58 protein-coding genes and 1 pseudogene are annotated in these 52,976 nt (G+C 63.0%); 17 read left to right on the top strand and 42 right to left on the bottom strand.

The genetic code is table 11. From position 1 onward, the window contains the following. The 7 genes from B3P22_RS14345 to B3P22_RS14375 all read right to left on the bottom strand — a co-directional run. Window positions 1–734, bottom strand: a 734-nt coding sequence (locus B3P22_RS14345; protein ID WP_296271431.1) for an alpha/beta hydrolase, incomplete at its 3' end; no start/stop codon positions are given. A gap of 36 nt (window positions 735–770) precedes the next feature. After that, window positions 771–1,031 (bottom strand): DUF2790 domain-containing protein, encoded by a 261-nt coding sequence (locus B3P22_RS14350; protein ID WP_296271432.1) that lies wholly within the window; start codon window positions 1,029–1,031, stop codon window positions 771–773. A gap of 59 nt (window positions 1,032–1,090) precedes the next feature. Then, window positions 1,091–1,516, bottom strand: coding sequence for an organic hydroperoxide resistance protein (locus B3P22_RS14355; protein WP_090336184.1), 426 nt, complete (start codon window positions 1,514–1,516; stop codon window positions 1,091–1,093). A gap of 391 nt (window positions 1,517–1,907) precedes the next feature. Further along, window positions 1,908–2,360 carry a MarR family winged helix-turn-helix transcriptional regulator gene (locus tag B3P22_RS14360; RefSeq protein ID WP_197856310.1) on the bottom strand — a complete coding sequence of 151 codons (453 nt, stop codon included), beginning with the start codon at window positions 2,358–2,360 and terminating at the stop codon, window positions 1,908–1,910. 68 nt (window positions 2,361–2,428) lie between these two features. Continuing rightward, window positions 2,429–2,743 carry an I78 family peptidase inhibitor gene (locus B3P22_RS14365; RefSeq protein WP_197856523.1) on the bottom strand — a complete coding sequence of 105 codons (315 nt, stop codon included), beginning with the start codon at window positions 2,741–2,743 and terminating at the stop codon, window positions 2,429–2,431. Between the two features lie 32 nt (window positions 2,744–2,775). Further along, window positions 2,776–3,426 carry a YceH family protein gene (locus tag B3P22_RS14370; RefSeq protein ID WP_275544846.1) on the bottom strand — a complete coding sequence of 217 codons (651 nt, stop codon included), beginning with the start codon at window positions 3,424–3,426 and terminating at the stop codon, window positions 2,776–2,778. Between the two features lie 48 nt (window positions 3,427–3,474). Next, window positions 3,475–4,041 carry a TetR/AcrR family transcriptional regulator gene (locus B3P22_RS14375; protein WP_296271433.1) on the bottom strand — a complete coding sequence of 189 codons (567 nt, stop codon included), beginning with the start codon at window positions 4,039–4,041 and terminating at the stop codon, window positions 3,475–3,477. Window positions 4,042–4,128: 87 nt separating this feature from the next. Here B3P22_RS14375 and B3P22_RS14380 point away from each other — a divergent pair, with 87 nt between their 5' ends. The 3 genes from B3P22_RS14380 to B3P22_RS14390 are packed head-to-tail and all read left to right on the top strand — an operon-like array spanning window position 4,129 to window position 5,757. Then, the gene (locus B3P22_RS14380; protein WP_296271434.1) at window positions 4,129–4,860 is read left to right on the top strand and encodes an SDR family oxidoreductase; all 732 of its coding nucleotides are present in this window, start codon (window positions 4,129–4,131) and stop codon (window positions 4,858–4,860) included. A 41-nt stretch (window positions 4,861–4,901) separates the two neighbouring features. Continuing rightward, window positions 4,902–5,495, top strand: coding sequence for a 2-hydroxychromene-2-carboxylate isomerase (locus B3P22_RS14385; RefSeq protein WP_296271435.1), 594 nt, complete (start codon window positions 4,902–4,904; stop codon window positions 5,493–5,495). 46 nt (window positions 5,496–5,541) lie between these two features. After that, on the top strand, window positions 5,542–5,757 hold the full coding sequence (locus B3P22_RS14390; RefSeq protein WP_047587460.1) for a DUF3820 family protein: 216 nt from the start codon (window positions 5,542–5,544) through the stop codon (window positions 5,755–5,757). Window positions 5,758–5,825: 68 nt separating this feature from the next. Here B3P22_RS14390 and B3P22_RS14395 read toward each other — a convergent pair whose 3' ends face one another. The 4 genes from B3P22_RS14395 to fnr all read right to left on the bottom strand — a co-directional run bounded on the left by B3P22_RS14395 (window position 5,826) and on the right by fnr (window position 8,619). Further along, entirely contained in the window at window positions 5,826–6,074 is a 249-nt protein-coding gene (locus tag B3P22_RS14395; protein WP_197856315.1) for a hypothetical protein, read from the bottom strand. Window positions 6,075–6,388: 314 nt separating this feature from the next. Continuing rightward, window positions 6,389–7,204 (bottom strand): ion transporter, encoded by an 816-nt coding sequence (locus B3P22_RS14400; RefSeq protein WP_296271436.1) that lies wholly within the window; start codon window positions 7,202–7,204, stop codon window positions 6,389–6,391. An 89-nt stretch (window positions 7,205–7,293) separates the two neighbouring features. After that, window positions 7,294–7,842 (bottom strand): adenine phosphoribosyltransferase, encoded by a 549-nt coding sequence (locus tag B3P22_RS14405; RefSeq protein ID WP_296271437.1) that lies wholly within the window; start codon window positions 7,840–7,842, stop codon window positions 7,294–7,296. A gap of 42 nt (window positions 7,843–7,884) precedes the next feature. Continuing rightward, window positions 7,885–8,619 carry a fumarate/nitrate reduction transcriptional regulator Fnr gene (gene fnr, locus B3P22_RS14410; RefSeq protein WP_013715216.1) on the bottom strand — a complete coding sequence of 245 codons (735 nt, stop codon included), beginning with the start codon at window positions 8,617–8,619 and terminating at the stop codon, window positions 7,885–7,887. A 155-nt stretch (window positions 8,620–8,774) separates the two neighbouring features. Here fnr and B3P22_RS14415 point away from each other — a divergent pair, with 155 nt between their 5' ends. After that, a complete protein-coding gene (locus B3P22_RS14415) occupies window positions 8,775–9,218 on the top strand; it encodes a hypothetical protein (RefSeq protein ID WP_197856318.1) in 444 nt (147 codons plus the stop codon). Window positions 9,219–9,268: 50 nt separating this feature from the next. Here the strand turns inward: B3P22_RS14415 and hemN are convergent, their stop codons facing one another. The 14 genes from hemN to ccoN (B3P22_RS14485) all read right to left on the bottom strand — a co-directional run bounded on the left by hemN (window position 9,269) and on the right by ccoN (B3P22_RS14485) (window position 23,058). Then, window positions 9,269–10,651 carry an oxygen-independent coproporphyrinogen III oxidase gene (gene hemN / locus B3P22_RS14420; RefSeq protein ID WP_197856319.1) on the bottom strand — a complete coding sequence of 461 codons (1,383 nt, stop codon included), beginning with the start codon at window positions 10,649–10,651 and terminating at the stop codon, window positions 9,269–9,271. 162 nt (window positions 10,652–10,813) lie between these two features. Further along, complete coding sequence (locus tag B3P22_RS14425) at window positions 10,814–11,497, bottom strand: sulfite exporter TauE/SafE family protein (RefSeq protein ID WP_296271438.1); 684 nt, start codon at window positions 11,495–11,497, stop codon at window positions 10,814–10,816. Beyond that, entirely contained in the window at window positions 11,490–11,696 is a 207-nt protein-coding gene (gene ccoS, locus B3P22_RS14430; protein ID WP_197856321.1) for a cbb3-type cytochrome oxidase assembly protein CcoS, read from the bottom strand. Before ccoS ends, B3P22_RS14425 begins: the two co-directional genes overlap by 8 nt. A 104-nt stretch (window positions 11,697–11,800) precedes the next feature. Further along, a complete protein-coding gene (locus B3P22_RS14435; RefSeq protein ID WP_296271439.1) occupies window positions 11,801–14,197 on the bottom strand; it encodes a heavy metal translocating P-type ATPase in 2,397 nt (798 codons plus the stop codon). 8 nt (window positions 14,198–14,205) lie between these two features. Further along, a complete protein-coding gene (locus B3P22_RS14440) occupies window positions 14,206–14,724 on the bottom strand; it encodes a FixH family protein (protein WP_296271440.1) in 519 nt (172 codons plus the stop codon). Window positions 14,725–14,737: 13 nt separating this feature from the next. Beyond that, entirely contained in the window at window positions 14,738–16,153 is a 1,416-nt protein-coding gene (ccoG, locus tag B3P22_RS14445; RefSeq protein WP_296271441.1) for a cytochrome c oxidase accessory protein CcoG, read from the bottom strand. A gap of 161 nt (window positions 16,154–16,314) precedes the next feature. Beyond that, window positions 16,315–17,310 carry a cytochrome-c oxidase, cbb3-type subunit III gene (gene ccoP / locus B3P22_RS14450; protein WP_197856325.1) on the bottom strand — a complete coding sequence of 332 codons (996 nt, stop codon included), beginning with the start codon at window positions 17,308–17,310 and terminating at the stop codon, window positions 16,315–16,317. After that, entirely contained in the window at window positions 17,307–17,495 is a 189-nt protein-coding gene (locus B3P22_RS14455; RefSeq protein WP_197856326.1) for a cbb3-type cytochrome c oxidase subunit 3, read from the bottom strand. The genes ccoP (B3P22_RS14450) and B3P22_RS14455 overlap by 4 nt, the downstream gene beginning before the upstream one ends. Window positions 17,496–17,501: 6 nt before the next feature. Then, complete coding sequence (ccoO, locus tag B3P22_RS14460) at window positions 17,502–18,110, bottom strand: cytochrome-c oxidase, cbb3-type subunit II (protein ID WP_017677204.1); 609 nt, start codon at window positions 18,108–18,110, stop codon at window positions 17,502–17,504. Continuing rightward, a complete protein-coding gene (gene ccoN / locus B3P22_RS14465; RefSeq protein WP_197856327.1) occupies window positions 18,110–19,558 on the bottom strand; it encodes a cytochrome-c oxidase, cbb3-type subunit I in 1,449 nt (482 codons plus the stop codon). Before ccoN (B3P22_RS14465) ends, ccoO (B3P22_RS14460) begins: the two co-directional genes overlap by 1 nt. A gap of 344 nt (window positions 19,559–19,902) precedes the next feature. Further along, window positions 19,903–20,829 (bottom strand): cytochrome-c oxidase, cbb3-type subunit III, encoded by a 927-nt coding sequence (gene ccoP, locus B3P22_RS14470; RefSeq protein ID WP_296271442.1) that lies wholly within the window; start codon window positions 20,827–20,829, stop codon window positions 19,903–19,905. After that, window positions 20,826–21,005, bottom strand: coding sequence for a cbb3-type cytochrome c oxidase subunit 3 (locus tag B3P22_RS14475; RefSeq protein WP_197856329.1), 180 nt, complete (start codon window positions 21,003–21,005; stop codon window positions 20,826–20,828). The genes ccoP (B3P22_RS14470) and B3P22_RS14475 overlap by 4 nt, the downstream gene beginning before the upstream one ends. A gap of 5 nt (window positions 21,006–21,010) precedes the next feature. Then, entirely contained in the window at window positions 21,011–21,619 is a 609-nt protein-coding gene (gene ccoO, locus B3P22_RS14480; RefSeq protein WP_197856330.1) for a cytochrome-c oxidase, cbb3-type subunit II, read from the bottom strand. Beyond that, window positions 21,619–23,058, bottom strand: a complete 1,440-nt coding sequence (ccoN, locus tag B3P22_RS14485) for a cytochrome-c oxidase, cbb3-type subunit I (RefSeq protein WP_197856331.1) — start codon at window positions 23,056–23,058, stop codon at window positions 21,619–21,621. The genes ccoO (B3P22_RS14480) and ccoN (B3P22_RS14485) overlap by 1 nt, the downstream gene beginning before the upstream one ends. 101 nt (window positions 23,059–23,159) lie before the next feature. On the opposite strand from ccoN (B3P22_RS14485), the gene B3P22_RS14490 reads away from it, so the two are divergent. The 5 genes from B3P22_RS14490 (at window position 23,160) to B3P22_RS14510 (ending at window position 27,854) form a co-directional block, all read left to right on the top strand. Then, window positions 23,160–23,834: an alpha/beta family hydrolase gene (locus tag B3P22_RS14490; RefSeq protein WP_296271443.1), complete on the top strand. Its 675-nt coding sequence runs from the start codon at window positions 23,160–23,162 to the stop codon at window positions 23,832–23,834. Between the two features lie 368 nt (window positions 23,835–24,202). Further along, the gene (locus B3P22_RS14495; RefSeq protein ID WP_296271444.1) at window positions 24,203–25,612 is read left to right on the top strand and encodes a circularly permuted type 2 ATP-grasp protein; all 1,410 of its coding nucleotides are present in this window, start codon (window positions 24,203–24,205) and stop codon (window positions 25,610–25,612) included. A 2-nt stretch (window positions 25,613–25,614) separates the two neighbouring features. Further along, window positions 25,615–26,565, top strand: a complete 951-nt coding sequence (locus B3P22_RS14500) for an alpha-E domain-containing protein (RefSeq protein WP_013715234.1) — start codon at window positions 25,615–25,617, stop codon at window positions 26,563–26,565. Then, entirely contained in the window at window positions 26,562–27,359 is a 798-nt protein-coding gene (locus B3P22_RS14505; RefSeq protein WP_197856332.1) for a transglutaminase-like domain-containing protein, read from the top strand. Before B3P22_RS14500 ends, B3P22_RS14505 begins: the two co-directional genes overlap by 4 nt. A 105-nt stretch (window positions 27,360–27,464) precedes the next feature. Continuing rightward, window positions 27,465–27,854, top strand: a complete 390-nt coding sequence (locus tag B3P22_RS14510) for a VOC family protein (protein WP_275544861.1) — start codon at window positions 27,465–27,467, stop codon at window positions 27,852–27,854. 57 nt (window positions 27,855–27,911) lie between these two features. Here the strand turns inward: B3P22_RS14510 and B3P22_RS14515 are convergent, their stop codons facing one another. After that, the gene (locus B3P22_RS14515) at window positions 27,912–28,724 is read right to left on the bottom strand and encodes a c-type cytochrome (RefSeq protein WP_296271445.1); all 813 of its coding nucleotides are present in this window, start codon (window positions 28,722–28,724) and stop codon (window positions 27,912–27,914) included. Then, window positions 28,721–29,080: a rhodanese-like domain-containing protein gene (locus B3P22_RS14520; protein WP_296271446.1), complete on the bottom strand. Its 360-nt coding sequence runs from the start codon at window positions 29,078–29,080 to the stop codon at window positions 28,721–28,723. The genes B3P22_RS14515 and B3P22_RS14520 overlap by 4 nt, the downstream gene beginning before the upstream one ends. A gap of 93 nt (window positions 29,081–29,173) precedes the next feature. Between B3P22_RS14520 and B3P22_RS14525 the strand changes: the two genes are divergently transcribed. The 3 genes from B3P22_RS14525 (at window position 29,174) to B3P22_RS14535 (ending at window position 34,090) form a co-directional block, all read left to right on the top strand. Next, window positions 29,174–30,061 carry an AEC family transporter gene (locus tag B3P22_RS14525; protein WP_296271447.1) on the top strand — a complete coding sequence of 296 codons (888 nt, stop codon included), beginning with the start codon at window positions 29,174–29,176 and terminating at the stop codon, window positions 30,059–30,061. Between the two features lie 589 nt (window positions 30,062–30,650). Then, window positions 30,651–31,856, top strand: coding sequence for an acetyl-CoA C-acetyltransferase (locus B3P22_RS14530; protein ID WP_296271448.1), 1,206 nt, complete (start codon window positions 30,651–30,653; stop codon window positions 31,854–31,856). Between the two features lie 89 nt (window positions 31,857–31,945). Next, window positions 31,946–34,090, top strand: a complete 2,145-nt coding sequence (locus B3P22_RS14535; protein WP_296271449.1) for a 3-hydroxyacyl-CoA dehydrogenase NAD-binding domain-containing protein — start codon at window positions 31,946–31,948, stop codon at window positions 34,088–34,090. Window positions 34,091–34,179: 89 nt separating this feature from the next. Here the strand turns inward: B3P22_RS14535 and B3P22_RS14540 are convergent, their stop codons facing one another. The 3 genes from B3P22_RS14540 to B3P22_RS14550 are packed head-to-tail and all read right to left on the bottom strand — an operon-like array spanning window position 34,180 to window position 34,837. Next, window positions 34,180–34,446: a PepSY domain-containing protein gene (locus tag B3P22_RS14540; RefSeq protein ID WP_296271450.1), complete on the bottom strand. Its 267-nt coding sequence runs from the start codon at window positions 34,444–34,446 to the stop codon at window positions 34,180–34,182. Between the two features lie 55 nt (window positions 34,447–34,501). Beyond that, the gene (gene ptrC, locus B3P22_RS14545) at window positions 34,502–34,702 is read right to left on the bottom strand and encodes a type III secretion system co-regulatory protein PtrC (protein ID WP_013715243.1); all 201 of its coding nucleotides are present in this window, start codon (window positions 34,700–34,702) and stop codon (window positions 34,502–34,504) included. A 21-nt stretch (window positions 34,703–34,723) separates the two neighbouring features. Further along, window positions 34,724–34,837: a PA2485 family small membrane protein gene (locus tag B3P22_RS14550; RefSeq protein WP_296271451.1), complete on the bottom strand. Its 114-nt coding sequence runs from the start codon at window positions 34,835–34,837 to the stop codon at window positions 34,724–34,726. 302 nt (window positions 34,838–35,139) lie between these two features. On the opposite strand from B3P22_RS14550, the gene B3P22_RS14555 reads away from it, so the two are divergent. After that, window positions 35,140–35,865, top strand: coding sequence for an amidotransferase (locus B3P22_RS14555; protein WP_296271452.1), 726 nt, complete (start codon window positions 35,140–35,142; stop codon window positions 35,863–35,865). Between the two features lie 38 nt (window positions 35,866–35,903). Here B3P22_RS14555 and B3P22_RS14560 read toward each other — a convergent pair whose 3' ends face one another. The 8 genes from B3P22_RS14560 to acnB all read right to left on the bottom strand — a co-directional run bounded on the left by B3P22_RS14560 (window position 35,904) and on the right by acnB (window position 43,693). Continuing rightward, on the bottom strand, window positions 35,904–36,146 hold the full coding sequence (locus B3P22_RS14560; RefSeq protein WP_296271453.1) for a hypothetical protein: 243 nt from the start codon (window positions 36,144–36,146) through the stop codon (window positions 35,904–35,906). 10 nt (window positions 36,147–36,156) lie between these two features. After that, entirely contained in the window at window positions 36,157–36,351 is a 195-nt protein-coding gene (locus tag B3P22_RS14565) for a hypothetical protein (protein ID WP_296271454.1), read from the bottom strand. A 145-nt stretch (window positions 36,352–36,496) separates the two neighbouring features. Beyond that, window positions 36,497–37,219, bottom strand: coding sequence for a 1-acylglycerol-3-phosphate O-acyltransferase (locus B3P22_RS14570; RefSeq protein ID WP_296271455.1), 723 nt, complete (start codon window positions 37,217–37,219; stop codon window positions 36,497–36,499). Between the two features lie 165 nt (window positions 37,220–37,384). After that, window positions 37,385–38,614, bottom strand: coding sequence for an alanine transaminase (gene alaC, locus B3P22_RS14575; RefSeq protein WP_296271456.1), 1,230 nt, complete (start codon window positions 38,612–38,614; stop codon window positions 37,385–37,387). Between the two features lie 130 nt (window positions 38,615–38,744). Further along, window positions 38,745–39,323 carry an ANTAR domain-containing response regulator gene (locus tag B3P22_RS14580; protein WP_197856346.1) on the bottom strand — a complete coding sequence of 193 codons (579 nt, stop codon included), beginning with the start codon at window positions 39,321–39,323 and terminating at the stop codon, window positions 38,745–38,747. An 18-nt stretch (window positions 39,324–39,341) separates the two neighbouring features. Further along, window positions 39,342–40,553 carry a CmpA/NrtA family ABC transporter substrate-binding protein gene (locus tag B3P22_RS14585; protein ID WP_296271457.1) on the bottom strand — a complete coding sequence of 404 codons (1,212 nt, stop codon included), beginning with the start codon at window positions 40,551–40,553 and terminating at the stop codon, window positions 39,342–39,344. A gap of 182 nt (window positions 40,554–40,735) precedes the next feature. Continuing rightward, window positions 40,736–40,945 (bottom strand): YgdI/YgdR family lipoprotein, encoded by a 210-nt coding sequence (locus tag B3P22_RS14590; RefSeq protein WP_197856348.1) that lies wholly within the window; start codon window positions 40,943–40,945, stop codon window positions 40,736–40,738. A gap of 147 nt (window positions 40,946–41,092) precedes the next feature. After that, window positions 41,093–43,693, bottom strand: coding sequence for a bifunctional aconitate hydratase 2/2-methylisocitrate dehydratase (acnB, locus tag B3P22_RS14595; RefSeq protein WP_197856525.1), 2,601 nt, complete (start codon window positions 43,691–43,693; stop codon window positions 41,093–41,095). Between the two features lie 404 nt (window positions 43,694–44,097). On the opposite strand from acnB, the gene B3P22_RS14600 reads away from it, so the two are divergent. After that, entirely contained in the window at window positions 44,098–44,574 is a 477-nt protein-coding gene (locus B3P22_RS14600; protein WP_197856349.1) for a DUF1289 domain-containing protein, read from the top strand. A 61-nt stretch (window positions 44,575–44,635) separates the two neighbouring features. Here the strand turns inward: B3P22_RS14600 and B3P22_RS14605 are convergent, their stop codons facing one another. After that, complete coding sequence (locus B3P22_RS14605) at window positions 44,636–45,499, bottom strand: universal stress protein (RefSeq protein WP_296271458.1); 864 nt, start codon at window positions 45,497–45,499, stop codon at window positions 44,636–44,638. Between the two features lie 157 nt (window positions 45,500–45,656). On the opposite strand from B3P22_RS14605, the gene B3P22_RS14610 reads away from it, so the two are divergent. Continuing rightward, the gene (locus B3P22_RS14610; RefSeq protein ID WP_296271459.1) at window positions 45,657–46,334 is read left to right on the top strand and encodes a tRNA-(ms[2]io[6]A)-hydroxylase; all 678 of its coding nucleotides are present in this window, start codon (window positions 45,657–45,659) and stop codon (window positions 46,332–46,334) included. Between the two features lie 103 nt (window positions 46,335–46,437). On the opposite strand, the gene lpxH is transcribed toward B3P22_RS14610, so the two are convergent. Both lpxH and B3P22_RS14620 read right to left on the bottom strand, forming a co-directional pair. Then, entirely contained in the window at window positions 46,438–47,166 is a 729-nt protein-coding gene (lpxH, locus tag B3P22_RS14615; protein WP_296271460.1) for a UDP-2,3-diacylglucosamine diphosphatase, read from the bottom strand. 4 nt (window positions 47,167–47,170) lie between these two features. Continuing rightward, entirely contained in the window at window positions 47,171–47,668 is a 498-nt protein-coding gene (locus B3P22_RS14620; protein ID WP_296271461.1) for a peptidylprolyl isomerase, read from the bottom strand. 301 nt (window positions 47,669–47,969) lie between these two features. Between B3P22_RS14620 and B3P22_RS14625 the strand changes: the two genes are divergently transcribed. Both B3P22_RS14625 and cysS read left to right on the top strand, forming a co-directional pair. Next, window positions 47,970–49,634: a glutamine--tRNA ligase/YqeY domain fusion protein gene (locus B3P22_RS14625; protein ID WP_296271462.1), complete on the top strand. Its 1,665-nt coding sequence runs from the start codon at window positions 47,970–47,972 to the stop codon at window positions 49,632–49,634. Continuing rightward, window positions 49,635–51,020, top strand: coding sequence for a cysteine--tRNA ligase (gene cysS / locus B3P22_RS14630; RefSeq protein WP_296271463.1), 1,386 nt, complete (start codon window positions 49,635–49,637; stop codon window positions 51,018–51,020). Window positions 51,021–51,148: 128 nt separating this feature from the next. Here cysS and B3P22_RS14635 read toward each other — a convergent pair. Continuing rightward, a pseudogene (locus tag B3P22_RS14635) lies at window positions 51,149–52,976 on the bottom strand (molybdopterin cofactor-binding domain-containing protein); the annotation flags it as partial.

Genomic DNA, 52,976 nt, shown 5'->3' on the forward strand with positions numbered 1-52,976 from the left:
TCGGTGGTGTAGTTATCCCAGAACCATTCCATCATGCCGCGGGTCAGGAAGTGGCCTTCGGCGAAATGGTTGTAGGACGCGTTGTTGAAGTTGGCGTCGGTTACTGGCCACAGCAGCACCTGGGCGCGCAGTTTCGGCGTACCGGCTTCCTTGGCCTTGATGGCGACCACGGCAGCCATGTTGCCACCGACGCTGTTGCCGGCCACCGCCAGGCGCGAGCCGTCGACACCGATCTGGCTGCCGTTGTCGGCCACCCATTTGGTGGCGGCATAAGCCTGGTTGATCGCGGTCGGGTATTTGGCTTCTGGCGACGGCGTGTAGTCGACATAGATCGCGGCTGCGCCGGAGCCCACCACCAGGTCTCGGATCAGGCGTTCGTGGGTCGGATAATCACCCAACACCCAGCCACCGCCGTGGAAGAACATGAAGCCCGGCAGAATGCCGCGAGCACCTTCAGGACGTACCACCTTGAGGGTGAGTGACTGGCCATTCACCTGGATTATCTTGGTGTCCACGATGATGCCGGACAGATCCACCTCGACACTGGCCTGAGCGCCCACCAGCACGGCGCGGGCGTCTTTCGGCGAGAGGGTTTCCAGCGGCTGGCCACCACCGGCTGCCAGGGCATCGAGGAAGCCCTGGGTGCTGTGCTCCACGCCGGGGCTGCCGGCGGCGAAGCTGCTGTTGATGGCCAGGGCGAGCAGCCCGGCGGTCAGAGTGCGAGAAATGTTCATGGTCAAACTCCTTTCGATCAATTGGGCTGCTGGCTGTCAGTTCTGGTTGGTGCAAACGCTGGAAAGTTGCTCGTAGCTGAGGGTTTCCACCTCACCCGCACTGTTGCGGTAGGTCATCTTTGCCGTGACCACTTCGCACTGGGTGCTATTGGGCACGTCGATGGAAATCACCTTGGCGATATCCAGGTTCTGGCCGTAGCGGTAGGGCGTGGCCTCGGCACTGTGGGCCAGGGTGGTGAACGACGCGCTGAGAGCGATGGCGGTCAGTGCGGTGGCGGACAGGGTGCGGGTTTTCATGGTGGTTCTCCTCTTGGCGCCGCGCTCGGGCTATGGCTGCGAGCGCTGGCTGCTATCTGTCAGACGATGGTCAAAGTGACGTCGATGTTGCCGCGGGTGGCGTTGGAGTAAGGGCAGACGATGTGCGCGCGATCCACCAGGGTTTGCGCGGCGTCGCGCTCCAGGCCGGGCAGGCTGATGCGCAGTTCCACTTCGATGCCGAAACCGGTGGGGATGGCGCCGATACCGACGGTGCCTTCGATGAAGGTGTCAGCCGGGATGCTCAGCTTGTCGCGGGCGGCGACGAATTTCAGGGCGCCGAGGAAGCAGGCGGAGTAGCCGGCGGCGAACAGTTGTTCCGGGTTGGTGCCGTTACCGCCGGCGCCACCGAGTTCTTTCGGGGTGGTCAGGGCGATGTCGAGGATGCCGTCGGAGGAGACGGCGCGGCCTTCACGGCCACCAAAGGCTTCAGCGGTTGCACGGTAGAGAACGTTTTCGATAGTCATGGCGGTGATCCTTTTAGGTAATGTGATGATGGATTGGTTCGCTAATGTCTTGTGCGCCAACCGTTTCCATGGAGCGAAATATAATGCGCAAAACATTGGTGCGCAAGTTAAATACTAGGAAGATTTGGTTATAGGACTTTAATTTTTAGGAATAAGTAGGTGTGGCGGGGCGTTTAGCGGTGCTTGCTCAGCGAATCAAGGGTACGGAAGGGGCAAGAAGCGTCGTCCGGACGTCACGAGCCTCGGTATGGATATGCCGGGGTGGACGAATAATCACGCCAAAGCGCGTATGAAGGGAATCGTGCAGCATTGCACTGCACACGGGGCTTTCAGCATCCGGCGATGGGCTGGCTAATCAGCGAAAGGCGATGGGCGTTGGCATCGCCAGAGATCAGAGTGCGTCTTGCAGATGCCCGCGCAGTTCGATCAGGTCGTCACGCAGCTTGGTCAACTGGTCAATGCTCAGCGCGGAAGCCTTGAGGATGCAGGCAGGCAGTGCCTTGGCCTGCTCGTGCAATGCACGCCCCTTGTCGGTGAGATGCAGCTGCACCACGCGTTCATCCTGACTGCTGCGTTGACGTTGCAGCAAACCTTCGCTTTCCAGGCGCTTGAGCAATGGTGTCAGCGAACCCGGGTCGGTCAGCATACGTGCGCTGATCTCGCTGACGGTGATGCCCTCGTTTTCCCACAGCACCAGCATGGCCAGGTATTGCGGATAGGTGAGACCGAGCGCCTGCAGCAGCGGTTTGTAGGTCTTGGTCATCATCAGCGAGGTGGAATAGAGGGCGAAGCAAAGCTGGTTATCCAGCATTAGCTCGGCGCAGGGTTCCACTTGGGAGGTCATGGCATTGGCCTATAGGGGTGGTTGGCGGTGTCGGCAAGTGGTGCGGGGGCAGCCCGCACCTGAACGCATCAGCCGCAGGATACGCGGGTGATCACTCGCTGATCATCGACGTTGAGGTTAAGGCGTTGACCATTGTATTCCAAGGTCACCACGCTGTTGGGCGTCAGTATCCGCGCCGTGCTGGCACCCGCCTGCTGACGCGCCTGTTCGAGCAGCTCCGACGTTGCGGTCTTGCCCTTGAGATTTTCGACTGCAGAAGAGTTGCAGCCCTGACTGGTGTCGGCAGGCGTGGCTGCCGGTTCGGATTTTTCGGCAGTGCTGCTGCAGCCGGCTGCGAACAGGGCAGCGGCGAGAATGAGGCTTAAACGAGTCTTGGGATTCAACGCTGTGGGCTCCTTTTCCATAGATGTAGCGCTCATTGCGTGCCCTCCAGGCGTGCAAGGCGCTCTTCGAGTGCTGCGATACGCATTTCCAGTTCGACCAGACGATCCTCGTTAGGTGCCACGGCTTCGCTACGTGCAGCCGGGCGGTTGGCCAGGAGGCTTTCCAGGTCGGCGGATTCACCCAGCAAGTGCATGTAGCGATCCTCGCGCTGGCCGCTCTGGCGTGGCAGCAGTACGACCAGGCCGCGAGCGATCAGGCGCTCCAGCTGATGTTGCACTTCGGCCACATCGTCGAAGTCATGCATGCGGTTGCTGCGGGTAAGCAATTCATTGAGGGTCTGCGGGCCGCGCAGTAGCAGCAAACCGAGCAGCACCGTCTGCGGCTTGACCAGCTCCAGCTGCTTGTCGCAGCGCTGCTCCCAGCGGTCGGCGCGGCTGCCCATGACCAGGTGCGCCAGGCCGCGACCTTCCAGACTGCGCAGATAACGCCCGACTTCGCCGGTTTCCAGGTTCATCAACGGCTCGCGACTGGTCTTCTGATTGCAGGCCAACTGCACTGCGTTGAGCGTCAGCGGGTAAGTTTCCGGCGTGGTCAGCTGCTTCTCGATGAGGCAGCCGAGGATGCGCACTTCGACGGCGTGCAATGGGGTTTCACCAACCAGCGGGGAGGGGGTGTGCGACATGGATCGATCCTGGCAGAAAGAACTGGCGTAGGTTAACGGCATCCGTGCTCAGCGGACAGGCTGCAATGTGTGTTCGAGCATGTCCAGGCTGGCGCTGAGCACCTGCTGGCGAGCGTCCTGGCTGACCATCATGCGTGCCAGCAGCAGGCTGCCCAGGCACTGCGCAAGGATGCTCCAGGCCAGTTGTGGATCACCAATGATCTCGGCCCAGGTTTGCTGCAATTGCACGATCTGCTGCTCGGTGCGCTGCCTCACGCTGTCGTCGGCGCGGGCGATTTCTGCGCCCAGTGCGGGCAATACGCAGCCTTTGTCCGGTTGCTCGACGTGCGCCAGGCTCAGATAGGCTGCCAGGCAGCGTTGCAGTTTGTCGCGCCCGGCGTCACCCGGCTCAGCGCCCAGGCGGTTCAGGCTGTTACGCAGTTCCCGTTCGACCAGTTCGGCGAACAGCGTGTCCTTGCTTGGGAAATGACTGTAGAAAGCCGCACCTGACAGGCCTATGGTCTTCATCAGTGCATCCACGCCGGTCACGGCAAAACCCTGCTGCTTGGCAATGGCGGCGCTGTTGGCGAGCAGGCGCTCGCGGGTTTCGGCTTTGTGCTCGGCGGAATAGCGCATGAGATACCGTTGTGTGCTGGCTTGACCCATGCGCAAGCGTAGCATAACGTTCGTTAGGCTAACGATCGTTAGTCAATGGAGAGGCCCATGAACGAAAACAAGAAGGTCGCCTTGATCATCGGAGCAGGTGATGCCACTGGTGGCGCGATTGCCCGGCGTTTCGCCCGTGAGGGCTATGTCGCCTGCGTCACCCGGCGCAGCCTGGATAAACTACAGCCACTGCTGGAGAGCATCCGCCACGAAGGTGGCGAGGCGCATGGTTTCGCTTCCGATGCGCGGCGCGAGGAGCAGGTGGCTGAGCTGGTCGAGAGCATCGAGAGTGACATCGGACCGATCGAGGTGATGGTGTTCAACATCGGCGCCAACGTGCCGTGCAGCATCCTCGAGGAAACCGCGCGCAAGTATTTCAAGATCTGGGAGATGGCCTGCTTTGCCGGCTTCCTCACCAGCCAGGCTGTGGCCAAGCGCATGGTCACGCGCGGGCGCGGCACCATCCTGTTTACCGGTGCAACCGCTGGCCTGCGCGGCGCTGCCGGATTCGCCGCCTTCGCCGGCGCCAAGCACGGCATCCGCGCGCTGGCGCAGAGCATGGCGCGTGAGCTGGGGCCGCTGAATATCCATGTCGCCCATGTGGTGGTGGACGGCGCCATCGATACCGACTTCATCCGCGACAGCTTTCCCGATATCTATGCCAGGAAAGGGCAGGATGGCATTCTCAACCCCGAGCATATCGCCGACAGCTACTGGTTCCTGCATGCCCAGCCGCGCGATGCCTGGACCTTCGAGCTGGACCTGCGTCCGTGGATGGAGCGCTGGTAATCCACGCCATTCGACAAGCACAACAACGAGCGAGTGAACTGATGAGCAAGACGGTAGAGTTCTTCTTCGACCTGGGCAGCCCGGCGTCCTACCTGGCCCATACCCAGCTGCCGGCGCTGTGCAGTGAGTGCGACGCCGAGCTGGTCTATCGGCCGATGCTGTTGGGCGCGGTATTCCAGGCCACTGGCAACGCCTCGCCGGCGATGATTCCGGCCAAGGGACGCTACATGCTGCGCGATCTGGCACGCTTCGCCGAGCGCTACGGCGTACCGATGCGCTTCAATCCGCATTTCCCGATCAACACGCTGACCCTGATGCGCCTGCAGGTGGCGGTACAGCTGCATCAGCCCACGCGCTTCAACGATGCCTTGCTAGCGCTGTTTCAGGCGATCTGGGTTGACGGTACCAACATGGGCGATCCGGCCAGAGTGGCCGAAGTGGTGACGGCGGCCGGCTTCGACGCCCAGGCGTTGCAGGCGCAGATCGCCGAACCGGCGGTGAAAGACGCGCTCAAGGCGACTACCGAAGAAGCGGTGAAGCGCGGCGTATTCGGCGCACCGACCTGCTTCGTCGGCGAAGCAATGTTCTTCGGTCAGGACAGGTTGGATTTCGTTCGTGAGGCACTGACCGGCTGATGCCTGGCACAATGACCGAATTGTTTTCCGGCCAGCCGAGCGACCGATGAACCCCGAAGCGCTGAAACTCCTGGTGACCCGCCGCATGCCTTACGGCAAGTACAAGGATCGGCTGATCGCCGATCTGCCGGGGCACTACCTCAACTGGTTCGCCCGCGAGGGCTTCCCCAAGGGCGAGCTGGGCCAGTTGCTTGCGCTGATGCAGGAGATCGATCACAACGGTTTGAAGCCGTTGCTCGATCCGTTGCGCGACCGTTCGTAGTCCGGATAGAGTCCGGGGCGATTCCGATCTCTCTCCCGAATTTCATCCGGGCTACGTCTGGGTTGCCGTTAGTGCCAATTGCGGCCGTGATCCAGCTTCTGATCCACCAGCCATTTGCCATGGGCGATGGAGGCGTGCTGGGCCTTGCTCAGGTCATCCATGAAGGCGTAGTCCAGCGGTAGCGTCTGACGTTTGCTGGTATTTCCGCCGGGGTCGGTGATTTGGCAACCACCGGCCCAGGGCGTGGGCAGGCCGGGATGTTCCATGACGCTGGCATGAATGACGTGATCGCGATGGGTGCAGGTAAGCGCGCTCATGAGGCCACCTCGTAAACCAAGGCGCCGCCCTCGGCGTCGACGCTACACCGAGGTTCCAGCCGGGAGCCGGTGGCGGCGCCGTGTGGATGAGTGGTGCGTCTGTTCCTCTACCTTAGTTCAGATGTCGCGGCCGCGAGCGTTGCCCGACAAACGTGTGCGTTAGCAGCGAGCGAGGGTGCAAGTCGCCGTCCGCTGGCGTAGGGCAATATTGCGCAGCTCGGCCGGTGCTGCAGGCAGCGAACGCGGCGCAAGTCGAAAGCGCTCGGAAGGGCGCAACCGGCGACCAGCGATCGCAGGCTGCGCCAACATGACGACTAGGAGGCGTTGCGGCGCAGCTCGGCCACTTCGCTGCGCAGGGCGCGTAGCTCGTCGAGAATCGCCTGTTCACGGGTCGCTGCAGCTAGCTCCACGGCATTCGGCTCGTGAGTGCTCTGCATGGCGTTGACGATCACGGCGATGAACAGGTTGAGCATCATGAAGGTGGCGATGAGGATGTAGGGCACGAAGAACAGCCACGCCAGCGGATGCTGCTCCATGATCGGGCGGACGATGCCCATCGACCAGCTTTCCAGGGTCATTACCTGGAACAGGGTATAGAGGCTGGCGCCGATGTTGCCGAACCACTCAGGGAAGCTCTGGCCGAAAAGCTGGGTGGCCATCACCGCGGCGACATAGAACACCAGCCCCATCAGCATGACGATACTGCCCATGCCCGGCAGCGAGGCGAGCAGGGCCTGCACCACTTTGCGCATGCTCGGGTTGATCGACACCAGGCGCAGAACTCGCAGTACGCGCAAGGCGCGCAATACGGCGAAGGGGCCGCTGGCCGGCACCAGGGCGATGCCGACCACCAGGCAATCGAACACCGCCCAGGGATCGCGCAGCAGACCGATGCCTCGGGCGGTAAAGCGCAGCGCCAGCTCGATGACGAAGCAGGTGAGGATCAAGGTATCGAGGATCAGCAGCGGCTTGCACCAGTCGGCCACGATCCATGGCGAGGTCTGGAGGCCGAGAATGTCGGCATTGATGATGATCAGCAGAGTAATCAGGCGTTGTACGGACGTGCCGTCCATGAGAGCGCCCAGGCGCTGGCGCCAGTCACTGGTTGGATTCAGTTCGAGTTCGTGCATGGGAATCTGGCTATGGCTGGGTGATGCCGGGCAGCGCCCGGCTGAGGCGAGCGCCCGCTTTCGGCTGTGCGATTGGCGGGCGCGACTGCTCAGCGATCGCCGAGTGCGAAGGCCGTCAGGGTGAAGGTGGGGATGCCGGCGTCCTGCAGCTTCCGCGAGCCACCCAGTTCGGGCAGGTCGATGATCGCGGCGGCCTCGAAGACGCTGGCACGCATGCGTCGCACCAGGTTGGCGGCGGCGATCAGGGTGCCGCCGGTGGCGATCAGGTCATCGAAGATCAATACCGAGTCGCCTTCGCAGAGACTGTCGGTATGCACTTCGAGAAAGGCTTCGCCGTATTCGGTCTGGTAGCCCTCGCTGAGTACGTCCGCCGGCAGTTTGCCCTGCTTGCGGAACAGCACCAGCGGCTTGTTCAGTTCGTAGGCGATGATCGAGCCGATCAGGAAACCGCGGGCATCCATGGCGCCGATATGGCTGAAGTCGGCCTCGACATAGCGCTGGATGAAGCTGTCGGCGACCATGCGCAGGGCACGTGGCGACTGGAACAGCGGGGTGATGTCGCGAAAGATCACGCCCGGCTCGGGAAAGTCCGGTACCGGGCGGATCAGGGTCTTGATGCTGAATTCGTCAAAGATCATCGTGGGGTCCTAATGCGTTGAGCCCGCGAATATCGTACGAGCTCAAACGTCGAGATTGCCACCGGCCAGGGCGCACAGCTCGATCGGATCGAGAATGTGCACTTCCTTGCCTTCGGCTTCGAGCAGCTTGTTCTGCTGGAAGCGGGTAAATACGCGAGACACCGTCTCTACCGCAAGGCCCAAATAGTTACCAATTTCGTTGCGCGACATGGCCAGGCGGAACTGGTTGGCCGAGAACCCACGGGCGCGGAAGCGCGCCGAGAGGTTGACCAGGAAGGTGGCGATGCGCTCGTCGGCGGTCTTTTTCGACAGCAACAGCATCATCTGCTGATCGTCGCGGATTTCGCGGCTCATGATGCGCATCAACTGGCGGCGCAGTTGCGGCAGCTGCAGGGCCAGGTCATCGAGGCGCTCGAAGGGAATTTCGCAGACCGAGGTGGTCTCCAGGGCTTGCGCCGAAACCGGATAGCGTTCGCCGTCGACGCCGGACAGGCCGACCAGTTCGCTGGGCAGGTGGAAACCGGTGATCTGCTCCTCGCCGCCATCGCTGAGGCTGAAGGTCTTCAGCGCGCCGGAACGCACGGCGAACACGGAGCCGAAGGTATCGCCCTGGCGGAACAGGAACTCGCCTTTCTTCAATGGGCGGCCACGCTTGACGATATCGTCGAGCGCGTCCATGTCCTCCATGTTCAGAGAAATGGGCAGGCACAAGGCAGCCAGGCTGCAATCCTTGCAATGGGCTTGATGCTGCGAACGCAGCTTGATGCTCTCGGACATCGTTGGGCTTCCCGGTATACACGCAATGACCGTAAGGGTACCGCAGGGTTTGCGTGACGACCAGCCATATGCGGGGCTGACCGGGCGCTCAAGTTTGACGCTCCGGCGCCGACACAGTCGGTAGAGCCATAGTCCAATGCAAGGAGCAGCGCGCAATGCGTATCCAATCCAGCAGCCCGCTGAGCAATCTAGCTCAGAGCGTTCAGCGACAATACACCGCAGCCGAGCGCAGCCCGGAAGAAGTACGTGAGGGTCTGCGCGTGAGCCTTTCCGAGCTGGGCAAAAACATGTCGGCCAAGCCCGACAAGAACGAGGATATCGACAAGAGCGAGCTGCCGCAGGCGATCAGGGATCTGCTCAAGATGATTCGTGAGTTGCGCGCGCAGATTGCCGAGAAGCAGGCGCAGATCGACGCGATCATGAGCGATCAGAGCCTCGATGCGGAGGCCAAGCGCCAACAGCTCGACGGGCTGCAGACCGAACTCGCTTCGCTCACCGGTGCGCTGACCTCGGCCAACGCCAATCTGATCAAGCTGATGCGCGAGAGTGGCCTTTCCAGCGAGCAGATGCAGGCGGCGACCACGCTGGCGATGAGTTGAGACGTCGGCCCGTGACGCAGTGCATCCGTCACGGGCGCTGATTTTCTGGCTCAGATCACACGGGAAAAGCGCTGGCGCACCTGGTCGTTGAGATAGCGGTCGAACAGCATGCATAGCGAACGCACCAGCAGACGCCCGGCCGGGCGTACCTCGATCCCCCCCGCACTCAGCTCGATCAGGCCATCGCGGTGAAGCTGTTCCAGCTCCGGCCAGAGCGCCGCGAAGTACTCATGGAATACCACGCCGTAGGCCTGTTCGATGCCGGCGAAGTGCAGGTCGAAATGACAGATCAGTTGCTGGATCACGGCGCGGCGCAGGCGGTCGTCTGCATTGCAGTGCAGACCGCGACGGGTCGCCAGCTGGCCGTTGCCCAGGGTCTGCTGGTAGACATTGATGTCGCTGTCGTTCTGGCTGTATAGATCGCCGATCTGGCTGATGGCTGACACGCCCAGGCCGATCAGGTCGCAATGGCCATGGGTGGTGTAACCCTGGAAGTTGCGTTGCAGAGTGCCTTCTTCCTGGGCGATGGCCAGCTCGTCGTCAGGCAGGGCGAAGTGGTCCATGCCGATGTAGCGATAACCGGCGCGTGTCAGTTGTTCGATGCTGTTCTGCAGCATGATCAGCTTGTCGGCCGGACTGGGCAGATCGTCGGCGCTGATGCGTCGTTGCGGCATGAAGCGTTCGGGCAGGTGCGCGTAGTTGAACAGCGACAGCCGATCCGGCTGCAGTGCGATAACTTCGGCAACGGTGCGGGCGAAGCGCTCCGGGGTCTGCTTGGGCAGGCCGTAGATCAGGTCGATATTCACCGAGCGGAACTGCAGGGTACGCGACGCCTCGACGATGGCGCGGGTTTCCTCAAGGGTCTGCAGGCGATTGACTGCACGCTGTACCTCGGGGTCCAGGTCCTGCACGCCGAGGCTGACGCGGTTGAAGCCCAGTTCGCGCAGCAGGCCCATGGTCGACCAGTCGGCCTCGCGCGGATCGATTTCGATGCTGTAATCGCCGGAGTCGTCATCCAGCAGGTTGAAGTGCTGGCGCAGGTGCTGCATCAGACGGCGCAACTCATCGTGGCTGAGGAAGGTCGGCGTGCCGCCACCGAAATGCAGCTGTTCGATCGGCTGGCTCTTGTCGATGTGGCGACTGACGATCTCGATTTCCCGCTCGAGCTTTTCCAGGTAGGGCAGGGCACGACCGCGGTCCTTGGTGATCACCTTGTTGCAGGCGCAGTAGTAGCAGATGTGCGCGCAGAAAGGGATGTGCACATACAGCGACAGCGGACGCCCGGCCTTGCGGCTGTCGCGCAACGCATGCAGCAGGTCGAAGGGGCCGATGGCGTCATGGAACTGTACGGCGGTCGGGTAGGAGGTGTAGCGCGGGCCGGCGAGATCGTAGCGGCGGATCAGGTCGGCATCCCACTGGATGGCGTCTTGCATGGGAAATAATCCTGGACAGGCTTTGCGGCCAGTCTAGGGATGCTGGAGCGCAACGACCTTGACCTGTATCAAGGGCGCGTAGGGGTACGGTGCGGTGGCATAGCTTCGTAGCCCGGATGCAATCCGGGGCACCTTGCTCCCGGATTGCGTCCGCGATACCTGTCAGTGCCCCATCAGCCAATGCTGGTGCGGCCCTGGTAGGGTCCAGATGCCGAACAGGATGACCAGCAGGCCGCCAGCCATGCGCACGCCGCGTTTGCGCAGCAGAGTGGTGATGCGCTCTGCAGCCAGCCCGGTGGCCAGCAGAACCGGCCAGGTACCCAGGCCGAAGGCCAGCATCAGCAGCGCGCTGTCCACTGCATTGCCCTGGCTGGACGCCCACAGCAGCGTGCTGTAGACCAGGCCGCACGGCAGCCAGCCCCATAGTCCGCCCAGCACCACGGCCTTGGGGATGCTCGTGACCGGCATGAAGCGCCGTGTCAGCGGCTGGATATGCCGCCACAGGCCGCGTCCCAGCGCTTCGATACGGGTCAGGCCAGTCCACCAGCCAGCCAGATACAGGCCCATGGCGATCAGTAGCAGTGCAGCCAGCGTGCGCATGACCACCTCGGCCTTGCTGCCGGCAATGGCCCAACCCGCCAGCCCGAGAAGCAGGCCGGCCAGGCTGTAACTGAGAATGCGCCCGAGGTTGTAGGCCAGCAGCAGTTGCAGGCGTCTGCTGCGTTGCTCGGGCGGAATCGCCAGGGTCAGTGCGCCCATCAGGCCGCCGCACATGCCCAGGCAGTGCCCCCCGCCGAGCAGGCCGAGAATCAGTGCCGACACCAGCAGCGGCGCCAATTCAAGCATCGGGCTTGTCCTGCTTGCTGTGTTCCCCGGCCTGCTCGATGCCGGCCTTGTGCAGCGGATCTTCATCGTCGAACAGGATGCTGTGGGCCGGCCCGTCCAGGTCGTCGTACTGGCCGCTGTCTACCGCCCAGAAGAACAGCCAGATGGCGAAGCCGACCAGGCCGATGGCGACGGGAATGAGGATATAGAGGGCGGACATGCGGTCTCCATGGAGGCGTCTGGGTAGGAGCGAGCTCTGCTCGCGAAACGCTTCTTCGCGAGCAGAGCTCGCTCCTACATGTTCGGGCTACGCTTGCTTGCAGCTTATCGGCTCAGGCGCAGCGCGTTGAGTACCACCAGCAGCGAGCTGAGCGACATGCCCACGGCCGCCCAGATCGGCGTGATCCAGCCCAGGGCGGCAAAGGGCAGCACGAGACCATTGTACAGCGTCGCCCAGGTCAGGTTTTCGATGATGATGCGCCGCGTGCGCTTGGCCAGTTTCAGGCCATCGACCAGGCTACCCAGACGGTTCGACAACAGCACCGCGTCGGCACTGGTTTTCGCCAGGTCGGACGCCGAGCCCATGGCCACGCTGATATCTGCAGCGGCCAGCACCGGTACGTCGTTGACGCCATCGCCGAGCATCAGCACGCGACGACCTTCGCCATGCAACTGCTTGAGCACTGCCAGCTTGGCGTCCGGGGTCAGGCCGCCACGGGCGTCATCAATGCCGAGTTGACGGGCGACTTCGCCGACCATCGGCGAGCTGTCGCCTGAAAGCAGATGGATATGCCAGCCGCGGGCGCGAGCGGCGGCGATCAGGTCGGGGGCATCCTCACGCAGGCGGTCGTCGAGGACGAACCAGGCCAGCGGTCCCTGTTCATCGCCCAGCAGCAGCCACTGGCCATGCTCGCTGGCAATCGACGGTACGGCGTGGCCGCTCAGGGCGCAGACGAAGCTGGCTTCGCCGATGCGTAGCAGGCGTCCGTCGACGCTGCCCTGCAGGCCCTGGCCCGGATGGCTGTCGACGGCTTGTGCGGCACGTGGCGCCTGGCTGAAGGCTCGGGCGATAGGGTGCTCCGAGCGGTTCTCCAGCGCGGCGGCCAGCGCCAGGCAGTCGCCCTCGTCGAGGTCGCGCAGCGGATGGATGGCCTTGAGCGTCAACCGGCCCTCGGTCAGGGTGCCGGTCTTGTCGAGCACCAGGGTGTCGATCTGGTTCAGGCCTTCCAGCACATGGCCGCGGGTCAGCAGCATGCCCAGTTTGTGCAGGCTGCCGGTGGCGGTGGTCAGCGCCGTCGGCGTGGCCAGTGCCAGGGCGCAGGGGCAGGTGGCCACCAGCAGGGCGAGCACGACCCAGAAGGCGCGGCTGGAATCGATTTCCCACCAGGCGAAGCCGACCACGGCGGCGGATACCAGGATGAACAGCAGGAACCATTGCGAGACCCGGTCGGCGATCTCCGCCAGGCGCGGTTTCTCGCTCTGCGCCCGTTCGAGCAGACGCACGATGGCCGACAGGCGAGTGGCATCGCCCAGCGCCTGTACCTCGACGGTCAGCGGGCCTTCGACATTCAGCGTGCCGGCCGTTACCCCGTCGCCGATGCTGCGCGCCTGGGGTAGGTATTCCCCGGTAAGCAGCGATTCGTCGACGCTGGACTGGCCAGCGAGGATACGGCCGTCGGCAGGAATCAGCGAGCCAGGCTGCACCAGTACCCGCTCGCCGACACGCAGTTCGCTGAGCAGGATGCGCTGGCTCTGGCCGTCTGCCTCCAGGCGCAGGCATGAGGCGGGCAGCAATTGCACCAGTTGCGCGGTGGCCGCTGCCGTGCGTTCGCGGGCGCGGCGCTCCAGGTAGCGTCCGGCAAGCAGGAACAGGGCGAACATGCCCACCGCGTCGAAATACAGCTCGCCCTGGCCGGTGATGGTAGACCAGATGCCGGCTACGTAGGCGCCGCCGATCGCCAGGGAGACCGATACGTCCATGGTCAGGTGGCGGGTACGCAAGTCGCGCAGCGCTCCGCGGAAGAACTGTCCGCAGCAGTAGAAGACGATGGGGGTGGTGAGGAACAGGCTGGTCCAGCGCAGGATCTTGTCCAGCTCCGGCGACAGGTCGATGTTGAATTCCGGCCAGGTGGCCATGGTCGCCATCATCACCTGCATCCACAGCAGGCCGGCCACGCCCAGTTCGCGCATGCGCCGGCGGTTTTCCGCAGCCAGGCGTTCGGCCGCCTCATCGGCACGCCAGGGGTGGGCGGCATAGCCGATGCGGCGCAATTCGGCGAGTAGCTTGCTCAACGGAATCTGGCTGTCCTGCCAGCGCACCTGCAGGCGGTGGTTGGACAGGTTCAGGTGTGCTTCGGCCACGCCCGGTACGCCGCGCAGGTGCTTCTCGATCAGCCAGCCACAGGCGGCACAACTGATGCCCTCGATCAGCAGCTGGGTTTCGCTCAGCTCGCCCTCGTGCTGGACGAAAGGGCGTTGCACATCGCTGCGGTCATACAGTGCCAGCTCATCAGGCAATGCCTGCGGCAGGGCTTGCGGGTTGGCAGAGTTTTCGCTGCGATGGCTGTAGTAATGCTCCAGCCCACCGGCGACGATGGCTTCGGCCACGGCCTGGCAGCCGGGGCAGCACATTTCGCGGGTCTGGCCGAGGACTTCGGCGCGGAAATGGCTGCCGGCAGGCACCGGCAGACCACAGTGGAAGCAAGGAGTAGGGGCGGGCATCGGCTGGGTCAGTAGGAGGGATTGTCACCGATCAGGATGGTCTGGCCATCGGTGATGTTCTCTTCCTCGAACAGGCGCCAGTTCTGGCTGCCTTCCTGACCAAGCAGTTCGACGAAGCGACGGCCAATGACCTGATCGACCATCTGCCCGCGGTACTGGCCATCGGCGGCTGGCTGCAGGATGACGCGGCGATCACGCTCCGGCTGGGTCGGCGAAATCAGGTTAAGGACGATCTGCTGTGGCTTGCTGTTGCCTTGCAGCGACAGGGTGGCGACGCCGGTGGCGTTATCCAGTACCAGTTCGCCCTGCAGCTGCAGGCGCTCGGCCAGTTTCTCGCGCTCCAGCGACTGGTTGATGCCCTTGCCAACGTCGTAGTAGTCGTCGGAGATCAGCCCCGGCGGGTTCTTGGTGGCCAGGGTGAGCAGGGCAATACCCTGCACCACCGAGTAACTGAGCATCGCGATAATGAACCAGGGCCAGAATTGCTTGTACCAGGGTTTTACCGGCGAGGGTGCTTGTTCAGTCATGCTCTTTCCGTTGTCAGCGGACGCTGGGGCCAATGAAGCGGCTGTCGGCGTCGGTCGTGATACTGGGGTCATCCGCGGATTGTACGTGGAAGACGATGTTGTTGGCGCTCGAGGGCAGCTTCTCCGGCGCGATGGACAGCTCGACGGGGAAGGAATAGACCTCGCCGGCCAGTGTCCGCACTTCGCTCTTGCCTTCGTAAACCAGGCCGTCGAGACCGTCGGCGGTGATCACATAGGTCATGTCGCGCTGCGACTTGTTCATGATCTTCAGGGTGTAGACGTTCTCGATATGGCCGCGCTCGTTCTCGCGGAACAGCACGCGGTCCTTGAGCACATCCAGCCCCACCAGCGGGCGATGGGCCACGGCCCAGGCGAACAGGCCGATCATGGCGACCAGCGCGACAGCGTACCCGATCAGGCGCGGGCGCAGCAGGTGGGTCTTCTGGCCAGACAGGTTGTGTTCAGTGGTATAGCTGATCAGTCCCTTGGGATAGTTCATCTTGTCCATGATGTCGTCACAGGCATCGATGCACGCGGCGCAGCCGATGCACTCGACCTGCAGGCCGTCGCGGATGTCGATGCCGGTGGGACAGACCTGTACGCACATCTTGCAGTCGATGCAGTCACCCAGGCCCTGTGCCTTGTAGTCGGCGTCCTTCTTGCGTGGGCCGCGCTTTTCGCCGCGACGCGGGTCGTAGGAGACGATCAGGGTGTCCTGGTCGAACATCACGCTCTGGAAGCGCGCGTACGGGCACATGTAGATGCACACCTGCTCGCGCAGGTAACCGGCATTGCCGTAGGTAGCGAGGGTGAAGAAGCCGATCCAGAAGTAGGCCCAGCCACTGGCTTCGCCGGTGAATATCTCGATCACCAACTCGCGAATCGGCGTGAAATAGCCGACGAAGGTGATAGCGGTGAGCAGCGACACGCCGACCCAGATGCCATGCTTGGCCAGCTTGCGCCCGAATTTCTTGCCGCTCATGGGCTGCTTGTCGAGCTTCATGCGCTGGTTGCGGTCGCCTTCGGTGACCTTCTCCGCCCACATGAATACCCAGGTGAACACGCTCTGCGGGCAGGTGTAGCCGCACCAGACGCGGCCTGCGAATACGGTGATGAAGAACAGGCCGAAGGCGCAGATGATCAGCAGCCAGGACAGCAGCATGAAGTCCTGAGGCCAGTAGGTGGCGCCGAAGATATTGAATTTGCGTTCCGGCAGGTTCCACCAGACGGCCTGACGACCTTCCCAGTTCAGCCAGACGGTGCCGAAGAAGAGCAGGAACAGCAAAGCACCGCCAACGCGGCGAAGGTTACGGTAGAGGCCGGTGAACGCGCGGGTGTAGATCTTCTCGCGGCTGGCGTAGAGGTCGACGCTGACGTTCTTGGCAGGGGAAGGGGGGGTGACGTCCTGGACGGGAATCTGTTCACTCATCAATGCATACCAAAGCGGTTGGTTGGCAGCCCGGGCCGATGCGTGCCGGCTTAGGTCAGTTCACGGTAGCTATATGGTACGCCTGAAAGACAACGCCCGGGTGCGACCAGCGGTCGCGTTCCGGGCGTTCATTGACCCTTGTCAAAAGAGTCGTTCTGCGATTACTGCTCTTGTGCCTTGTGCGACAGGCTGTACACGTAGGCGGCCAGCAGGTGCACCTTGTCGTTGCCAAGGAATTCTTCCTGGGCAGGCATGTTGCCGTGGCGACCGTAGCGGATGGTCTGCTGCAGTTGCGCGTAGCTGCTGCCGTAGATGAACGCTGCCGGGTTGGTCAGGTTCGGTGCGCCCATGGCCGCAGTGCCCTTGCCGTCAGCGCCGTGGCAGGCGAAGCAGGTACCGGCGAAGACCTTCTGGCCTGCCTCGATATCGGCTTCCACGCCTTCCGGCAGTTCACGACCACCCAGCTGGGTCAGCACGTAGGCGGCGACGTTGCGTACACCGTCTTCGCCGATGGCAGGGCCTTGAGCCGGCATGGCGCCCTGGCGACCCTTGAGGATCGTGGTCTTGATGGTTTCCGGCTCGCCGCCCCAGCGCCATTCGGTGTCGGTCAGGTTGGGGAAGCCGTAGCTGCCCTTGGCATCGGAACCGTGGCAAACCGAGCAGTTGGAGGCGAACAGGCGACCACCCATTTTCAGGGCTTGCTCGTCCTTGGCTACTTCCTCGATCGGCATGGCGGCGTACTTGGCGAACAGCGGGCCGTATTGCTCATCGGCGCGCGCCATTTCCTTCTCCCACTGATGCACGCCGGTCCAGCCAGTGTGACGCATGGAGCCGTCCGCGATCTGTACGCCAGCAGCGAAAGGCGTCTGCTTTTCGTTGTCGACGTAATCGTAGCCCGGCAGCAGGCCTTTGAAGTTGCCCAGGCCCGGATACAGCACGAGATAGCCGAGGGCGAAGACGATGGTGGCGACGAACAGCATGAACCACCACTTTGGCAGCGGGTTGTCATACTCCTCGATGCCGTCGAAGCTGTGGCCGACGGTTTCTTCGGTGGTTTCCTGGCGCTGACCCTTGCGAGTGCCGAAGATCAGCCAGGTCAGGGCGAAGATGGTGCCCAGAGACAGAATGGTTACGTACCAACTCCAGAACGTGGTCATTGGTTATTGCTCCTGGAAGAGTCCTGATCGCCCTTGGACTCGGGCTTGGGGTCGTCAGCGAAGGGCAGGTTGGCAGCTTCGTCGAAGCTCGATTTGCGCTTGCTGCTGTAAGCCCAGAGCACCACGCCGATGAAGGCGATGAAAACCACCGCCGTGCCGATGCCGCGAATCATCCCGATGTCCATAGCGTCTTACCGTTTGTTCTTGATGGAAGTGCCGAGAACCTGCAGGTACGCGATCAGCGCGTCCATTTCGGTATTGCCTTTCACGGCATCGCGGGCACCGGCGATATCTTCGTCGGTGTAGGGGATGCCGAAGCCACGCATGACTTCCATCTTCTTGGCGGTGTCGCGGCCGTCGAGCTTGTTCTCCACCAGCCATGGGTAGGCGGGCATCTTGGACTCAGGCACGACGTTGCGCGGGTTGTACAGGTGGGCGCGGTGCCACTCGTCCGAGTAGCGGCCGCCGACACGGGCCAGATCCGGGCCGGTACGCTTGGAGCCCCACAGGAAGGGGTGATCCCAGACGCTTTCACCGGCGACGGAGTAGTGGCCGTAACGCTCGGTCTCGGCGCGGAACGGACGAATCATCTGCGAGTGGCAGCCGACGCAGCCCTCGCGGATGTAGATATCGCGACCTTCCAGTTGCATGGCGGTGTAGGGCTTGAGGCCTTCCACCGGCTCATTGGTGACGTCCTGAAAGAACAGCGGAACGATCTGGGTCAGGCCACCGATGCTGACGGCAATCACCATCAGCAACGCCATCAGGCCGATATTCTTCTCGATGATTTCGTGTTTCATCAGTGAGCGCTCCCTTGAACTGCGGGAATCTGCGCGGCCGCTTCGTACTCAGCCGGCTTGGCGGCGCGCACGGTGCGCCAGGTGTTGTAGGCCATCAGCAGCATGCCGGTGACGAAGAAGGCGCCGCCGATCATGCGCACAACAAAGCCTGCATGGCTGGCTTCCAGCGCTTCGACGAAGGAGTAGGTGAGGGTGCCGTCTTCGTTGACTGCGCGCCACATCAGGCCCTGGGTGATGCCGTTGACCCACATCGAGGCGATGTACAGCACGGTACCGATGGTAGCCAGCCAGAAGTGGGTGTTGATCAGGGCGATGCTGTGCATCTGCTCGCGACCGAACACCTTCGGAATCAGGTGGTACAGCGAACCGATGGAGATCATCGCTACCCAGCCGAGGGCGCCGGCGTGTACGTGGCCGATGGTCCAGTCGGTGTAGTGGGACAGGGCGTTGACGGTCTTGATGGCCATCATCGGACCTTCAAAGGTCGACATGCCGTAGAACGCCAGCGACACCACCAGGAAACGCAGGATCGGGTCGGTGCGCAGTTTGTGCCAGGCGCCGGACAGGCTCATCATGCCGTTGATCATGCCGCCCCAGCTTGGAGCCAGCAGGATGACCGACATGGCCATGCCCAGGGACTGCGCCCAGTCAGGCAGGGCGGTGTAGTGCAGGTGGTGCGGGCCGGCCCAGATGTACAGGGTGATCAGCGCCCAGAAGTGCACGATGGACAGGCGATACGAGTAGATCGGACGCTCGGCCTGCTTGGGCACGAAGTAGTACATCATCCCCAGGAAACCGGTGGTCAGGAAGAAGCCCACGGCGTTGTGGCCGTACCACCACTGGATCATCGCGTCGGTCGCGCCGGCATAGGCCGAGTACGACTTGAACAGGGTCACCGGCATGGCGGCACTGTTGACGATGTGCAGCATCGCGGTCACGAGGATGAAGGCGCCGAAGAACCAGTTGCCCACATAGATGTGCTTGGTCTTGCGCTTGACGATGGTGCCGAAGAACACCACCAGGTAGGTGATCCAGACGATGCCCAGCAGGATGTCGACCGGCCACTCGAGCTCGGCATATTCCTTGGAGCTGGTGTAGCCCATCGGCAGGGTGATCACCGCAAGGACGATGACCGCTTGCCAACCCCAGAAGGTGAAGGCAGCCAGACCGTCGGAGATCAGGCGCGTCTGACAGGTGCGCTGGACCACGTAATACGAGGTCGCGAACAGTGCGCATCCGCCAAAGGCGAAGATCACCGCGTTGGTGTGCAGCGGGCGCAGACGGCCGAAGCTCGTCCACGGCAGGCCCAGGTTGAGTTCTGGCCACACGAGTTGTGCGGCGATGAACACGCCTAGACCCATCCCAATGACCCCCCAGATCACCGTCATAATGGCGAACTGGCGGACCACCTTATAGTTATAAGCAGTCTGACTGATTGCTGTGCTCATGCTAGGGGTTCCACGGTTAATGGAGTTTTATGGGGCAAAAATCGGCGGCAAGTATGGAGAAAGCAGGTAGCCATTGCAACGCAACATGCCGACGCGAACAGGGTTTCAGAGGCTTTAACGGGCCTTGCGAGAGGGCCGGGAAAACGCTCTGTCAGCTTTTGGCGCAATCAGTTTGCGCAGCGCTAAGAAAGGATCGCCTTGGAGTTGTGACGGATGGCGACTGAAAGGCAGCTTAGCCCAGTTCAAGGAAATTGCAGGGCTATTGGTCGGCGGGTGCGACACTGGGTCGCACATATATAAGGAGGGACCGGCGACCTTGATCGGCCGCCGGCAAAGCAGGGGGGTTACTCGTTCTTGCCCTGGCTCAGCTTGAGCACGTAGGCAGCCAGCAGGTGAGCCTTGTCGTTGCCGAGAAAGTCTTCCTGTGCCGGCATGTTGCCGCTGCGACCATAGCGGATGGTCTGTTGCAGTTGCGCGAAGCTGCTGCCGTAGATGAATGCGCTCGGCTGAGTCAGGTCCGGTGCGCCCAGGGCGGGCGTGCCCTTGCCGTTGGCGCCGTGGCAGGCGAAGCAGGTGGTGGAGAAGATCTTCTCGCCTGCCGCGACATCCACGACTTCGCCTTCCGGCAACTCACGACCACCCAGCGAGGTCAGCACATAGGCGGCTGCGTTGCGCACGCCATCTTCGCCGATCACTGCTACCTGGGGCGGCATCATGCCATGACGTCCCTTGAGGATGGTGGTCTTGATGGTTTCCGGCTCGCCGCCCCAGCGCCAGCTGTCATCGGCCAGGTTGGGGAAGCCATAGCTGCCCTTGGCGTCGGAGCCGTGGCAGACCGAGCAGTTGGAGGCGAACAGGCGGCCGCCCATTTTCAGCGCGCGCTCGTCCTGGGCCACTTCCTCGATCGGCATGGCGGCGTACTTGGCGAAGATCGGGCCATACAGCTCATCGGCACGATCCATCTCGCGCTGCCACTGGTTGACCTGGGTCCAGCCATCCTCATAGCCCGGCAGTAGGCCCTTGAAGTTGCCCAGGCCCGGATAGAGCAACAGGTAGCCGACGGAGAACACCAGGGTGCCGAGGAACAGCATGAACCACCACTTCGGCAGTGGGTTGTCATACTCCTCGATGCCATCGAAGGCGTGGCCCATGGTCTGTTCGGTCGGGTTCTTGTGCACTTCGCTCTTGCGGGTGGCGAAGATCAGCCAGAACAGCGCGACCAGTGAACCGACGGTCAGCAGGGTGATGTACCAACTCCAGAAGGTGGTCATGCTTGGGTCCTCGAAACGGCGGGCTTGGGCTCATCAGCGAAAGGCAGGTTGGCCGCTTCGCTGAAGGCGTCGCGGCGTTTGCCGCTGTAGGCCCAGAGGGTGACGGCGGTGAAGGCGATAAGCACCAGCACGGTACCGATGCCGCGCACGATGCCGATATCGATAAGCTCGAACATGGCGCTCACCTCTTGTTCTTCACGGCGGTGCCAAGCACCTGCAGGTAGGCGACCAGCGCGTCCATCTCGCTCTTGCCCCTGACCGCATCACTGGCGCCGGCGATGTCGTCGTCGCTGTAGGGCACGCCGAGCATGCGCAGTGCGCTCATCTTCTTGGCGGTGTCCTTGCCATCGAGAGTGTCCTCAACCAGCCACGGATACGCGGGCATGATCGACTCGGGCACGACGTTGCGCGGGTTGTACAGGTGGGCGCGATGCCACTCGTCCGAGTAGCGACCGCCGACACGGGCCAGGTCCGGGCCGGTGCGCTTGGAACCCCACAGGAACGGGTGGTCCCAGACGCTTTCGCCAGCGACGGAGTAGTGGCCGTAACGCTCGGTCTCGGCACGGAACGGGCGGATCATCTGCGAGTGGCAGCCGACGCAGCCCTCGCGGATGTAGATGTCGCGTCCTTCCAGTTGCAGTGCGTTGTAAGGCTTGAGGCCATCGACCGGCTCGTTGGTGACGTCCTGGAAGAACAGCGGGACGATCTGGGTCAGGCCACCGATGCTGACCGCGAGGATCATCACCAGGGCCATCAGGCCGATATTCTTCTCGAGAATCTCGTGTTTCATCAGTGGGCTCCTTCTACCGAGAACTGCGCAGCGGCTTCCATCTCGGTCGATTGGGCGCTACGTACGGTCAGCCAGACGTTCCAGGCCATCAGCAGCATGCCGGCGAAGAAGATGGCGCCGCCGATTACCCGCACCACAAAGCCGACATGGCTGGCTTCCAGCGCTTCGACGAAGGAGTAGGTGAGGGTGCCGTCTTCGTTGACTGCGCGCCACATCAGGCCCTGGGTGATGCCGTTGACCCACATCGAGGCGATGTACAGCACGGTGCCGATGGTGGCCAGCCAGAAATGGCCATTGATCAAGCCGATGCTGTGCATCTGCTCGCGGCCGAACACCTTGGGAATCATGTGATACAGCGAGCCGATCGACACCATGGCAACCCAGCCGAGGGCGCCGGCGTGTACGTGGCCGATTGTCCAGTCGGTGTAGTGGGACAGGGCGTTGACGGTCTTGATGGCCATCATCGGGCCTTCGAAGGTCGACATGCCGTAGAACGCCAGCGACACCACCAGGAAACGCAGGATCGGGTCGGTACGCAGTTTGTGCCAGGCGCCGGAGAGGGTCATCATGCCGTTGATCATGCCGCCCCAGCTCGGGGCCAGGAGGATCAGCGACATCACCATGCCGAGGCTCTGCGCCCAGTCAGGCAGGGCGGTGTAGTGCAGGTGGTGCGGGCCGGCCCAGATGTACACCGCGATCAGCGCCCAGAAGTGGACGATGGACAGGCGGTAGGAGTAGACCGGGCGACCGGCCTGCTTGGGCACGAAGTAGTACATCATCCCCAGAAAGCCCGCAGTCAGGAAGAAGCCCACGGCATTGTGGCCGTACCACCACTGCACCATGGCATCGGTAGCACCTGCATACAGCGAGTAGGACTTGGTCAGGGTGACCGGGATTTCCAGGTTGTTGACCACGTGCAGAATGGCCACGGTGAGGATGAACCCGCCGAAGAACCAGTTGCCGACATAGATGTGGCTGACCTTGCGCTGCACCACCGTACCGAAGAAGACGATGGCGTAAGACACCCAGACGATGGTGATCAGGATGTCGATCGGCCATTCCAGCTCGGCGTATTCCTTGGAGCTGGTCCAGCCCAGGGGCAGGGTAATGGCCGCAAGCACGATCACCAGTTGCCAGCCCCAGAAGGTGAAGGCAGCCAGCTTGGGCGCGAACAGCGTGGTCTGGCTGGTGCGTTGCACCGCGTAGTAGCTGGTGGCGAACAGGGCGCAGCCACCGAAGGCGAAGATCACCGCATTGGTATGCAGCGGACGCAGACGGCCGAAGCTGGTCCACGGTAGGTTCAAGTTAAGTTCGGGCCAGGCCAGCTGGGCAGCGATGAATACGCCGAGTCCCATGCCGACGATGCCCCAAACCACCGTCATAATGGCGAACTGGCGAACCACCCTGTAGTTGTAGGCGGAACGGGTTGTTGTGTTCATGTCTGGGCTTCCATCCACGGTTATGGCAGAGCGGCCGATAACCGTGGTGGACGCAGGCATGAGCAAGCCACGGACACCACGGATATCGACGCGAGGCAAGCATGAGCAAAGGGCCATCTAGGTTTATTGACGCCGGTCAATGTGAGCAGGGGCTACCCTGGCTGTGGGACGAACCGCCGCAGGGGGCGTCGAGCACGCTGATCCTGGCTCATGGCGCCGGCGCGCCGATGGACAGCCCGTTCATGCAGCACATGGCGCAGGGCCTTGCAGCGTGCGGCGTGCGCGTGGTGCGCTTCGAGTTCGCCTACATGGCGCAGCGGCGGATAGATGGGCGCAAGCGGCCGCCCAACGCGCAGGCGCAACTGCTGCAGCAATGGCGTGACATACATGCCCAGGTGCGCCAACGGGTCGCAGGGCCTGTGGCCATCGGCGGCAAGTCCATGGGCGGGCGCATGGCCAGTCTGCTGGCCGACGAACTGGGTACCTCGGCGCTGATCTGTCTGGGCTATCCCTTCTACGCGGCCGGCAAACCGGAAAAGCCGCGAGTCGCCCATCTGGCCGAGTTGCGCACGCCGACGCTGATCATCCAGGGGGAGCGCGATGCACTGGGCAATCGCGCGGCTGTCGCGGGTTATGACCTGTCGCCCGCCATCGCGCTGCACTGGCTGCAGGCGGGCGACCACGATCTCAAGCCGCTGAAGGCGTCCGGTTTCAGTCACGAGCAGCATCTCGACACAGCGGTCCGGACCGTCGCGCGGTTTCTCGGCGCAGGCTGAAGGGGGTATCGGCTCCTGTAGCCGGGTTAGGTTCGGGAGATCGATAGCGAATGATCCCCGGATTTCATCCGGGCTACCTGCTGCGTTGTCGCGGCGGACGTACGAAAGCGGTTGAGTTTGACTGGCTGGTCACGCAATGTGACAGCCAGGTGCAGGGCCCATCCAAGCGCGGCCTCCGCTTGCTGTTGAAGGCTTGCCGACAACTGTGCCACGCCGTGGGGCGAATCCTCATGACGGAAATATTGCACTGCACCAGACTGGTGCTGAATGTTTTCGGGTTGTAGGTAACTTGTTGATAGGGAAGGATTATTAGTGCTGGCTCGGGCCTTGCAGAGAATGCCGCAAGTCCGGGTGACAAGGAGTACGGCATGGCCCGCACCTTTTATGACGAGATGTATGACGCGAGCGGCGCTGTCCGCCCGCACTACCGCGAATTCGCCCGATGGCTGGCCGAGACGCCGGACGATCTGCTGGCCCAGCGCCGACGAGAAGCCGACCTGCTGTTCCACCGCGCCGGTATCACCTTCACCCTCTATGGGGATGACCAGGGCACCGAGCGTCTGATCCCCTTCGACATCATCCCGCGCGCCATCCCCGCCAGCGAATGGCGCATCGTCGAACGCGGCTGCATCCAGCGCGTGCAGGCACTCAATCTGTTCCTCGCCGACCTCTACCACGATCAACGGGTCATCAAGGCGGGGATCATTCCGGCCGAGCAGGTGCTGGCCAACGAGGGCTACCAGATGGCCATGCAGGGCCTCGACCTGCACCGTGACATCTACGCGCACATCGCCGGGGTCGACCTGGTGCGTGACGGCGACGGCAGCTACTACGTGCTGGAAGACAACCTGCGCACGCCCAGCGGCGTCAGCTACATGCTCGAAGACCGCAAGATGATGATGCGCCTGTTCCCCGAGCTGTTCGCCGCGCAGCGCGTGGCGCCGGTGGACCACTACCCGAACCTGCTGCTCGATGCGCTGAAGAGCTCCAGCCCGTTGGACAATCCCACGGTGGTGGTACTGACGCCGGGGCGCTTCAATAGCGCCTACTTCGAGCACGCCTTCCTTGCTCGCGAGATGGGCGTGGAATTGGTGGAGGGCGCTGACCTTTTCGTGCGCGACGACAAGGTGTACATGCGCACAACCGCCGGTGCCCGTCAGGTGGACGTGATCTACCGCCGCCTCGATGATGCCTTCCTCGACCCGCTGGCCTTCAACCCCGAGTCCATGCTCGGCGTCGCCGGCCTGCTGTCGGCGTACCGCTCGCGCAATGTGGTGCTGGCTAACGCCATTGGCACCGGGGTGGCCGATGACAAGTCGGTCTACCCCTACGTCGGCGACATGATCCGCTTCTACCTCGACGAGGAGCCGATCCTGAAAAACGTACCGACCTGGCAGTGCCGCAAGCCGGAAGAACTGTCCCACGTACTGGCCAACCTGTCCGAACTGGTGGTCAAGGAAACCCAGGGTTCCGGCGGCTACGGCATGCTGGTCGGCCCGGCGGCGAGCAAGGCCGAGATCGAGAATTTTCGCGCGCGCCTGATCGCCAAACCGGAGGCCTATATCGCCCAGCCGACGCTGAGCCTGTCGACCTGCCCGACCTTCGTCGAGCGCGGCATCGCACCGCGCCATATCGACCTGCGCCCGTTCGTCCTGACCGGCCGCGAAACCCGCCTGGTGCCTGGCGGCCTGACCCGCGTGGCACTGCGCGAAGGTTCGCTGGTGGTCAATTCGTCGCAAGGCGGCGGGACCAAGGACACCTGGGTGGTGGAGGACTGATCATGCTGAGTAGAACCGCCTCCGATCTGTACTGGATGTCACGCTACCTGGAGCGCGCCGAGAACCTGGCGCGCATGCTCGACGTCAGTTATTCGCTGTCGCTGATGCCGCAGGACGGCCGTGGCGACGGCCTCGATGAACTGGCCATGCCGCTGTTGATCACCGGCACCCTGGATGACTACCTGGAGCGCCACGGCCCGCTGCACGCCGAGCGCATGCTGCACTTCTTCGCCCTCGATGCGAGCAACCCGGGCAGCATCTACTGCTGCCTGCAGGCCGCGCGCAGCAACGCCCATGCGGTGCGCGGGCGGATCACCGCCGACATGTGGGAGAACATCAACGCCACCTGGCTGGAGATGCGCGGTATCGCCGAGCAGGGTCTGGGGCGCTACGGCATCAGCCGTTTCTGCGAGTGGGTCAAGGAGCGTTCGCACCTGTTCCGCGGCGCCACCTTCGGCACCATCATGCGCGGCGAGGCCTATCGCTTCATCCGCCTGGGTACCTTCATCGAGCGCGCCGACAACACCCTGCGCCTGCTCGATGCGCGCTACGAAATGCTCGGCGAGGAGATCGACGAGCTGGAAGAGCGCACTGCGCGAAGCTATTACCAATGGAGTGCGCTGTTGCGGGCGTTGTCCTCGTTCGAGGCGTTCGCCGAGATCTACCGGGGCTCGCCGCGTACACGCAAGGTCGCCGAACTGCTGCTGCTGCGCCCGGACGTGCCACGTTCGCTGCGCGCCTGCATGGAGGAGCTCAACCTGATGCTCGCCGGTCTGCCCGGGGAGAACGGCCGCCCGGCACAGCGCCTGGCCGCCGAGCTGGATGCCCGCCTGCGCTACACCAGCATCGGTGAGGTGCTCGACGAAGGCCTGCACGCCTGGCTCACCGACTTCATCCTGCTGGTGCGCCAGCTGGGCAACACCATCCATACGTCCTACCTGGAGGTCGCATGAGACTTTCGATCAGCCACGACACCACCTACCGTTACGATGATCAGGTGCGTGCGAGCATCCAGTACCTGCGTCTGACCCCGCACGACAGCGAGCGCCAGCAGGTGCTCAGCTGGCAGCTCGACCTGCCGCGCCCGGTGCATGCCCAGCTCGATCCCTACGGCAACATCCTGCACGTGCTGACCCTGGACGAGCCGCACGAATCCATCGTCATCGGCGCCCGCGGTCAGGTGGACATCGACGAAAGCTGCGAGGCGGAGCACGAGCGCCAGTCGGCGTTGCCATTTCTGCGTTTCACCCGCCTGACCCAGGCCGACGACGCCATCCGCGAGTTCGCCGCGCAGCAGAGCAGGGCGCGTACCGATCGCACCGGCCTGACCGACCTGATGCATGCACTTAACGCCCATATCGCCTATCAGCCCGGAATTACCGAAGTGGACACCAGCGCCGCCGAGGCTTTCGCCGGTCGCCGGGGCGTCTGCCAGGATCACACCCACGCCTTCCTCGCTTGCGCGCGCAGCCTTGGGGTGCCGGCGCGCTATGTGTCGGGCTACCTGTACACCGATGACGCCGAACACCTGGCCAGCCACGCCTGGGCCGAGGCCTGGCTGGGCGGCGCCTGGTACAGCTTCGACGTGACCAACTGCCTGGCGCGCCCGGAGCGTCACCTCAAGCTGGCGGTTGGCCTGGATTACCTCGATGCCTGCCCGGTACGCGGCATGCGCCGCGGTGGCGGCTGCGAGCAGATGCACGCGCAGGTGCAGGTGGCGCCGCTATTGCAGGTGCGTCAGCAGTAGGTCGCCCTGCGGGAGCGGGACTGAACGAAGCCCCTCGGTTGCGAGTCTTTCCCTAATATCGGCGCGCCTGTGGTCGAGGTGCGCCAGACGAAGAGGACTCGAACGATGATTGCCTACACCATGGTGGGCACGCGGGATCTGCCGCAAGCCCTGCGTTTCTATGACCCGCTTTGCGCCGAAATGGGCCTGCAGGTTTGCTGGAAGGACGAGGCCTCGGTCGGCTACGGCCGGGTCGAGGATCTGGCTTTTCCACGTTTCTACGTCGGCTATCCCTACGACGGCAACCAGGCCAGCGTCGGCAATGGCGTGATGACCGCGTTCCAGTTCGCCGAGCCGGAGCAGGTCGACCGCCTGCATCGTCTCGCGCTGAGCAATGGCGGACGCGACGAGGGCGCGCCGGGCTATCGTCCGCGCTATGGCGAGGGCTTCTATGCGGCCTACGTCAGGGACCCGGACGGCAACAAGCTGGCCTTCGTCGTCTATCCGCGCGGGTAGGATGCGCCGCGCACCATCCTCTTGCGCATGGCATGAGCGGCCGCTACTCGCCGGTGCCTACTGACTTTCGCTGCGCTGATCCCGAATATCGGCCATGTGCGCCAGATAGGTGATCAGCTCGGTCAGCTCCTGTTCGCTCAGCACCTGCTGGGTGAACCCCGGCATGCGCCCCTGCGGCCAGCGCCGCAGGCTCTGCGGATTGCGGATATATTGGCGCAGAAAGTCGCCTGTAAAGTACTCGGTCGGGTTGTGCGGCATATTCAGGTCCGGGCCGAACTCGGAATCGCCAGCACCGTTGAGGCGATGACAGGCCATGCAGTTCTTCTGATAGACAGCGAAGCCTGCGCGGATTTCTGCGTTGGCATCCGTTGCCGGCAGCAGGGCAGGGAAGCGCTGCTCGACCGGCGCCAGCTGGCGAAGCCTGGCGACCTGAAAGGGCCATTGCTCTGGGCCGATCTGGCTGGCCGCCGGATCGCTCCAGACCAGATAGAAGGGTCCGGCGCTGGGCTTGCCCTTGGCCAGCGGCGGCCAGGGATGCTGCGGGTCTTCGATGGCCAGCCAGGCCTTGGCGCCCTCGCTGGCCAGCAGAATCGCTGCCGGCAGCTCGGCGGCAAAGCCGTCCAGGGCCACGGCCTGCAGATGATCGCCCGGCGTCACGCCGCTCAGCAGTGCGCTGATCGGTACGGCGCGATATTGCATGGCGCGTTTGTAGCTGACGTCGTCGGTGATCTCGATATCGCGGGCCAGCGGGTGCTGCAGCAGTTCGCTGGTGTTCCAGGTGTGCCGCCCCTTCTCAAGCTGCACTTCGAACTCGGCAGCCTGCAGCGCGCCGGCCAGGGTGATCAATGCCAGCAGCAGGGTTGTTTTCATTCGCGGTTCTCCAGCAGTGGCCGTAGATCCTCATAGGCGCCGGCATTGATCACTTGGCTGTAGCCCATTTCTTCCAAGGTCTGCTGCGCGATTGCCGAGCGGCGCCCGCTGCGGCAGTACAGCACCAGTGGACGATCCTGATCCGGGGCGACGCTGGCGATCTGCGCGGCGATCTCTTCGTGGCCGATACGGATCGCGCCGGGCAATGCTCCTCCTGCAAACTCCTCGGCGCTGCGAACGTCGATCAGCAGGCTATCGCTGCGCTGCAGGACGGAAATGGCGGCGGGCTGATCGATTTCACCCGCTTGGGCATTGAACAGCGTGAGCAGGCCGGTAAGCAGAAGAATGATGCGCATGGAGTGCTCCGGAACGAGTCGATTGGCCCGGCAGCGTTGTCTGAGGCTGCGATGCAGTCTAGGATGCGGCGCTCGACGTGACGGGAGTAGCAGATGTTAGCCGAGTTGTTCGCTGTTCTGGCCCCGGTTTTGATTGCAGCGGGTATCGGCTATGGCTGGGTGCGTAGCGGTCACGCCTATCCCACCGATTTCGTCGCGCGGCTGGTGCTGAATATCGGCACGCCCTGCTTGGTACTGTCGACCCTCAGTCGCGCCGAGCTGGACCTCGGTGCGTTCTCGCAGATGGCCCTGGCCTGTGTACTGGTGATGCTGTCGATGGGCCTGGTGGGGCTGCTGCTCAGCCGCCTGTTCGCCATCGACTGGAAAGTGCTGGTGCCGGCCTACCTGTTTCCCAACTCCGGCAACATGGGCCTGCCCATGGCGCTGTTCGCCTTCGGCGAGGCCGGCCTGGCCTTGGCAGTGGCCTTCTTCCTGGTGTTATCGGTGGGGCATTTCAGCATCGGCATGCTGTTGTCCGGGGCCGAGCGCTCGATCAAGGGGCTGCTGGTCAACCCGATCATGATCAGTCTGGCCCTGGTGCTTCCCGTGCTGTTCCTCGATTTCCAGTTGCCCCGCTGGCTGGCCAACACCGTGGACCTGCTGGGCGGCATGACCATCCCGATGATGCTGCTCACCCTGGGCGTATCGCTGGCGAGCATCCGCGTGCGGCACCTGGGCAACGGCATGCTGCTGGGTCTGCTGCGCATCCTCTGTGGTGCGGCACTGGGCTGGATCATTGGCTGGGCGGTCGGCCTGCAGCCGCTGGCGCATGCCGTGCTGGTGCTGCAATCGTCGATGCCGGTAGCGGTATTCAACTACCTGTTCGCCGTACGCGCAGGCCGTTCGCCGGAGCAGGTCGCCAGCCTGGTGCTGTGCTCGACGCTGCTGGCATTCGTGCTGATTCCCTTGCTGCTGGCCTGGTGGATACCCGCGCTGCGCTGAACGCGACGCGGAGTCGGCACAGTAGCGGGTGCTTTAGACATTCAACCGACCAGACGGGTCAGGTTGGGAAGAATCAGGATGACCGCCGTGGCGAAAAGGATGACTCCAGCCTGGCGGTATTTCGGCTGTTTGAACATGGCCGTATGCCTTTTGTTGTTATGGGGCGTTGGGTGCCTGCGGTACTGCCTGGCAGGTCGTAGCGTCACGCCCGGGCGTGGTTCTGATTCGCCGCTCCGGCATGTCCCGGCAACGGCTCCCTGTGCCCGTTTGGTGGCGGGAACAGGATTAACTCTAGGGCTGACATCACCGATCCTTTAGATGACTTGGTTGCTAATGGTCCCTGGTTAGAACTTCGGGCTATGCCTGAGTCCTGCCCGTTGCGCAGCGAGGCTTGAGGCAGAGGGCCTGCTTGGCCTTCACCGCTTGCGCAAGGGCAAACGACCGTTCGTCTGAGCTTAGTGGTCAATGGCGCTGAGCGCTTCGGTCATTGAGCCCCGGCGCCTCGGCGTTATGGTAGGCAGGCTCAATATGAACATGCGTGGTTGGGGCAACCTGTTCCGCCAGCGCCGTATTAGTCTCCGAGGACGCCATGACCGAAGCATATATTTTCGACGCGGTGCGCACGCCCCGTGGCAAGGGCAAGAAGGACGGCGCGCTGTACAGCGTCAAGCCGGTGCAGCTGGTTGCCGGGCTGCTGAATGCCCTGCAGGCGCGTAACGAGCTGGATACCAGCCAGGTGGACGACGTCGTCCTCGGCTGCGTGACGCCGGTGGGCGATCAGGGCGCCGATATCGCCAAGACCGCTGCCATGGTCGCGGATTGGGACGTCAGCGTGGCCGGCGTGCAGCTCAACCGCTTCTGCGCTTCGGGTCTGGAGGCGGTGAACCTGGGCGCGATGAAGGTGCGCTCCGGCTTCGAGGATCTGGTGGTGGTTGGCGGTGTGGAATCCATGTCGCGCATTCCCATGGGCTCGGACGGTGGTGCGTGGGTCATGGACCCGGAAACCAACATCCACAGCAATTTCGTCCCGCAGGGTATCGGCGCCGACCTGATCGCTACCCTGGAGGGCTTCAGCCGCGCCGATGTCGATGCCTTCGCCCTGCGCTCGCAGCAGAAAGCGGCGCGTGCCAGCGCCGATGGTTCGTTCGCCAGGTCGCTGGTGCCGGTCACCGATCAGAACGGCATCGTGCTGCTCGACCATGACGAATTCATCCGCGGCGACTCCACTCTCGAAGGCCTGGGCAAGCTCAAGCCCAGCTTCGAGATGATGGGGCAGATGGGCTTCGACTCCACTGCGCTGCGCGTTTACAGCCATGTCGAGCGTATCGAGCATGTGCATACGCCCGGCAACAGCTCCGGCATCGTCGACGGCGCGGCGCTGATGCTGATCGGCTCCGAAGCCAAGGGCAAGGAACTGGGCCTGAAGCCGCGCGCGCGCATCGTCGCCACGGCGGTTACCAGTACCGATCCGACCATCATGCTCACCGGTCCTGCGCCGGCCACGCGCAAGGCGCTGGCCAAGGCGGGGTTGTCCATCGACGACATCGACCTGTTCGAGGTCAACGAGGCCTTCGCCTCGGTGGTGATGAAGTTCATGAAGGACATGGGCGTGAGCGAGGACAAGGTCAACGTCAACGGAGGCTCCATCGCCATGGGCCACCCGCTGGGTGCCACCGGCTGCGCCATCCTCGGCACGCTGCTCGACGAGCTGGAGAAGCGCCAGCTGCGCTACGGCCTCGCCACCTTGTGCGTCGGCGGTGGCATGGGTATAGCCACGATTATCGAGCGAGTCTGACCAGTAGGGCGGGTGAAACCCGCCATTCGTGTGTTGGCGGGTTTCACCCGCCCTACGCAGCTCCCACATCTTGGGAAGAGAAGATAAAAATGACTGACGCCATCCGTTACGAAAAGGGCCAGGACAATATCGTCGTCCTGACCATGGACATGCCCGGCCAGAGCGCCAACACCATGAACGCGGTGTACCGCGAGGCCATGGGGCAGATCGTCGACCGCCTGGAAGCGGAAAAGGACTCGATCGCCGGGGTGATCGTCACCTCGGCGAAGAAAACCTTCTTCGCTGGCGGCGACCTCAATGAGCTGATCAAGGTCACCCAGGCCGAGGCTCAGGGTTTCTACGAGATGATCCTGAAGATCAAGGGTCAACTACGCCGCCTGGAAACCCTCGGCAAGCCGGTGGTTGCCGCCATCAACGGCGCGGCGCTGGGCGGCGGCTGGGAAATCGCCCTGGCTTGTCACCACCGTATTGCCCTGAATGAAAGCCACGTGCAGCTCGGCTTGCCGGAAGTCACCCTGGGCCTGCTGCCGGGCGGTGGCGGGGTAGTACGCATGGTGCGCCTGCTTGGTCTGGAGAGAGCTCTGCCGTACCTGGCCGAGGGCAAGAAGGTACGCCCGGATGCAGCGCTCAAGGCCGGCCTGATCCACGAATTGGCCAGTGATCGCGAGGACATGCTGGCCAAGGCCCGCGCCTGGATCGCCGCCAACCCGGCTGCCAAACAGCCATGGGACGTGCAGGGCTACAAGATTCCCGGCGGCACGCCGAGTTCGCCGAACGTGGCGCAGATGTTGGCCATCGCCCCGAGCGTGTTGCGCGACAAGACCAAGGGCTGCTTCCCGGCGCCGGAGAAGATCATGTGCGCGGCCGTCGAAGGTGCGCAGGTCGACTTCGATACCGCGCAGATCATCGAGGCGCGCTACTTCACCGAGCTGACCTGCGGTCAGGTGGCGAAGAACATGATCGGCACCTTCTGGTTCCAACTCAACGAGATCAATGCCGGCGGTTCGCGCCCACAGGGCTATCCAAAATCGGTGACCAAGAAGGTCGGCGTGCTCGGTGCCGGCATGATGGGCGCTGGCATCGCCTACGTATCGGCAGCGGCCGGCATCCAGGTGGTGCTCAAGGATGTTTCCCTCGAAGCGGCGGAGAAGGGCAAGAGCTATTCGGCCAAACTGCTGGACAAGAAAGTCGCCAAGGGCCACATGAGCGCCGAGCAGCGCGAGGCCTTCCTGGGGCTGATCAAGGCCACCGACAGCGAGGCGGATTTTGCCGGCTGCGACCTGATTATCGAAGCGGTATTCGAGGATCGTGCGCTCAAGGGCAAAGTCACTGCCGCCGCTGAAGCCGCTGCGCTGAGTGACGCGGTGATTGCCTCCAACACCTCGACGCTGCCAATCACCGGCCTGGCTACTGCCGTGGCCAAACCGCAGAAATTCATCGGCCTGCATTTCTTCAGCCCGGTGGACAAGATGCCGCTGGTGGAGATCATCCGTGGCGAGAAGACCAGCGACGAGACCCTGGCGCGCGGCTTCGACTACGTCATGCAGATCAAGAAGACGCCCATCGTGGTCAACGACAGCCGCGGCTTCTTCACCTCGCGAGTGTTCGGCACCTTCACCAACGAAGGTCTGGCCATGCTCGGCGAAGGCGTCAGCGCAGCGATGATCGAGAACGAGGCGCGCAAGGCCGGCATGCCGGTCGGGCCACTGGCGATCAGCGACGAGGTGTCGTTGAGCCTGATGAACCATGTCCGCCAGCAGACCATCAAGGACCTGGCGGCCGAGGGCAAGTCGATTCCCGAGCACCCGTCCTTTGTCGTGATCGACCTGATGCTCAATGAGTACAAGCGTCCGGGCAAAGCGGCGGGGATGGGCTTCTACGATTACCCTGCCACTGGCAAGAAGCACCTGTGGCCAGAGCTCAAGGCGCGTTTCGAAAAGGCCGATGCGCAGATCTCGCAGGAGGACGTGCGCGACCGTATCCTGTTTATCCAGGCCATCGAGACGGTTCGCTGCGTGGAAAAGGGTGTGCTCAATGCGGTGGCCGACGCCAACATCGGCTCGATCTTCGGCATCGGCTTCGCGGCCTGGACCGGCGGTGCGCTGCAGTTCATCAATCAGTACGGGGTGAAGGACTTCGTCGCCCGTGCGCAGTACTTGGCCGAGCAGTATGGCGAGCGCTTCCTGCCGCCGGCGCTGTTGCTGGAGAAGGCGGCCAAGGGCGAGACGTTCTGAGCTCTACGGCCATGGCGTTCGTGCTCCGAGCCCTTTCAGGCGGGCAATGAGAAACGGGCCGCCAGGGCCGTTTCATTGACTCGCATGCATCAGTCTTCCAACTGGTCGCGGGTTACCTCGCCGCTCTTGCCGTCGATGCGAAACTCGTAGAGGCGGCCGTCCTGCTTGAGGCCTTCGCCTTCCCAGTAGCCATTTTTGTCGGCTTCGATCTTGTGCAGTTCGGTGTAGCCGGCCTCACGGGCCTTGCTCAGGGCATCGTCGATGCTGATCCAGTCGCTGCCGGGGCGATCCGCCAGGGCGTTACCGGCCAGCAGTAAACTGCCTGCGAGCAGGCCGATCAGGTTGCGGGTATGCATGGTCTGGTTCCTCTTTCCGTTGAAGATGCCTGGAGGAGTCTAGACCATCGCGATTTCACGCCGCCTGGCACCACCCCTGGCGAATGCACACGGCCTCGTGGATCGCCAGCATCTCGCTGTGACGGGTCGGCATGCGCAAGGTCAGCATGCTGCCGTCATCGAGCTGCAGAGCGGCTTCGCTTTCGAACTGCAGGCCGCCGTCCTGCAGGTGAACGTAGGTAACGCCGTAGGCGTCCAGGCTGAGTTGGCTGTGCATGGCTGCTCTCCTGTGGGCGTGTCAGCTCGGACGCGCGTCGCGGGCTGCAGTGGCCGCCTGCTCGGGACGAACCGGTGCAGCGGTGTGGAAAGCGGAGGCGGCGGCAAAGCTGGCGAGCGCGGCGTAGATGCTCATGATCGATATCCTTCTGTGCGGATGGGGGGCGACTGCCCGATGTGTCGATATTCGTCGCGCCCTGGCAATCACAGAAGTGAATGCCGTGCATGGTCACTATCGAAGCGGCTGATGGTGATTCGATCCGGCCCGGTTCCTTCCTGGTGTTGTCAATTTTAATTGACGACCGTTCGTGGCGTTGCACAGTGGCAAGGACGTGCAAATATGTCTGAAAATAGGGGCTGACTATTTCTTTGTGCAGATTCATGTGTTAAGTAAAACGCACAAATTCCCCGCACTCCGTGCTCACCACAGGAAACCTCATGTCACTGCGTATCTGCATCCTGGAAACTGACATCCTCCGCCCTGAACTGGTTGACCAGTACCAGGGTTATGGCCGCATGTTCGAGCAGCTGTTCGCTCAACAGCCGGTGGCGGCGGAATTCAGTGTCTACAACGTGGTGGAGGGGCATTACCCGCCCGATAGCGAGCAATTCGATGCCTATCTGGTGACCGGCAGCAAGGCCGACTCCTTTGGCCGTGAGCCATGGATTCAAACGCTCAAGGAGTACCTGCTGGAGCGCTACCAGCGTGGCGACAAACTGTTGGGCATCTGCTTTGGTCATCAGCTACTGGCGTTGCTGCTGGGCGGCAAGGCCGAGCGCGCAGAGCAGGGCTGGGGTGTGGGCGTACACAGCTACCGTCTGGACAGCAAGCCAGAATGGATGAGCCCGGCTCTGGACGAGCTGCAACTGCTGATCAGTCACCAGGACCAGGTTACCCGCCTGCCGGAGAAGGCCACTCTGCTGGCTTCCAGCGATTTTTGCCCGATTGGTGCCTACCACATCGAAGACCAGGTGCTGTGCTTCCAGGGACACCCCGAGTTCGTTCACGACTACTCACGTGCGTTGCTCGATCTGCGTCAGCAGCACCTCGGTGAGCAGATTTACCAGCAGGGCGTGGACAGCCTCCAGCACTCGCAACAAGGTAATGCAGTGGCCGAGTGGATGATGCGCTTCGTGGCGCAAGGCAAGGCCGCCAAGGCCTGAGCCTGACTGGAGACAAAAAGCCCGGTTAGCCGGGCTTTTCATGCGTGTTCGGCAGGCACGAAGTAGGGTGAGAGGTGTTCGCTTCGGTTTGGTGGCGGGCTGCTGCGCTGGCGCTTGAGGCCTTCTGCAAGGTCCAGGTGATGGGCCAGTTTATGGCTGCATTCGATATTGCGCGCCACGGCGCTAGCCGAGCTCTTGCCAATGCCGCTGAGCGCCAGCAGGGTTGTGAGCAAAGACAGACTGGCGAGCAGTATCAGGCGGCTGCGTTGGCTTCTGATCATGATCTTCCACTCAACCCAGCGATACAGCGCCGAGCAGGGCGGGCAATTGGCTGATCAGGCTATGCAGCGGGCCCGGCTGTTCGAGCGTCGGGACGCTGGGCTGCAAGGTGGCATAGCTCAGCACCAGTACCGTGGAGGTACTGATCAGATACAGGCCGATGGCGGCGAGGGCGCCGTTACGGGCGGCTTGGGAGAGGCGGGACATGTTCTGTGCTCCAGGTCTGGCGTTGACATGGGCACAGAATCGCTTAAGTCATTTCGATTGAATAATGGATGCTCTGCAGAGTAACTATCGATCAATTTGATGGTTGGCGCGGGCGTCGTTTCACTTCGGTGGCCCGCGCGATCACTTATACCGTGGCCAACTCCTGGTCCATGCTGGCGATGCACTCGCTCATGGCCTGCTGGCAGCGCTCGATCAACGCCGGCATGTCGTCCAGGCTCAGGCCGGCAGTGGGAATGGCCGGCAGCGAGCGAATCAGGATGCGTCCGCTGTTCCAGCGATTGAGGCGCATGGCTTTGCTGTAGTTGCTCACGCACACCGGGATGATCGGTACGCCGGCAGTGATCGCCATCTGAAACGCGCCTTTCTTGAACGGCAGCAGGCCGCGGCCGAGGTTGCGCGTGCCTTCGGGGAAAACCCAGATCGAGGTGTCGCGGTGACGCAGGGTTTCGGTGGTGGTCAGCATCGCGCGCTTTGCGGCGACCGCGTTGCTGCGATCGATCAGCACGTTGCCGGCCAGCCAGTACAGCTGGCCAAAGAACGGCACCCACTTGAGGCTCTTCTTGCCGATGCTCACGGTGCGCTCCGGCACCACGCGGCCGAGCACATAAAGATCGAAGTTGGACTGGTGGTTGGCGATGATCACGCAGGAGCGCTGGTGCTCCAGCAGCGGGCCTACGTCTGTCTTCAATTTCAGACGCAGCAGGCGCAGGGCGGGCAGCGAATAGAGGCGTGCACACAGGCGGCTGTTGTCAGGGTTGAATGGGCGACACAGGCCGAGCAGCAGGCCAAGAAGGCCGGCCACGATGAAATGCACGCCCATCAGCAGCATGCGCACAACGAAGAGCATTTGGGGAGAACCATCAGAGGAGGGGCGCGCAGTGTACGGGCGTTCACTCTGGCGGGCAATTAGTGGAAACTACCGCCGGGCGCGCGGTAACATCCTGAATTGTCGCAGAAATTGTCGGTTTCTATAGCGGTACGCAAAAGGGCGCCTTGCGGCGCCCTCGAATGTTCAGTCGGTTTCTGTTTTGACCGGCTTGCCCGGCAACAAACCATCGGCGCGGAACATCGCCTTGATCCCGCGCAGCGCCTGACGGCTGCGGTCCTGGTTCTCGATCAACGCAAAGCGCACGTGGTCGTCGCCGTAATCGCCAAAACCCAGGCCCGGCGAGACGCAGACCTTGGCCTCGGCCAGCAGCTTCTTGGCGAACTCTAGAGAACCGAGGTGAGCGTAGGCGTTGGGGATCTTCGCCCAGATGTACATAGAGGCCTTAGGCTTCTCCACCATCCAGCCAATCTCGTGCAGACCCTTGACCAGCAGGTTGCGGCGCTGGCGGTACTGCTCGGCTATGTCTCGCACGCACTGCTGATCGCCTTCCAGCGCAGCGATTGCGGCCACCTGCAGCGGAGTGAAGGTGCCGTAGTCGTGGTAGCTCTTGATCCGCGCCAGAGCGCTGACCAGCTCCGGGTTGCCGACCATGAAGCCGATCCGCCAGCCGGCCATGTTGTAGCTCTTGGACAGGGTGAAGAACTCCACCGCGATATCCTTGGCGCCGGGCACCTGCATGATCGACGGCGCTTTCCAGCCGTCGTAGACGATGTCGGCATAGGCCAGGTCGTGCACCACCAGTACGTCGTACTGCTTGGCCAGGGTGACCACGCGCTCGAAGAAGTCCAGTTCCACGCACTGGGCGGTGGGGTTGGAGGGGAAGCCGAGAATCATCATCTTCGGCTTGGGAATCGACTCGCGAATCGCCCGCTCCAGCTCGGCGAAGAAATCCACGCCCGGCACCAGCGGCACGGAGCGCACCTGCGCGCCGGCGATCACTGCGCCGTAGATATGAATCGGATAGCTGGGGTTGGGGACCAGCACGGTGTCGCCATGATCCAAGGTAGCCAGCATCAGGTGCGCCAGGCCTTCCTTGGAACCGATGGTGACGATGGCTTCGCTTTCCGGATCGATCTCCACGTCGTAGCGGTCCTTGTACCAGCGCGAGATGGCGCGGCGCAGGCGGGGAATACCGCGGGAAGTGGAATAGCCGTGGGTGTCTTCACGTTGCGCAACCTGCACCAGCTTCTCGACGATGTGCGGCGGAGTCGCGCCATCGGGATTGCCCATGGAGAAGTCGATGATGTCCTCGCCGCGACGGCGTGCGGCCATCTTCAGTTCGGCGGTGATGTTGAAGACGTAGGGGGGTAGACGATCGATGCGCGCAAAGCGGCGCTTGGCGTTCTCAGCCATGATTTCCTCGGAGTACGTAAGCGCCCGGAACCGTCCGAGCGACGTTGGCCACTGCTGTGACCGAGCGGCGACGATACGCCCGCCGCCGCTACGCTGTCCAGTACAGTCAGCGAGCGGCGCAGCGCTACAGTCAGCCGCCGAGCATGTCGTGCATGGCGATGATCTGCTCGGCCACCTGGATCAGCTTCTGCTGGCGGCTCATGGCCTGGCGGCGCATTAGGGTGTAGGCCTCTTCTTCGTTGCAGCTCTTCATCTTCATCAGCAGGCCCTTGGCCAGTTCTACACGCTTGCGCTCGGCCAGCTGCGCGTCACGTGCCTGCAACTGCGCGCGTAGCGCCTGGTCGCTCTCGAAGCGGGCCATGGCCACATCGAGGATCGGCTGCAGGCGCTGGGCATGGATGCCCTCGACGATGTAGGCGCTGACCCCGCTCTGGATCGCCTGGCGCATGACGCCGGGGTCGTGCTCGTCGGTGAACATCACGATCGGGCGCGGCTGGTCGCGGCTCACCAGCACGACCTGTTCCATGACGTCACGGCCGGGCGATTCGGTGTCGATCAGAATCACGTCCGGGCGCACTGCCTCGACGCGTTCGGGCAGGTCGATGGTCAGGCCGGACTCATCGATCACCTCGAAGCCGGCCTCGACCAGCGCGCACTTGAGGCGGCCGACCTTCTTTGGGGTGTCGTTGATCAGCAGGATACGCAGCATCGATGGCACTCCCGGCGGTTACAGGACGACAGCCGGGCTTTCGGCCAGGGCATGCAGGTGGAAGCTGCGGGCATAGACAGCAGGGTCGCTGCCGTCCCAGCGGGTGCCGTCCTGCAGAGTGGAGCTGCGCATCTCGCCCGGCACGGCGATGTCCAGAGCTGTGGCGGCCTCGCGATACAGCCTCAGTTGCTGGACCTGGCGCGCCACCGCGAGGTAGTCGGGGTCGCTGCGCAGCAGGCCCCAGCGGCGGAACTGGGTCATGAACCACATGCCATCGGACAGGTACGGCTGGTTGACCAGGCCGCCGGCGTGAAAGCGCAGCGGGTGCTCGTCCAGCCAGGCATGGCCCAGGCCGTCCTGGTAATGACCGAGAAAGCGCGGGGTGATGACCGAAAGCGGGGCGTCGACGTAGTCGCTGCCGCTGAGCAGTTGTGCAGTGCTGCGCTTGTTCTCCTCGCTTTCGTCAATGAAACGGGCCGCTTCGAGCACCGCCATGATCAGGGCGCGGGCGGTATTGGGGTTTTGCTCGGCGAAGGCGCGGGTGCAACCCAGTACCTTTTCCGGATGATCCGGCCAGATTGCCTGGATAGTGGTCAGGGTACAGCCGAGCTGTTCATCGACGGCCTTGGCGGTCCAGGGTTCGCCGACGCAGAAACCGTCGATGCGCTCGGCTTTCAGGTGCTCGACCATCTGCGGTGGAGGGACCACCACGCTGTCGACGTCGCGCAGGGGGTGGATGCCCTGGCTGGCCAGCCAGTAGTAGAGCCACATGGCATGAGTGCCGGTGGGGAAGGTCTGGGCGAAGGTCAGGCGTGCTTCATGTTGGTGCACGTGCTCGCGCAGTGCTTCGCCGCTGGTCACGCCGACGGCCTGCAGTGTGTGCGAAAGGTTGATGCTCTGGCCGTTCTGGTTCAACCCCATGAGCACGGCCATGTCGGTGGCCGTGCTGACGCCAAGGCCCAGGTGCACGCCGTAGATCAGGCCGTAGAGGCTGTGCGCCGCATCCAGCTCGCCGCTGAGCAGGCGATCCCGCAGGCCGGCCCAGGACGTCTGGCGATGCAGTCTGATGCTGAGCCCGTACTTCTCGGCGAAGCCCTGCGTGGCGGCAACGATTACCGAGGCCGAGTCGCTCAGCGCCATGAAACCGATATTCAGCACGCTCTTCTCGGGGGCGTTGCTGCCCCAGGCCCAGGCCAGGGCATCGTCACGAGGGGTGTTGTGTTCGCTCATGCTGCATCCTTAGGTTCACGCAAAAGACGTTGGCCAATGGACTACCGGCCATAAAAAAGCGTCGTATTCAACCCGGCTGCAAAGCCGGGTTGAATACGACGCCGTTGTCGATCAAGCCGTCCGTTGGGCGGGCCTTTTGCGGTGAGATGAAGCAAGGCATATGCCAGTGCGTATTGTCGGCCTCAGCGCTCGAGCATCTGCTTGACGTTGTTTTGCGGAATCTGCTGCTTGCGACCTTCGCTGTCGGTGAACTCGAGCATGCCGGTGTCTTCATCCAGTTCCGGCTTGCCATCGCTGGTGAGCATCTGGCCGTCATTAGTGGTGATGATGTACTCGCTGGCACAGCCGGCCAGGCCGAACAGGCACAGGGCGATAATGATCCATGGTTTCATGATGAACTCCTGAATGGTTGATTGGGAAACTCCCATCTCAGAAGGTAGACGGTGGCGTATAGGCTGCAAGCCAGGTGCGGCAAAACGCCTTTCGGGGGCGCATAAAAAAGCCCCGCACTAGGCGGGGCTCTTCTCACGACGCTTGGATCAGGCCTGAACGACCGGGATCTTGGCGTTGGCCGCGGCTTCACGGAAGTCGGCGATCTGGTCGAAGCTCAGGTAGCGGTAGATGTCGCCAGCCATGCTGTCGATATCCTTCGCGTAGGCCATGTACTCCTCGACGGTCGGCAGCTTGCCGATGATCGAAGCGACCGCAGCCAGTTCGGCAGAGGCCAGGTACACGTTGGCGCCATCGCCCAGACGGTTCGGGAAGTTACGAGTCGAGGTCGACACCACGGTAGCGTTGGCAGCGACGCGAGCCTGGTTACCCATGCACAGCGAGCAGCCCGGCATCTCCATGCGTGCACCGGCCTTGCCGTAGATGCCGTAGTAGCCTTCTTCGGTCAGCTGGTGAGCATCCATCTTGGTCGGCGGCGACAGCCACAGACGGGTAGGGATACCGCCCTTGACCTTGTCCAGCAGCTTGCCGGCAGCGCGGAAGTGACCGATGTTGGTCATGCACGAACCAATGAACACTTCGTCGATCTTGTCGCCAGCCACGGTGGACAGCAGGCGGGCGTCGTCCGGGTCGTTCGGGGCGCACAGTACCGGCTCGTTGAGCTGGCTCAGGTCGATCTCGATGACTTCGGCGTACTCGGCGTCCTTGTCGGCTTCCATCAGCACCGGGTTGGCCAGCCAGGCTTCCATCGCCTGGGCACGACGCTCCAGGGTGCGGGCATCGCCGTAGCCTTCGCTGATCATCCAGCGCAGCAGGGTGATGTTGGACTGCAGGTACTCGGCGATGGCCGCTTCCGGCAGCTTGATGGTGCAACCGGCAGCCGAACGCTCGGCGGAGGCGTCGGACAGCTCGAACGCCTGCTCGACGGTCAGGTTGTCCAGGCCTTCGATCTCGAGGATGCGGCCGGAGAAGATGTTCTTCTTGCCTTTCTTCTCGACGGTCAGCAGGCCTTTCTGGATGGCGTAGTAGGGGATGGCATGGACCAGGTCACGCAGGGTGATACCGGGTTGCATCTTGCCCTTGAAGCGCACCAGAACCGATTCCGGCATGTCCAGCGGCATTACGCCGGTGGCGGCGGCGAAGGCGACCAGACCGGAACCGGCCGGGAAGGAAATGCCGATCGGGAAGCGGGTGTGCGAGTCGCCACCGGTGCCGACGGTATCCGGCAGCAGCATGCGGTTCAGCCAGCTGTGGATGATGCCGTCGCCCGGACGCAGGGACACGCCGCCACGGGTGCGGATGAAATCCGGCAGGGTGTGGTGGGTGGTGACGTCGATCGGCTTCGGATAGGCCGCGGTGTGGCAGAAGGACTGCATCACCAGGTCAGCGGAGAAGCCCAGGCAAGCCAGGTCTTTCAGCTCGTCACGGGTCATCGGGCCGGTGGTGTCCTGGGAGCCGACGGTGGTCATCTTCGGTTCGCAGTAGGTGCCCGGGCGTACGCCTTCGACGCCGCAGGCCTTGCCGACCATCTTCTGCGCCAGGGTGAAGCCCTTGCCGCTGTCAGCCGGTTGCTCCGGCTTCTTGAACAGGTCGGAGGCCTCCAGGCCCAGCTCGGCACGCGCCTTCTCGGTCAGGCCGCGGCCGACGATCAGCGGGATACGGCCGCCAGCGCGGACTTCGTCGAGCAGCACCGGGGTCTTCAGTTCGAAGGTGGTGATGACTTCGTCGGTGCCGTGCTTGCAGACTTTGCCCGCGTGCGGGTAGACGTCGATCACGTCGCCCATGTTGATGTTCGACACGTCGAATTCGATCGGCAGGGCGCCGGCGTCTTCCATGGTGTTGTAGAAGATCGGGGCGATCTTGGTGCCGAAGCAGAAGCCGCCAGCGCGCTTGTTCGGAACGTACGGAATGTCGTCGCCGAAGAACCACAGCACCGAGTTGGTGGCGGACTTACGCGAGGAACCGGTACCGACCACGTCACCGACGTAGGCAACCGGAAAGCCCTTGGCCTTGATCTCTTCGATCTGCTTCAGCGGGCCGATGGCGCCTTGCTGCTCCGGCACGATGCCGTCGCGAGCCATTTTCAGCATGGCCAGGGCGTGCAGCGGGATGTCAGGGCGCGACCAGGCGTCCGGGGCAGGGGACAGGTCGTCGGTGTTGGTTTCGCCAGGCACCTTGAATACGGCCAGGCTGTACTTCTCGGCGATGGCCGGCTTGTTGGTGAACCACTCGCCATCGGCCCAGGACTGCATGACGGCTTTGGCGTTGGCGTTGCCAGCCTTGGCTTTTTCGGCGACGTCGTGGAAGGCGTCGAACATCAGCAGGGTGTGCTTGAGTTGCTCGGCAGCGACGGTGCCCAGGCTGGCATCTTCCAGCAGCTCGACCATGGTGGCGATGTTGTAGCCGCCCTGCATGGTGCCCAGCAGCTCGACGGCGCGTTGCTTGCTGATCAGCGGGGAAGTGGCTTCGCCCTTGGCAACGGCAGAGAGGAAACCAGCCTTGACGTAGGCGGCTTCGTCAACGCCTGGCGGTACACGGTTGGTGATCAGGTCTACGAGGAATTCTTCTTCGCCAGCCGGCGGATTCTTCAGCAGCTCGACCAGGCCTGCGGTTTGTTCGGCGTTCAGCGGCTGGGGCACGATACCCTGAGCGGCACGCTCTGCTACGTGTTTGCGATAGGCTTCAAGCACAGTTATTACCCTCATCAGTGGTCCCAAAGGGTTGTCCGGGACGCGATCCAGATACCCACGAACCAGGCGCTTTTCGACTTTATGAGCCGAGCAGCCGAGGTTTCATGAGTGTCTTGTAGAAGCTGCTTTCAAAGTTTTACGCCGGCAGGACGGTTTCTGATGAGGGCGGGCGCAGAGACTCGGGGGGACTCCGAGTGGCTGCGCCGCCATCGTACCTGCAGGATCGACTGTGCTCGTGACGCTTTGAAAACAGCTTCCAACGGACATTGGCGCCGTAAAAGGCGGGCCGATTCTAATGGAAAGCGCGGATAAAGTTAAGCCGATGTCCCCGCATCAGTGGGGGTGATAAGGATTAGACAAAGGGCTAAGATGCCAGGCTGTTCAGTTGTTCGTATTGCTTTGCCATGTCCAATCAGCGCATCAAGACGCCCTGCGTGGGCCTTTGCTCGACCGTTTACGGTGATGTCGTGTGCCGCGGTTGCAAGCGCTTCCACCATGAGGTGATCAACTGGAACAGCTATAACGACGACGAGAAGCGCGCCGTCTGGACGCGGCTGGAAGTGCTGCTGGTGCAGGTGATGACGGCCAAGGTGGAGGTGTTCGACGAGCAGCGCCTGCGCCAGCAGCTGGAACAGCGGCAGATTCGCTTCGTGCCACAGCAATCGCCGTACTGCTGGGCCTATCAATTGATCGCGCGGGGCGCGCGGATGATCAGTCAGCTGGAAGCCTACGGTATGGTGCTGCTGCCGGAGTTTCGCAACTGGGCACTGCCCGAGCTGCGCGATGCCATCGACAGGGAGTTCTTCCTGCTCTCCGAGGCGCACTACGAGCGCTACATCGCGCCGAAGTTTTTGCGGGAAGGCCTGGAACTGCGGGTGTAGTTCGATCCTAGAAAGAAAAATGCCGCTCGTTGCAGAGCGGCATTTTCGTTTCAGGCGTGGGTCAGCGCTGCGCCACCAACTCCTCCAGGTGGGCGATGACTTCGTCAGGCTTGAGTACCAGCACATCGCTTTCCAGCGCATCGAGTATGACTTCGGCGGTATTGCCGATCAGTGCGCCGGATAGGCCGGTGCGCGCCACGGTGCCGATCACCGTGACCGCGGCATCGAGTTGGTGCGCTACCTGCGGAATCACCACGTCGGCAGGTCCTTCGAGCACATGCAGACGCTCGTCACTGATGTCGTACTCGGCCTGGAAGCTGCGGCACTGTTGGCGGTAGCGCGCCTCGATGGTTTCCTTGAGCTGGAAGGTCGGGTCGGCTGCCGACAGCATCGGCGTCGGGTGTGCGGTGGTCACGTGCAGCGTGCCCTTGGCCAGGCCGGCGATATCGTAGCCATGGCTGATGATGCCGGCATGCAGGGTGCGGTGCTCGCCATCGGCGTTGCCGACATCAACTGCGGCGAGGATCTTGCCGCCGGTCCAGGGGCGCTCGGTCTTGACCATCAGCACCGGGCCGGGGCAATAGCGCAGCAATTTCCAGTCCTCGGGAGTGAGGATGGCCTTTTTCAGCGGGTTGTCCGGCAGGTGCTGCTTGATCACCAGGCCGCAGCCCTCGGCCTGTTGCACGGCGATGATGGTCTGGTGCTGGTTGTCATGCCAGGACTGCTGGGTGGAAACGCTGAAACCTTCCCCGGCGAGGCTGCTGCTCAGATCGTTGAGCCAGGCGCTGTGGTCGCCTTTCTTGTCGCATACCAGCAGGTGCAGGTGCGACTGGGTGACTCCAGCTATCAGTTTTGCCCGCTTCAGCGCGAGGCCTTCGGGGTGCTGGGGTTCCATCACCACCAGAATGCTACGGATCGCTTGCATGGTCGTCTCCCTGAGAGTGAATAGCGCTTATCCAACTATAGGTGCGTCGTCACCAGCGGCTTCTTGACCTGTATCAACGGCGTGCTGGTCGTGCGGCCTGCCACTCGTATAATGGCCCGCCATTTCCAACCTCGCCAGCACCGAGAGCGCTTCAAATATGATGTCAAATGCCGAGCATGTTCCGAGTCACGGTGAGGAACCTGTAACGATCCTGCAGGAAATTCTCGAGTTTCTCGGCGGTGTCGCCACACCCGACGCCTGGCTGGAGGAGGCGCTGCGCCAGCAGGAAATCCTTCTGCTCGACCATCGCAATCTGGAATACAAGGCGGCGCAGACGGCCCTGAGCCTGATGGGGCGCTACCTGACCAAGACCGAATTGACCGCAAGAATGTCGCGTTTGGCCCGTGAGGAGCTGGTGCACTTCGAGCAGGTGAGCAAGATCATCCGCGGGCGCGGCATCGAGGTTCGCCATGTTTCCGCGTCGCGCTACGCCGCGGGGCTGCGCGCGCTGCTGCGTGGCGGCGAAGTGGAGCGGCTGGTGGACGTTCTGGTGGTCGGCGCCTTTATCGAGGCGCGCTCCTGCGAGCGCTTTGCCGCGCTGGTGCCGCGTCTGGATGCCGAGCTGGCCAAGTTCTATGCAGGGTTGCTGGAGAGCGAAGGGCGCCACTATCGGGGGTATCTCAAGCTAGCCTATCTGTATGGTGACGCGGCGGACGTGGACGCGCGTATCGAGGTGGTGCGGGCGGTTGAGCGGGAGCTGATCATGTCGCCGGACGAGCAATTCCGTTTCCATAGTGGTGTGCCTAAAGAAAGCAGCCACGAAGCGGCCATCTGATGACCCGAAGGGCAGGAGAGGGCGTTGCAGCCTCCGCCGTTGCCCCCTCCCCCAGCCCCTCTCCCGCAAGCGGGAGAGGGGAGCAGAGCCCTTCGGGCTACGGTCACGCTGGCGTCAGCTCGAACGGCGCCTGGTTGAAGCCTTGAGCGTCGACCTGCAACGCCCAGCCCTGGCGATCCCAGTCGCCCAGCACGATGCGCCGTGCCGGTTGGCCGTTCACGTTCAGCTCATGCACTGCCGGCCGATGGGTATGACCATGGATCAGCGTACGCACGCCGTGCTCGGCCATTATCCGGACCACTTCCTCCGGCGTGACGTCGACGATATCGCTGGCCTTCATCCGCGTTTGCGCGCGGCTTTCGTTGCGCAGCTTGCGCGCCAGCTTCTGCCGGGTGCTCAGCGGCAGGTTGCGCAGAATCAGCAGCGATAGCGGATTGCGCAGCCAGCGGCGCAGCTTCATGTAGCCGACGTCCAGGGTGCACAGACTGTCGCCGTGCATCAGTAGCACCGACTCGCCGCCCATCTGCACCTTGTGCGGGTCGCTCAACAAGGTGCAGCCCGCCTCGCGGCAGAAACGCTTGCCAATAAGAAAGTCGCGATTGCCGTGCATCAGATAAATCCGCGTGCCGGTCTCGCTCAGTTCGCGCAGGGCAAGGGCGATCTCATGCTGGAAAGGCGTCATGCCGTCATCGCCGATCCAAACTTCGAAGAAGTCGCCGAGGATGTAAAGCGCCTCGGCCTGGCGCGCGCGGGTGGCGAGAAAAAGCAGAAACGCCCGGGTGATATCCGGGCGTTTCTCTTCGAGATGCAGATCGGAGATCAGCAGGATCATCGACTTACTCGGCTACGATTTCGGCCTTCTCGATGATCACGTCATCCACCGGCACGTCCTGGTGGCCGGCCTTCATGGTGGTGGACACGCCCTTGATCTTCTCGACCACGCCCATGCCTTCGACCACTTCGCCGAACACCGCATAGCCCCAGCCCTGAACGGTCGGTGCGCTGTGGTTGAGGAAGCTGTTGTCAGAGACGTTGATGAAGAACTGCGCGCTGGCCGAGTGCGGCTCCATGGTGCGGGCCATGGCGATGGTGCCGACCTTGTTGGCCACGCCATTGTTGGCTTCGTTCTTGATCGGTGCGCGGGTCGGCTTCTGCTTCATGCCCGGCTCGAAACCGCCGCCCTGGATCATGAAGTTGCCGATCACACGGTGGAAGATGGTGCCGTCGTAATGGCCTTCCTTCACGTATTGCTCGAAGTTGGCCACGGTTTCCGGGGCCTTGTCGGCGAACAGGTTCAGGGTGATGACGCCGTGGTTGGTGTGCAGTTTGATCATGATCGTATCCGTGATGAGGCAGACTCGAGCCAGTGGCCCGGGATGAACAGCCCTAGCAGGCCGTTGAAAAACGTCGGCGAGGCAGGCAAGACAAGACAAAAACAGCCGAAAAAGCGCAGTTTACGTGCTGTAAATGAGCATTTTGAGGCTGTTTTTAACGCAGTATTGCCAACGCAGGTAGTTTTTCAACAGCCTGCTAACAGGGTGGCATGCACCCTGTCAGGGGCTTGACAGGTTGGTTATGATACGGACTTTGCCCGAGGCGGCCTACCCGTGCCGCGCCAGTATTGTTAAGGACACCATGAGCAAGCCCACCGTCGAAAAAGCTGCCAACTTCCTGCGCCCCATCGTCCAGGCCGATCTGGACAGCGGCAAGCACGCCAAGATCGTGACCCGCTTTCCGCCGGAGCCCAACGGCTACCTGCACATTGGCCATGCCAAGAGCATCTGCCTGAACTTCGGCCTGGCCGAAGAGTTCGGCGGCCAGTGCAACCTGCGTTTCGACGACACCAACCCGGCCAAGGAAGACCAGGAATACATCGACGCGATCAAGGCCGACGTCGAGTGGCTGGGCTTCAAGTGGGCGGGCGAAGAGCGCTATGCCTCCAACTATTTCGACCAATTGCACGCCTGGGCCGTCGAGCTGATCAAGGCCGGCAAGGCCTTCGTCTGCGATCTGAATGCCGAAGAGATGCGCGAGTATCGCGGCAACCTGACCGAGCCGGGCAAGAACAGCCCCTTCCGTGATCGTAGCGTGGAAGAGAACCTTGACCTCTTCGCACGCATGAAGGCCGGTGAGTTCCCGGATGGCGCCCGCTCGCTGCGCGCCAAGATCGACATGGCCTCGCCGAACATCAACCTGCGCGACCCGATCCTCTATCGTATCCGCCACGCCCATCACCACCAGACCGGTGACAAGTGGTGCATCTACCCGAGCTACGACTTCACCCACGGTCAGTCGGACGCCATCGAGGGCATTACCCACTCCATCTGCACCCTGGAGTTCGAGGATCATCGCCCGCTGTACGAATGGTTCCTGGAGAACCTGCCGGTGCCGGCGCAGCCGCGCCAGTACGAATTCGCCCGCCTGAACCTGAACTACACCATCACCAGCAAGCGCAAGCTCAAGCAACTGGTCGACGAGAAGCACGTCAACGGTTGGGACGACCCGCGCATGTCGACCCTGTCCGGCTATCGTCGTCGCGGCTATACCGCCGCCTCGATTCGCACCTTCTGCGACATGATCGGCGTCAACCGCGCCGGCGGCCTGGTGGATATCGGCATGCTGGAATTCGCCATTCGTGACGATCTGGACGCCAATGCCGCCCGCGCCATGTGCGTGCTCAAACCGCTCAAGGTGGTGATCACCAACTACCCGGAAGGCCAGGTCGAGAACCTCGAGCTGCCGCGCCATCCCAAGCAGGACATGGGCGTGCGTGTGCTGCCGTTCAGTCGTGAGATCTACATCGACGCCAGCGACTTCGAGGAAACCCCGCCGGACGGCTTCAAGCGCCTGATCCCGGGCGGCGAAGTGCGTCTGCGTGGCAGCTACGTGATCCGCGCCGATGAGGCGATCAAGGATGCCGCCGGTAATATCGTCGAGCTGCGCTGCAGCTATGACGAGAATACGCTGGGCAAGAACCCGGAGGGCCGCAAGGTCAAGGGCGTGATCCACTGGGTGCCGGCCGCCGAGAGCGTCGAGTGCGAAGTGCGCCTGTACGATCGCCTGTTCAAGTCCGCCAACCCGGAGAAGAGCGAGGAGGGCGGCAGCTTCCTCGACAACATCAACCCCGATTCGCTGGTGGTGCTCACCGGCTGCCGCGCCGAGCCGTCGCTGGCGCAGGCCAGAGCTGACGACCGCTTCCAGTTCGAGCGCGAAGGCTACTTCTGCCTGGACAAGGATTCCCAGCCTGGCAAGCCGGTGTTCAACCGCACCGTGACCCTGCGCGATTCCTGGGGGCAGTAAATGGCACTGTCGATCTACAACACCCTGACCAAGACCAAGGACGCCTTCAAGCCGCTGGTCGATAATCAGGTGCGCATGTACGTATGCGGCATGACCGTCTATGACTTCTGCCACATCGGCCACGCCCGCGTGATGGTCGCCTTCGACGTGGTCACCCGCTGGCTGCGTCAGCGCGGTTATGACGTGACCTACGTGCGCAACATTACCGACATCGACGACAAGATCATCAAGCGCGCCAATGAGAACGGCGAGCCTTTCGAGGCGCTGGTTGAGCGCATGATCGCGGCGATGCACGAGGATGAGGCACGCCTTTCCGTGTTGCGCCCGGACATCGAACCGCGCGCCACCGACCATATCGCCGGCATGCACCAGATGATCCAGACCCTGATCGACAAGGGCTTCGCCTATGCGCCGGGCAATGGCGACGTGTACTACCGCGTCACCAAGTTCGAAACCTACGGCAAGCTTTCCAGGCGCAAGATCGACGAGCTGAAGATCGGCGCGCGCATCGAAGTGGACGAGATCAAGGAAGACCCGCTGGACTTCGTGCTCTGGAAAGCTGCCAAGCCGGGCGAGCCAAGCTGGGATTCCCCCTGGGGCAAGGGTCGCCCGGGCTGGCATATCGAGTGCTCGGTGATGTCCACCTGCTGCCTGGGCGAGACCTTCGACATTCATGGCGGCGGTCCGGATCTGGTGTTCCCGCACCACGAGAACGAAATCGCACAGAGCGAGGCGGCCACCGGCAAGCAGTACGCCAACGCCTGGATGCACGCCGGCGCGGTGCGTGTGGATGGCGAAAAGATGTCCAAGAGCCTGGGCAACTTCTTCACCATTCGCGAGGTGCTGGAAAAGTACCACCCGGAGGTGGTGCGTTACCTGCTGGTGTCCAGCCACTACCGCAGCCCGATCAACTATTCCGAAGAAAGCCTCAAGGAAGCCAAGGGCGCTCTGGAGCGTTTCTACAACGGCCTCAAAGGTCTGCCGGAAGCGGCACCTGCCGGTGGCGAAGGATATGTGGAGCGCTTCGGCGCGGCGATGGACGACGATTTCAACTCGCCGGAAGCCTGCGCCGTGCTGTTCGAGATGATCCGCGAGGTCAACCGCCTGCGTGAGTCGGATGTGCAGGCCGCCGCCGGCCTGGCTGCCCAGCTCAAGCAGCTGGCCAGCGTGCTCGGCGTGCTGCAGCTGGAACCGGATGCCTTCCTGCAGGCCGGCGCCGCCGGCAAGGTGGACGCCGCCGAAGTCGAGGCGCTGATCGCCGCGCGCCTGCAGGCGCGGGCCGACAAAAACTGGGCGGAATCCGACCGCATCCGCGACCAGCTCACCGCCATGGGCGTGGTGCTGGAAGACGGCAAGGGCGGCACCACCTGGCGTCTGGCTGAGTAGCCGGGCGCTCAACGACAAAGGCCGCTTTTCTGCGTAATACCGTTCACTTAAGGTGCTCGCGCTTGGCTCCCCTCTCCCATTTANNTCTTATGTGAACAGCATTACGTTTTTCAGCGGCCTTTGTCGTTTCAGGCTGCCGGCATCTGCGCCAGCAGCTTGTCCAGGGTGACGGGATAATCGCGCACCCGCACGCCAGTGGCGTTATAGATCGCGTTCGCCACCGCCGCGGACACCCCGCAGATGCCCAGCTCGCCCACGCCCTTGGCCTTCATCGGCGAGGAGAGGGGGTCGCTCTCGTCGAGAAAGACCACCTCCTGATGCGGAATGTCGGCATGCACCGGCACCTCGTACGCGGCCAGGTCGTGGTTGATATACAGCCCGTAACGGGTGTCGACGGACAGCTCCTCCATGAGTGCCGCGCCCACGCCCATGGTCATGGCGCCGATCACCTGGCTGCGCGCGGTCTTCGGATTGAGGATCCGCCCGGCCGAACAGACCGCCAGCATGCGCCGGACTCGCACTTCCGCCGTAGCGGCATGCACGGCCACCTCAACGAAATGTGCGCCGAAGGTCGAGATGCGGTAGCGCTTGTCCAGGTCGCCGAACTCGATGCCATCTTCGGCCTCAATCGTCCCGCCTGCCGCTGCCTCGGCGAGCGTGGCGCGCTTGTCGTCCTGGCGGACTTCGCCATTGTCGAACACCGCCCGGGAGGGATCGAAACCGAGCTTGCGCGCGATCTGTTCGCGCAGCTTCACGCAGGCGGCATAGACCCCCGCGGTGGAACTGTTGGCGCCCCACTGGCCGCCTGAGCCAGAGGAAACGGGAAAGCTCGAATCGCCGAGTTTCACGCTCACCTGGTCCAGCGTCACACCGAGCATTTCCGCCGCGGTCTGGCCGATGATGGTGTAGCTGCCGGTGCCGATGTCGGTCATGTCGGTCTCGACGGTCAGTCGGCCTTGTGCATCGAGGCGCACGCGNNGCGGCAGACTGGGTAACCGGTCCGTCGCGAAACGCGCCAGCCATACCCAGGCCGATCAGCCAGTCGCCCTCGCGGCGCGTGGCAGGTTTGGCTTCACGCTCGGCCCAGCCGAAGCGTTGCGCACCCTGCAGCAGGCACTCCTTGAGATGGCGCTGCGAGTAGGAACGCTCGGGTTTCTCCGGGTCGACCAGCGAATCGTTCATCACGCGGAAGTCGACGGGGTCGAGGCCGAGCTTCTCGGCCATCTCGTCCATGGCGATCTCCACGGCCATCGATCCAGGCGTGTCGCTGGGGGCGCGCATGGCGTTGGCTTCGGGCATGTCCAGCGCCGCCAGGCGCGAGCTGGACGTGCGGTTGACACCCGCGTACAGCGGCCGCGAGTAGATCACTCCGGATTCGGCGGTGTTGGCGTTGAGGTCGCCGGACCAGTTTTCGTGGCCGATCGCGACGATCTGGCCGTCGCGCGTGGCGCCGATGCGGATGCGCTGGATAGTGGCCGCGCGATGGGTGGTGTTGTTCATCATCAGCGGGCGCGGCAATGCCACCTTTACCGGGCGTCCGGCTGCGCGAGCGCCCAGCGCCGCCATCAGCGCGTCGGCGCGGATGAACAGCTTGCCGCCGAAGCCGCCGCCGACGTAGGGCGAGATCAGTCGGACCTTGTCGACGTCCATGCCCAGTGTTTCGGCCAGATCCTTGGCGCCCCAGGCGATCATCTGGTTTGAGGTCCACAGGGTCAGCCGGTCGTCGTCCCAGCGGGCCATCGAGGCGTGCGGTTCCATCATCGCGTGGGACTGGTCGGGCGTGTGGTAGGTGGCGTCGAGCTGCACGGGGGCGCTGGCGAACGCGCTGTCGAAGTCACCGACGGCGGTGTCCGGCTCGCTGCCGGCGACTTTCTCCGGCTTCTTCGCCGTGTCCTTGGCAGCTTCGAGGTCGAAGTTACCGGGCTGACGCTGGTAATCGATCTTCACCAGCTCGGC

It is taken from the genome of Pseudomonas sp. UBA6323 (assembly GCF_002439135.1).
Taxonomy (GTDB): Bacteria; Pseudomonadota; Gammaproteobacteria; order Pseudomonadales; family Pseudomonadaceae; genus Aquipseudomonas.

Excerpts from the sequence above, each read along its gene's own strand:
- B3P22_RS14350 (WP_296271432.1), bottom strand. The coding sequence starts at position 1,031 with ATGAAAACCCGCACCCTGTCCGCCACCGCACTGACCGCCATCGCTCTC.
- B3P22_RS14355 (WP_090336184.1), bottom strand. The coding sequence starts at position 1,516 with ATGACTATCGAAAACGTTCTCTACCGTGCAACCGCTGAAGCCTTTGGT.
- B3P22_RS14360 (WP_197856310.1), bottom strand. The coding sequence starts at position 2,360 with ATGACCTCCCAAGTGGAACCCTGCGCCGAGCTAATGCTGGATAACCAG.
- B3P22_RS14370 (WP_275544846.1), bottom strand. The coding sequence starts at position 3,426 with ATGTCGCACACCCCCTCCCCGCTGGTTGGTGAAACCCCATTGCACGCC.
- B3P22_RS14375 (WP_296271433.1), bottom strand. The coding sequence starts at position 4,041 with ATGCGCTATTCCGCCGAGCACAAAGCCGAAACCCGCGAGCGCCTGCTC.
- B3P22_RS14380 (WP_296271434.1), top strand. The coding sequence starts at position 4,129 with ATGAACGAAAACAAGAAGGTCGCCTTGATCATCGGAGCAGGTGATGCC.
- B3P22_RS14385 (WP_296271435.1), top strand. The coding sequence starts at position 4,902 with ATGAGCAAGACGGTAGAGTTCTTCTTCGACCTGGGCAGCCCGGCGTCC.
- B3P22_RS14390 (WP_047587460.1), top strand. The coding sequence starts at position 5,542 with ATGAACCCCGAAGCGCTGAAACTCCTGGTGACCCGCCGCATGCCTTAC.
- B3P22_RS14395 (WP_197856315.1), bottom strand. The coding sequence starts at position 6,074 with ATGAGCGCGCTTACCTGCACCCATCGCGATCACGTCATTCATGCCAGC.
- B3P22_RS14400 (WP_296271436.1), bottom strand. The coding sequence starts at position 7,204 with ATGCACGAACTCGAACTGAATCCAACCAGTGACTGGCGCCAGCGCCTG.
- B3P22_RS14405 (WP_296271437.1), bottom strand. The coding sequence starts at position 7,842 with ATGATCTTTGACGAATTCAGCATCAAGACCCTGATCCGCCCGGTACCG.
- fnr (WP_013715216.1), bottom strand. The coding sequence starts at position 8,619 with ATGTCCGAGAGCATCAAGCTGCGTTCGCAGCATCAAGCCCATTGCAAG.
- B3P22_RS14415 (WP_197856318.1), top strand. The coding sequence starts at position 8,775 with ATGCGTATCCAATCCAGCAGCCCGCTGAGCAATCTAGCTCAGAGCGTT.
- hemN (WP_197856319.1), bottom strand. The coding sequence starts at position 10,651 with ATGCAAGACGCCATCCAGTGGGATGCCGACCTGATCCGCCGCTACGAT.
- B3P22_RS14425 (WP_296271438.1), bottom strand. The coding sequence starts at position 11,497 with ATGCTTGAATTGGCGCCGCTGCTGGTGTCGGCACTGATTCTCGGCCTG.
- ccoS (WP_197856321.1), bottom strand. The coding sequence starts at position 11,696 with ATGTCCGCCCTCTATATCCTCATTCCCGTCGCCATCGGCCTGGTCGGC.
- B3P22_RS14435 (WP_296271439.1), bottom strand. The coding sequence starts at position 14,197 with ATGCCCGCCCCTACTCCTTGCTTCCACTGTGGTCTGCCGGTGCCTGCC.
- B3P22_RS14440 (WP_296271440.1), bottom strand. The coding sequence starts at position 14,724 with ATGACTGAACAAGCACCCTCGCCGGTAAAACCCTGGTACAAGCAATTC.
- ccoG (WP_296271441.1), bottom strand. The coding sequence starts at position 16,153 with ATGAGTGAACAGATTCCCGTCCAGGACGTCACCCCCCCTTCCCCTGCC.
- ccoP (WP_197856325.1), bottom strand. The coding sequence starts at position 17,310 with ATGACCACGTTCTGGAGTTGGTACGTAACCATTCTGTCTCTGGGCACC.
- B3P22_RS14455 (WP_197856326.1), bottom strand. The coding sequence starts at position 17,495 with ATGGACATCGGGATGATTCGCGGCATCGGCACGGCGGTGGTTTTCATC.
- ccoO (WP_017677204.1), bottom strand. The coding sequence starts at position 18,110 with ATGAAACACGAAATCATCGAGAAGAATATCGGCCTGATGGCGTTGCTG.
- ccoN (WP_197856327.1), bottom strand. The coding sequence starts at position 19,558 with ATGAGCACAGCAATCAGTCAGACTGCTTATAACTATAAGGTGGTCCGC.
- ccoP (WP_296271442.1), bottom strand. The coding sequence starts at position 20,829 with ATGACCACCTTCTGGAGTTGGTACATCACCCTGCTGACCGTCGGTTCA.
- B3P22_RS14475 (WP_197856329.1), bottom strand. The coding sequence starts at position 21,005 with ATGTTCGAGCTTATCGATATCGGCATCGTGCGCGGCATCGGTACCGTG.
- ccoO (WP_197856330.1), bottom strand. The coding sequence starts at position 21,619 with ATGAAACACGAGATTCTCGAGAAGAATATCGGCCTGATGGCCCTGGTG.
- ccoN (WP_197856331.1), bottom strand. The coding sequence starts at position 23,058 with ATGAACACAACAACCCGTTCCGCCTACAACTACAGGGTGGTTCGCCAG.
- B3P22_RS14490 (WP_296271443.1), top strand. The coding sequence starts at position 23,160 with ATGAGCAAAGGGCCATCTAGGTTTATTGACGCCGGTCAATGTGAGCAG.
- B3P22_RS14495 (WP_296271444.1), top strand. The coding sequence starts at position 24,203 with ATGGCCCGCACCTTTTATGACGAGATGTATGACGCGAGCGGCGCTGTC.
- B3P22_RS14500 (WP_013715234.1), top strand. The coding sequence starts at position 25,615 with ATGCTGAGTAGAACCGCCTCCGATCTGTACTGGATGTCACGCTACCTG.
- B3P22_RS14505 (WP_197856332.1), top strand. The coding sequence starts at position 26,562 with ATGAGACTTTCGATCAGCCACGACACCACCTACCGTTACGATGATCAG.
- B3P22_RS14510 (WP_275544861.1), top strand. The coding sequence starts at position 27,465 with ATGATTGCCTACACCATGGTGGGCACGCGGGATCTGCCGCAAGCCCTG.
- B3P22_RS14515 (WP_296271445.1), bottom strand. The coding sequence starts at position 28,724 with ATGAAAACAACCCTGCTGCTGGCATTGATCACCCTGGCCGGCGCGCTG.
- B3P22_RS14520 (WP_296271446.1), bottom strand. The coding sequence starts at position 29,080 with ATGCGCATCATTCTTCTGCTTACCGGCCTGCTCACGCTGTTCAATGCC.
- B3P22_RS14525 (WP_296271447.1), top strand. The coding sequence starts at position 29,174 with ATGTTAGCCGAGTTGTTCGCTGTTCTGGCCCCGGTTTTGATTGCAGCG.
- B3P22_RS14530 (WP_296271448.1), top strand. The coding sequence starts at position 30,651 with ATGACCGAAGCATATATTTTCGACGCGGTGCGCACGCCCCGTGGCAAG.
- B3P22_RS14535 (WP_296271449.1), top strand. The coding sequence starts at position 31,946 with ATGACTGACGCCATCCGTTACGAAAAGGGCCAGGACAATATCGTCGTC.
- B3P22_RS14540 (WP_296271450.1), bottom strand. The coding sequence starts at position 34,446 with ATGCATACCCGCAACCTGATCGGCCTGCTCGCAGGCAGTTTACTGCTG.
- ptrC (WP_013715243.1), bottom strand. The coding sequence starts at position 34,702 with ATGCACAGCCAACTCAGCCTGGACGCCTACGGCGTTACCTACGTTCAC.
- B3P22_RS14550 (WP_296271451.1), bottom strand. The coding sequence starts at position 34,837 with ATGAGCATCTACGCCGCGCTCGCCAGCTTTGCCGCCGCCTCCGCTTTC.
- B3P22_RS14555 (WP_296271452.1), top strand. The coding sequence starts at position 35,140 with ATGTCACTGCGTATCTGCATCCTGGAAACTGACATCCTCCGCCCTGAA.
- B3P22_RS14560 (WP_296271453.1), bottom strand. The coding sequence starts at position 36,146 with ATGATCAGAAGCCAACGCAGCCGCCTGATACTGCTCGCCAGTCTGTCT.
- B3P22_RS14565 (WP_296271454.1), bottom strand. The coding sequence starts at position 36,351 with ATGTCCCGCCTCTCCCAAGCCGCCCGTAACGGCGCCCTCGCCGCCATC.
- B3P22_RS14570 (WP_296271455.1), bottom strand. The coding sequence starts at position 37,219 with ATGCTCTTCGTTGTGCGCATGCTGCTGATGGGCGTGCATTTCATCGTG.
- alaC (WP_296271456.1), bottom strand. The coding sequence starts at position 38,614 with ATGGCTGAGAACGCCAAGCGCCGCTTTGCGCGCATCGATCGTCTACCC.
- B3P22_RS14580 (WP_197856346.1), bottom strand. The coding sequence starts at position 39,323 with ATGCTGCGTATCCTGCTGATCAACGACACCCCAAAGAAGGTCGGCCGC.
- B3P22_RS14585 (WP_296271457.1), bottom strand. The coding sequence starts at position 40,553 with ATGAGCGAACACAACACCCCTCGTGACGATGCCCTGGCCTGGGCCTGG.
- B3P22_RS14590 (WP_197856348.1), bottom strand. The coding sequence starts at position 40,945 with ATGAAACCATGGATCATTATCGCCCTGTGCCTGTTCGGCCTGGCCGGC.
- B3P22_RS14600 (WP_197856349.1), top strand. The coding sequence starts at position 44,098 with ATGTCCAATCAGCGCATCAAGACGCCCTGCGTGGGCCTTTGCTCGACC.
- B3P22_RS14605 (WP_296271458.1), bottom strand. The coding sequence starts at position 45,499 with ATGCAAGCGATCCGTAGCATTCTGGTGGTGATGGAACCCCAGCACCCC.
- B3P22_RS14610 (WP_296271459.1), top strand. The coding sequence starts at position 45,657 with ATGATGTCAAATGCCGAGCATGTTCCGAGTCACGGTGAGGAACCTGTA.
- lpxH (WP_296271460.1), bottom strand. The coding sequence starts at position 47,166 with ATGATCCTGCTGATCTCCGATCTGCATCTCGAAGAGAAACGCCCGGAT.
- B3P22_RS14620 (WP_296271461.1), bottom strand. The coding sequence starts at position 47,668 with ATGATCAAACTGCACACCAACCACGGCGTCATCACCCTGAACCTGTTC.
- B3P22_RS14625 (WP_296271462.1), top strand. The coding sequence starts at position 47,970 with ATGAGCAAGCCCACCGTCGAAAAAGCTGCCAACTTCCTGCGCCCCATC.
- cysS (WP_296271463.1), top strand. The coding sequence starts at position 49,635 with ATGGCACTGTCGATCTACAACACCCTGACCAAGACCAAGGACGCCTTC.